Source organism: Paenibacillus sp. USDA918EY (assembly GCF_009870825.1).
Classification (GTDB): Bacteria; Bacillota; Bacilli; order Paenibacillales; family Paenibacillaceae; genus Paenibacillus_AQ; species Paenibacillus_AQ albilobatus.
The window spans coordinates 57,672-115,342 of record NZ_WTWY01000012.1 but is presented as its reverse complement, the minus strand read 5'-3'; the positions used below and the strand labels follow the sequence as shown (position 1 = coordinate 115,342).

Sequence of the window (57,671 nt, the reverse complement as noted above, 5' to 3'; positions counted from 1 at the left end):
TGCCGGCTGTCGTGATTTTCATTTTGTTTTTATGGGTGCCGATCGCCAAAGGCGCCTTGTACAGCTTTTTCGAGATCGACTTTGTGAAGGGGAACACCTTTGTCGGCTTGGACAACTATATCCGGGTGTTCCATGATCCCGACGTGTGGACGGCGGTCAAAAATACGCTGTATTACATGCTGCTGACGGTCATCATCGGCTTTTGGGTGCCGATCGTCGCTTCCATCGCCATTTCGGAACTGCGCAGATTCCAGGGGTTCGCCCGCATCGCCGCGTATTTGCCGTTTGTCGTCCCCGGCGTGGTGCTGTACGGCATGTGGAGATGGATGTACGATCCGGTCGGTCCGATCAACGGGCTTTTGAGCTCGTTTGGCGTCGATCCGGTGTCGTTCATTTCGGACAGCCGTTGGTCGATGATCGCGATCGTTTTGATGGAAACCTGGCAGCAGTTCGGTTCGGCGATGCTGATTTACCTGGCCGGCGTGCTCAGCATTCCGCGGGATTGGTACGAAGCGGCCGAGATCGACGGGGCCGGGGTGTGGAACCGCATCCGTTATATTACGCTTCCATCTTTGCGCAGCCTGATCATCCTGATGTTTATTTTGCAGGTCATCGGCACGTCGCAGGCTTACCAGTCGCAGCTCGCCCTGCTGGACGGCGGACCGAACAACGCGACCTTGACGTACGCGCTTCTGATCGTCAAATACGCCTTTACGCGGTTGGATTACGGCACGGCCACGGCGCTCGGCATGCTGATGTTCATCGTGCTCAGCTTTGTAGGACTGCTTCAATATAAGCTGAACAAGGAGGAGTATTAAAGATGAGCAAGCAGCAAGAACGCGGTATCCTGTCGGACTCCGATCTGAAAAAGCCATGGAACCGGGTCGTGTACGGCATCATGATTTTATGCATCCTCGTCATGATCGTCACCATGTTGTACCCGATTTTGATGACGATGTTTAACGGTCTGAAAACGAATCAGGAAGTCAACACGTTTCCGCCGCATTTTTTTCCGGAGACGTGGAACTGGAGCAACTTCAAAGAGGGCTGGGAATACATCGATCTGCCGATGTTCCTGAAGAACACGCTGCTGGTATTCGTCGGCAACCTGTTCATGACGATTTTCGTGCTTGGCCTCGCCTCCTTCAGCATTTCGCGTTTGAAGGTGCCGTATCACCGGGCGATTTACTTCTTTATTTTGATGACTTTGTTTATCCCGGCTTCGAGCTACATGATTCCGAACTTCGTCAACCTGAAAGACCTCGGGCTGCTCAACACCTTCTGGGCGTTCTGGCTTCCGGCGGGAGCGAGCGCGTATTACTTCCTGCTGATGAAAAACTTTTTCGACGGCATCCATCCGGAAATCTTCGAAGCGGCACGCATCGACGGAGCTTCCGAGATCAACAGCTACGTCCGCATCGCGGTGCCGCTATCGGTGCCGATTTTCGCGACGCTGGCCATCTTTATCTTTTCGAGCGCCTGGAACGACTGGTTCTGGCCATCCCTGGTTCTGCACAGCGAAGAGAAATACACCTTGGCGACAGCCATCTATAAATATGTCATCGGTGCACGCAGCATGGACAACAACATCAAATTCACGATTCTGTTCATGGTCATGGTGCCGCCGATCCTCGTCTTCCTGGTGTTCCAGCGTTTCATTATTCGGAGCGTCAGCCTTTCCGCGGTGAAAGGATAGTCGATTCATGGCAACATCGTAGGCTTACACACGAAGGGCATATGATTGCACATCGTTCCAAGGGATGATCTCTTTTATGATGAAAGAGCAAGAATAAATTTGAAACGAAAAGGGGAGTTTCCATGCGTAAGGTCTCAATGCTGCTGCTCAGCTTGATGCTGTCGGCGGCCATGCTCGCTGCCTGCAGCGGCAATAAAACGGCGGAGGAAAACAAAACCGGAACCGATTCCCAAGGCACAGGCGGAACGGGAAGCAAAACCGAGGAACCGGCCAAAACGGACGACATTTCGCAGAAAAAGATCACGATCAAAATCCATTATCCGCTGCCGGACCAAAAGGAAGCCAGAGCGCAGGAAGACGATAAGATCAAACGTTTTACGGAAAAATATCCGAACGTGACGATCGTCAAGGACGACTGGCAGTACAGCGTGAACGAAATCGGCATCAAAATGGCTTCGAACGAAGCGCCGACGTTCTATAACACCTTCGCGACGGAAGCCCAAATGCTCATCGAGCACGGTTGGGTTGCCGACATCAGCGAATTCTACAACAGCTGGGAATACAAGGACGAGATGAACCAGCTGCTGCAGAACCAGTTTATCGTCGACGGCAAAGTGTACGGCATTACGCAAAACGGTTACATCACGTCCACAGTAATCAACAAAGCGCTGTTGGATGCCAAGCAGGTTCCGCTGCCGGACATGGATTGGTCGTGGGATGACATGTACAACGTCGCCAAAGGCGCCGCGGATGTGAAAAAGGGCATATCCGGCATCGCCCCGATGGGCAAAGGAAACGAATCCGGCTGGAACTGGACGAACTTCCTGTTTGAAGCAGGCGGCGAAATCCAGAAAAACGAAGACGGAAAATATACGGCGACCTTCAACTCCGATGCCGGCGTCAAAGCGCTCGACTTCTACAAAAAGCTGAGATGGGAAGCGAACGCGATCCCTCAGGATTGGGCGCTCGGCTGGAGCGACGCGATTAATGCGTTCCAACAGGGACGGACGGCCATGGTCATCGCCGGCGCATCCGATATTATCGATTCCGCTTTGAACCAAGGCGGCCTGAAGCCGGAAAACGTGATCGCCTACCCGATGCCGGCAGCGGAAAAAGGCGGCAAACATATCGGTATTCTCGGCGGCAACTATTTGGTCATCAATCCGAACGCAACGAAAGAAGAGCAGGAAATGGCTTTCCGTTACATCACGTTCGATTACTTCACGGATAAAGGTTTGGAAGCTCTCGATGCCAACATTCAAGAGCGCAAGAGCAAAAACAAATACTACGTGCCTGCTCCGCTGAATTACTTCAGCGATAATTCCGAATACGCGAAAAAAATCAATGCCATCTATGATAAATACGACAATGTATACCGTTACGACGAAAAAATGCTGAGCCTGATCGACGGCAAGCCGGAAGCACAGTACGGAACGCAGGATTTTTACGGCGCCATGTCCAACGTTGTTCAGGAGTCCTTCTCGAAAAAAGGGACGGATTCCAAAACGCAGCTGGACGCAACGGCCAAACTGGTGCAAACGAAATTTTTTGACAAAATCAAAGCGCAATAATCGATAGGGTGAATGAAGAAAAGAGGTTCCACGGGTCGCGTTTGACCCGGCGGAACCTCTTTTGCTTAAAGAATATCAGGGGTTAAAACTGAATTGTCCATCGTCCGTCCGTTTGATCACCAGTTGTTTCCGGACACTTTGATCACCTTGAAATTCGGGCTTTTGTCTTCGCCGTAAATGGCTTTGATTCCGGGGGTGTTCACTTTAACATTGGTAAAGCTCGCTGAACCGATCACGGGTCCTTGCCCATCCTCAGCCTTGGCTACAAGCTTGATGCCGTAGCGGGTCGGATTATTGATATTGATGTTCTCTAGGCGAACATTCGTCATCGGAAGATTTTCAGGAGATTTGGATTGGAACATGAGCCCAAAGTACACCGGATTGTTGATATCGACGTTTTTCACCAGTATATTTTTGAAGCTGCGGTCACCGCCGAAAAACCAAATGGCTCCGAAGTTTTGATAATCGTTGATTTTATCGTCGGCTCCGACGCTGGTCCAGAAATCCCCGCCGGTGCGGTCTAACGTGACGCCGTCAATAACGGTGTCCTGATCGCCAAATCCTAACGTGTTATACCCGAAGCTTAAGCTGCTGATCGTTACGCCAGGGTAGGTCAATGTATCCGCACCGTACAAATTCTGGAACACGTTGCCTTGACCGCCATAGACGGCAAAAGCGGCTGCGCGTCTGACGTTGGTCGCGGTAAGGTTGGTGTATTTGTTGCCCACATTGTAGGATCCGCCCGCATCGATCGCGCTGAATAACGCAAACGAATCGTCGCCGGTTCCGCGGGCATAGTTGTTGTCGATCACGTTGTAGGACGAACCGTTGGTCATGTTGATCCCGTCCGCAAACATGTTCTTGATCCGGTTGTTTTTGAACGTATTATAGGAAGAGTTCACTCCCCAATAAAGGCAGACAAAGTGTTCGGCCCATACGTTATCGATGGTGACGTTGCGCATGCCGTTCCCGTCAATGAATTTTCCGGGGCCGTCCTGCCTGTAGACATAATTGCCCCAAGCGGATAGGTTCTTGATGGTCGAACCGTTGGCTTCCGATCCGATATTGAATCCGACATCGGTGTTCGTTTGGTTTTGGGGAGCCATCAGTTTTGTGTGCCATGGTCCGGCGCCGATAATTTCGGTAGCCCGGCCGTACAAATAGATTTTGGAGGGAATCGTCCATTCGCCGGCAGGGATAAAGATGCCTTTCTTCGTTGGATCCTGCCTGAACTCGGCCAGGGCTTGCTCGATCGACTTGGTGCCGGATACTTGCACGTATTTGTTTGGATCCGGGTTTGAAGCCGCCGGCGCGACATTTTCCGTTTCGATCATGTCCACATAAATCCAAGGAACGTCGCCCGCGTCTTTTTGGATTTTAATCTTGGTTCCTTTCGGATAAACTTGATCGAGCATTAACTGGGAATCCTCGTACAGCCAATAAGCTTTGGAACCTGAGTTGTCGTATCCCAGCCGTCCGAGAGTGGAAGGCGTGGCGTACACGTACGAGTACTTGGATGTGACGGTAAAGTTGCCTTTATCCACGCCGTCGACATAAACGCTGATCGTTCCGGTGGTGTTTTCCGCCACCGCGTTGCGAAGCACAAAGGCGTTGGCCGGCGAGGTAAGGGTAAACTCCACATATTCTCCGTTAGCATCGAGATAAACGGCCGATCGTCCGGAAGCTTCACCCGCAAAATCGCCCGGAGTGAAGTTGGGAGCCAATTTCGTCCCGTTCGTCTTGTTGGAGGAAGACTCGGCTTCAAGGATGGTGAAAGGCATGTTGGCGCCTCGGCCGGTGTGGTTGTCTCCCGAACCGAACCTGGTTACGGTGTTGCTTGGCGCGGAGGAATTGCCTGCGGCGTCTTTGGCGATGACGTAATAGGACACGGTTGCGTTCGAAGGCTGGTTGTCCGTAAACGTTAGCGTCGATCCATTTACGCTGCTGCGGAGCTGGCCGTTTGCATAAATATCGTATCCTGCGACGCCTGCATTATCGGTTGCCGCATTCCAGGTGAGCTTGATCGTATCCGGGGTCGGCTGCGTGAAGGCTAAATTGGTCGGGGCGGTAGGAGGTTCATGGTCTCCGTTGTCCTGCACGAACCGGATCCAATTGATATTAAAGTCATAGCCGCTGGCATAGATGCGAAGCGTTTGCGGCCCTGCGTTTAACGTCACGTATGCGGTGACGGTTTGCCAATTTTGCCATCCGCCGGTGTTTGGCACCTTCGTGGTGGCAAGCGTTGCCGGGCCGGATTGAAGCTGAAGTTCGCCGGTCGAGGCATTGCTGGCCACCCGGTACTCGACGGCGTACGTACCGGCGTCCTGCACGTTGACGTCGTAATCCAGCCAGTCGCCGACATGGATCCAACCTACGTTGAGGCCGCCGCCGGTATCCGTCGTCGGTTCGGTTTGGATGCCATTCATGGCGCTATAGTTTTCGGCCTCAATTTTGCCCGGGATTGCTACGGGTCCGGTTCCGCCGCCGGAAGTGCCGTAAATCTCGATTTCCGAAAACTGCGCGGCCGGCCAGCCCGTATTGGCGGTGACGTTGATCCGGACATAACGCGCGTTAACGGCGGGGAAGTCGATCGTGACCGTGTTCGAGGTATTCGGATCGAACGTGTAACCGGCGGCTCCTTTGATGGTTGAGAAATTGGTGCCGTCCATGCTTCCTTGAATGGACAGGGTTTGAGAGCGGCTTTCCCATCCGGGCGGTAGCTTCAGCACAGCCTGGTTGATCGCGGATTCTTTGCCGAGGTCGACTTGAATCCATTGCGGGAAGGCGTTGTTGATGCTTTCCCAATAGGTGCCCTGATTACCGTCCGTTACGTTGGACGCGACATAAACGTCGGCGTGGCCGGATGCCGTCGCAGGTTTGCCGGCTGCCAAATTTTGAACGGCGGCTGCCTGGACAGGTCCCGGGAATCCCGCCGAACTTAGGAACATGACCAATATCATGGTTAGGATGCAAACGGAGGCCAAGATTGGTTTTTTGCTTCTCACGTTTTTCATTCTCCCTTTTAGATACTGTTTTTTGACGTACGCTTCGTTCTTGTCATGCGAATTTGATGCGGCGTCCCTCTTAGACTGGATTCCTTTCTTTTTCAAATGTAAGCGCTAACCAAATATGAGAAACACCTCCTTAATTGTTATTGAATTTCATGTGTTGCATTTTGATCATAAGGCAAGTATTACGCCCGTATGAAGTCGCAATTCTATCGATATTGTGTGCAGTATTATGAAATGAACCCGAAGTCCTGGACAAAAAGCAGAAAACCGCCAAAAGCGGCGGTTTCCTGCTTTTTATGATGCATGAACTTGAATGGCATCCGTTATTCATAGCATCCTTCAGTGGATTTTCTTAATCGGCCGAATTGGTCCGCATCATGCCCGAACCACACTTGGGAATTCGTGCAGGCAGCCAGAGCCCGGATTTTCTCCACCGTGTTCCGGTAGCCGATTGTATCATAAATAATACCAGGAGGCTTAACTGGAGGACCGTAACTCTCCGCAGTATATATGGCATCGGAAGCGAGAATGATTCCGCCCGTTTCCGGCATTTCAATATGGAGGCCTAACATGCCCCAGGCATGGCCGCTTCCAAAATTCAATATTTTGACGCCATCCGCCAGATCCAAATGATCTTCGCCCGGTTTGACCGTTTTCCACTGCAGCCCGTTCTTGATCCATGCATCGATGTCTGCCCAAACATAGGCGCCTTCTTTTTCATGACGGGCGTAGGATTGCAGTGTTCCGTTAAATTCATCCTCATGGACGATGATGGTGGCGTTCGTGAACATTTCAAGGCATCCTGCATGGTCCAGATGCAAGTGGGAGGCAACGACGTATTTAATATCCTCCGGTCTTACATGCAGCTGTTCAAGCCGGTTATGCAGATAGCATTCTTCACTTGCCATCCATGGAGACAAAAGTTGAGTCGATTGGGCCCAGCGCCCTTGAGCGCCCATGGAATTCGGATTGCAGGCTGTATCGAACAATATTTTCCCTTCGGGATGATCGATCAATACGGTATAGATCGGAAATTCGACGAATTGTGCCGGGACGTTCGGATTGTTGATCGTTGCCGGGTTATGCATGGAGATGATGCTGTTTTTATCCATGCTCATGCGGCCGTTATCCAATACAAACAGCTTGGGACGTTTTTTAATGATATTCGACATGTTCAATACCTTCCCATTAAAGTATTCCAGTACACGATTGCCCCTTTAGGGCTCGCGTCTTCCCGCTTAAAGACGTCCGGATTCGCCGTTCGGCGGTGCCTTTGCCATGGCAGATCTTGCGCAAGCTGCTGCATTGCTGGTATAGACATACCATAATACAAAAATTAGAATGATATAAGTAGGCACTTTAGGGTGTCCTGGATACTTCGGGGTGTATAGGAGGGAAGCCATTGCCATCTTCATCGAAAACAAGAAAATCCGATATTTCGATATCCAATTGCGGTTATAGCAAAGTTCTGGACATCATCTCCAACAAGTGGACGGCGCTTGTGATTTATGCGATGGAAGACGGAGTGATCCGATATGGGGAAATGCTTCGGAGGGTCGATGGAATCTCCAAAAAAATGCTGACGCAGACGGTTCGCAAGCTGGAACGCGATGGATTGGTCGCGCGGAATATTATACCCACGGTGCCGCCTAGCGTCGAATATTCGCTAACCCCCTTAGGGGAAACGCTTCTTCAGCCGATGAAAGAGCTAAGGCAGTGGGGGAGGGGGCATTACCAGGAAGTTGAAGAGGCGAGGGCCAGCTATGACATGGCAAATGCCTCCGATTCCTGAAGGGCGGACAGCATGCATGAGATACATTATGGGGAATAGGTGAATGGATTACATATGAAAAATCGCGTCGTACAAATCGTGGCCGTCATCGTCATCGTGCTGCTCGGTCTTTTTGTCATGGATCGATCCGTAATACGCTTGTCCACGCTTATCGGCATATTATGGCCGCTGTCCATTATGGGCATCGGCTTCATCATTTTTATGGAGAATCGGTCGCCGCAAAGCACGTTGGCATGGTTTCTGATTTTGGCGTTTCTGCCGGCGATCGGGGTTTTGTTATACCTGATTTTTGGACGGAGCCGCTGGAGACGGAAAAAGCATCTTCAACGGGCGGAGGAACAAAGGAAGCTGTTCCGGGAAATTTTGGCGGGAAGGTGTTTGAATATGGCCCTTTCTTCCCTATTAAGCGAGAGATCGGACCGTTTAACGAAGGTGATCCAACGATTCGGCGGCGGTCCTGCGGCGACGGGTACCAAAACCAAGCTATTGACCAACGGCGACGAGACGTTTTCGGAAATTTTGCAAGCCATCGAACTTGCCAAGCATCATATCCATATTCAATATTATATTTATCGTCCGGACCAAATCGGGACGGCCGTCCGTGACGCGTTGATCAAAAAAGCGGAAGCCGGCGTTACGGTGCGTTTTCTTTTCGATGGGCTTGGAAGCCATTCGCTTCGGAAACGGTTTTTGCAGCCGATGAAAGACGCCGGCATCGAAGTCGCCGAGTTTGATCCCATTTTTTCGCCGTGGCTGCTTGAAACGGTCAATTACCGTAACCACCGCAAAATCGTCGTCGTCGATGGGGTGGTTGGTTTTACGGGCGGGTTAAACGTTGGGGACGAATATCTCGGCCGTTCCAAAAAATTTCCTGTATGGCGCGACAGCCACCTGAAAATCGAAGGAAAGGCGCTATACAAACTGCAGGCCGTTTTCCTCGAAGACTGGCTTTACGCGACAAGCGGCAATAACAATTATTCGTGGGATGCTTATATAAACAGATCCTATTTTCCGGATCAAGGAGCAGAAAAAGACGGTGCTGTTCAAATCGTAGCCAGCGGCCCCAGTTCGGAAGATACGAGCGTCCGCAACGCCTTATTGGCCATCATGATATCCGCGAAAAAATCCATTTGGGTCGCTACGCCATATTTCATACCGGATCAGGAAACGTTGACGCTGCTGCGGTTATCTGCGGCGGCCGGTTTCGATGTCCGCATTTTGTATCCGGGCAAAAGCGACAGCGTCATCAGCGACCAAGCGTCCCAATCCTATTTTACGCCGCTTCTCAGGGCAGGGGCTTCCATTTATCACTATAAAGACGGGTTTATGCACGCCAAAATTGTGCTTGTCGATGACGAAATCGCCGCGATCGGCACGGCTAACATGGATATCCGCAGCTTTGAGCTGAATTACGAACTTGCGGCGGTGCTTTACGAATCGGAATCGGTTTTGGACATCAAACGCGATTTTGAACGGGATTTTGACGATTCCATCCGAGTTACATGGGATTCATTCCGGAAACGAGGCATGCTCAAACGGGTCGTGGAATCCCTGATGCGGCTGATTTCCCCGCTGCTGTAAAAATGATACAGAAAAAGAATGAAGACGCTGGTCCCAAAAAAGGGGGGCCGGCGTTTTTTGAGTTGCTTTGGAAGGGACGATCAAACCAATATTTTTTCGTGTGAACAAAAATGAGGATCATGCCCGAGATTGCAAGCGTAAACGATATTCGTTGACAAGACTAGAAAATGTTGATATTGTTTCATGTGATAATGATAATCAATATCAATTAGGAGTGACCTACATATGAAAAAGTTATTTTTGCCATTTATGCTTATGCTGTGTGTGATCTTCATGGGCGCCTGCGGAAACGATTCGTCAAACAGCGAAACTTCGTCCGCAAATGCTAGTCCGGGTAAGGGCGAGCCGACGTCATCCGCATCCGAGCCTCCTTCCAAGAACGGTACCGTCACGTATCAATCCGAACTCGGTCCGATCGAAGTACCGGCTGAACCGCAGCGGATCATCGCCCTAACGAACGCGCCGAACGTGCTGTCCCTCGAAGGAACGCTCGTAGGCGTAGACGAGTGGACGTACAAGAACCCGCTTTTCGCCGAAAAGCTGAAAGGAGTAGAGGTGGTATCCGATAACAGTCTGGAGAGGATCGTCGAGTTAGATCCGGATCTGATTATTACAGACGCCACCAGCAAAAATATCGACAAGCTGAAGAAGATCGCGCCTACCGTCCCCTACACATGGGGGAAGAGGGATTATTTGGCGCAGCAGATCGAAATCGGGAAGCTGCTGAACAAGGAGCAGGAAGCGAAAGCTTGGGTGGACGACTTTTCGAAACGGGCGAAAGAAATCGGCGACGAAATCAAAAAGAAGATCGGCGAAAATGCGACGGTATCGGTTTTCGAAACCGATTCGAAAAATTTTTACGTATTCGGCAACGCCTGGGCACGGGGAACCGAGCTGCTGTATCAGGCGATGGGCATGAACATGCCGGAAAAGGTTCAAGCGGACGCCCTTGGACCCGGATATTACGCGCTCTCCCCGGAAGTCCTCCGCAGCTATGCCGGAGATTATATCGTTCTAAGCAGAAGCGCGACGCAAGACAACTCTTTCATGCAGACGGACACATGGAAAAACATCCCCGCGGTCAAAAACAATCATGTGATCGAGATTGACACGGAAGCCTCGTCTTACAGCGATCCGACAACACTCGAACACTTGCTTAAGATCTTTAAGGAAGGTTTCTTGAATCAATAAGCGCTGGACATGTTCAATTTCAAGCGTTATCAAACGGGTATTGGTGTCCCTGGAGAGGATGGTTCTCCGCCGCCGTAAAGAACATATGAAAAATGAAAAACGACGCTGCTTCCCAAAAGGGGGGGCGGCGTTATTTTATTGGTCCTCAATATTACTAATAGAGCCTGTTCAAAAACCCCATAAAAATCGAATAAAAAACAAAAATGCACCGAAGCCTAGAATGGTAAAATGGAAGTACCACTACAATGCGGAACTAATCGACTACATTGACCAGATCCCAAAAATCAAGCCCGGCGCACGGAATACGATCGGTGGCCTCGTTCCGTTAACGGGCAGATCAGTTTGTTTGCGAAATGCTTAATTTTTACATCTGCAACTTTTTAAACATAGCAATTTGAAAGAAACCATGGCTCATTTTTTATTCTAAACTGTATTGTGTATAAACCTACTAAAATGCTTGAATATTTAGGAGGAAAATTATGAATAACAAAATCCAAAAAATCACGCCAAACTTATGGTTCGATACACAAGCCGAACAGGCGGCAGAGTTCTATACTTCTATTTTTAAAAATTCGAAGATAGGAAGAATCACTCATCATGGCAAAAATAATCACGGGATACCCGAAGGAACCGTAATGACTGTGGAATTTCAACTGGACGGGCAAGAATTCGTAGCCTTAAATGGCGGTCCGTATTTCAAATTCACAGAGGCAATATCATTTATCGTGAACTGTGAAGATCAAGATGAATTGGACTATTTTTGGGAAAAACTCTCCGAGGGCGGAGATGAAAAGGCTCAAAACTGCGGTTGGCTAAAAGATAAGTTTGGCGTGTCGTGGCAAATTATTCCTTCCACTCTAACCGAGATGGTAAGCGACCCAGATCCCGAAAAATCAGAAAGAGTTATGAAAGCATTGCTCCAAACGAAGAGTAAAATTGACATAAAAACTTTGATGCAAGCGTATGAGGGATAAAGTGCACTTTGCCGTTACAGACTGGGGGAAGACCGGACCACAAGTCATTGATAACGGAAAACGGGAAATATGACCATTTTACTTTTTTGGATGAGGTGTCAAGCAGACTGTTTTCATAGGAACGAAGAAGATCAGCAGGGTTAGGCATAGGATGTGACATGCCATTAATCATTCGAGCCAATCTGCACGCAGACCTTAGAACGCATCGAACGATCCTTTGAAAGGGGGATTAGATGATAAAAACGATGCCCGCGTTTTTGCTGCTCTTATTTTTCTTGTCCGGCTGCATGACCCATAAGACGCTGGAAACGGATCAATTGAGCGATTTTAGAAAAAATATCCGTTCGGAGCATAAGGAAATTACGAATCTGAAATTCCAAATGGCGCCTACCCAAGTCGAATTCAACTATTATCTTGACCGCAAACCGGATGCCGAGCATGACAAAGAGATTTTCACGAAGACCAAAGAACTCGCTCTTTCGTCCGACTTTCAAAAGACCGTGATTGAAGAGCAGTACTTCAAACATTACTCCAAGGATGACCGAAAGTATCCCGATATTATCATTCGTTTCTTCGGCACGGACAAAGATATGATCGAATACGAGTATTTCGCCTCATATTATGGCCCCGGTTTTGAGGGGGAGAAAGATCGTCCGATCGACGATTACAAGACGTGGTACTTTAACGATTTCAAATCCAAAAGCGTACCGGTAGCGCCATGAAGAAACATAAGGCACGCCATCGGCTCCAATGGGGCCAAGGCGTGCTTTTTGTTGTTCACAAAAGAGAACTTAAAATTATGACTAAAAAAGGATAGAAGTATGACCGATAAGAAATATAGCAGGCAAATCGTTATATTTTAATAGTTAAATAGACCTATTATATTATCGTGTTTATGTAAGAGGTGGCCACCTCCCATTTACTATATATTCATTTGCTTAAAAGAGAAAATTTGATTTGGCTAGGTACTATTTGAAGGTGGAGGCGTGTTCATTCATGTTTAAAAAGCTAGGCTTAACGATTGCCAAACGCGGCATCGGCAGAAAAATGTTTTTAACCTTCATGGTGATGGTATTATTGCCGAGCCTGCTGATCGGAGGTTTTTCGTATTCGTCATCCAGGAGCTCGTTATCGTCGCAGTTGAAAGAGTCGGCCAAGACGCAAGTCGACAATCTGAATTTCTTGGTTGACCGCGTCGTGCAGCCCATCATGCGCGACACCGATATTCTTACTCGGTCGATCCGTCCCGATATGTATCAAGATTTGGTCTTCAACTCGGAATTCAACATTTCGTCGAAGCCGGAAATCCAAGCATTATTCAAGCAATTTAAATCCGTCCATACGGATGATACCGAGGTCATCGGTCTTGAAACCGCCGACGGCCAGTTCGTGATGGAACCGCAAAGCAAGCTGGCGAAAGATTTTGATGGCCGCAAACGCGAGTGGTACACCAAAGCGATGGAGAATAAAGGAAAAGTCGTTTTGTCTGCGCCCTACGTTTCCTTGGCTTCGCAAAATGTCGTCGTTTCGGTTTCCAAAACAACCGATGACGGCAAGGCGGTAATGTGTGTCAACCTTTCGCTTAACAAGTATTTAACCAGCGTCGCGAATGAAATGAAAATAGGAAAAGCCGGCTATACATACATCTTGGACGATCATAACAAAATTTTGACTCACCCCAGCATCAAGGCGGGAGAAGAATTAACGGGCGAAAATTTCAAGCAATTGTACGAACAAGCTAGCGGTACCATTGATACGCAAGTGGATGGCAAGGATGCAACGTTGTATTTTGAGACGAATCCATTGACCGGATGGAAAATTGTGGGCGTCCTCTATGACGCGGAATTGTCTGCCGTGACCCGCAGCAACGTAACGATTACTTTGGTGATGATCGCATTGACGATCTTTCTTGCATTGATTATTTCTTTGCGGATGCAAATCAGCGTTGCCGCTCCTCTGCAGCAAATCACATCGAAGCTGGGAAGCTTGGCTTCCGGGGATCTTACGGTTTCGCCGGTAAAGGTGAGTTCCAAGGATGAAGTCGGCGAAATATCGGCGGCTTATAATGAACTGCTGACGCGTCTGCGTTCTTTGGTGAACGAGATTTCTTCGAGTGTCGGCAGCCTTAATGAGGTAACCGGCGTTTTGGAAAATGCAACGGATGTCGTCAATGAGTCCTCCAATCAGATCGCCGAGTCCAGCCATCATGTTGCGCAATCGTCCAAAACCCAAAGAGACAGCGCTTCTGAAGTTTCCCGGGCATTGCAGGAAAGCGCGACAGGCATTTCTACCGTTGCGTCCAGCGCATCCGAAATCGGCGACATTTCCGACGTGACGTATAGAAAAGCGGAATCCGGCGTAGAAACCGTTTCGCGTACGGTCACGCAAATGGGAGGTATTTCGAACTCCCTTACGAATCTGACCGAAGTCATCGGAGCGCTAGTCGATCGTACGGCAAGCATCAATCAGTTAGTTACATCGATATCCGAAATTTCGACCCAGACATCCCTGCTTTCACTCAACGCCAATATAGAGGCCGCCCGTGCCGGCGAACATGGAAAGGGATTTGCGGTTGTGGCCAATGAGGTCAAGAAGTTGGCGGAGCAAACGCAAGAAGCGGCCAAGGAAATTTCCCTTGTCCTTTCCAATATTACAAACGACGTTGAAACATCGTCTCTTTCCGTTTCCAACGTACAATCGGAAGTGAATAGCGGCGTTTCCCTGATCCATGACGTTCAGCATTTGTTCACTGGCATCATGGAGGATATGTCCAAGTTAAACGATGAAATCCAGCAACTTAGCAGCGTATCCGAAGAATTGGCCGCAAGCTCGGAAGAAATCAGCGCGTCCGTGGACAATCTGGCGAATACTTCAAAGGTTTCGGCCGACGAAGCCAATTCGATGATGATGGCAACCGGCAACCAGAAGGATTCTTTAACCAAGTTGGTGGCTACCGTATCTTCGGTGTCGCAAACCGCAAATGCGCTACGATCCAATATCAAGCAATTTAATCTTGGTAGTAAGGACTAAATCCTTATCTATAAATTTCATCCCGGAGGTTATACAAAATGAAGAAAAAACGCATCATGATCACATCCACTTTGGTAGCGGCAGCTTTGTCTTTGTCCGCCTTGACCGCATTCGCGGCTCAGGACAATAGCGGCAATCAAACGCCACAAGCTCCCGTGGCGACAACGACTTACAAGGCGCAAGAGAACAAGAATACGCTTTTCCAGTATTCAACGATCAATGCCTTGATGAAAGGCCAATTTGACGGGGAAATGACCCTTGGCGAGCTCAACAAGCATGGGGATACCGGTCTCGGCACTTTCAACGGCGTGGATGGCGAACTTACGCAGCTTGACGGCAAATTCTATCGTTATACATATGAGGGCCGGATGGTAGAAGTAGACAAAAAAGAATTGACTCCTTTTGCGGTGACGACCAAATTCCAGGTCACAAAGACGGCCCGGATTAATCCCGTAAAAGACATGACGGCTCTCAATGAACAGCTGACGAAACTTATCGACCATAAAAATAATTTCTACGCCTTCAAAATTCATGGAACGTTCAAAACGTTGAAGACCCGCTCCGAGGAGAAGCAACATAAGCCGTATCCGACCCTGCCGGAAGTTCTGGCCAATCAATCCGTGTTCGAAACCGAAAATGTGACGGGAACGCTGATCGGCTTCTATACGCCAAACTATGCGGCCACTCTTAACGTTCCCGGTTTCCACTACCATGTGATCAGCGACGACAAAACGAAGGGCGGGCACGTGCTAAATATTTCTTTTGATGCAGCAACCGTTCAGATTGACGAAATCGCCAACCTGGAAGTCAATCTCCCGCAAACGCATGAGTTCCATGATGCTGACCTGACGACCGTCGATCCGGAAGATGTTCATAAAGTAGAAACGGATCAAAAATAATCTTTCCGTGAATAACCGATTCCGCGCCATCATAGGCGCATATTCTTCCAGCGCAGCATAGGCAAAAATCGTTTTTTGCCCGTTGCGCGCCGAATATACGAATCACGCATCTATCCTAGGATAGGTGCGTTTTTTGTAAAAGGAGAGTCACGACCAAACAATATGTTATCGATCAAGTATCTTATACATTATGTGGTAAAATTGTCGTAATCATGATCAAGGGGGAAAACAGATGAAGACGTTGCCGACGACTGCATTGGAAAGGCTCCTATTACGACCTTTTGACATGGATGACGCAAAAGAAGTTCAAAAATTGGCGGGCGATAAATATATTGCCGAAATGACTTTATATATCCCGCATCCATATGAAGATGGAGTGGCAGAGACGTGGATCAAAACGCATGCCGAGAATTTCAATGAAGAACGATCCCTGGAATTAGCCATTGTACATAAAGAAAAAAACGATTTAATCGGGGCAATATGCATCGCCATTCATAAGGAGTTTCGCCATGGGGAGCTAGCCTATTGGATTGGGAAAAAGTATAACAATAACGGATATTGCACCGAAGCGGCCAAAGGAATCGTAAGGTATGCATTTGAAGAAATGAAGTTAAACCGGGTGTTTGGCCGTCATCTGGGGAAAAATCCGGCATCGGGCAAGGTTATGCAAAAATTAGGCATGACTTATGAAGGAACGTTAAGGCAGCATGTCAGAAAATGGGGCGAATATGAAGACCTGGTGCATTATGGCCTTTTAAAGGATGAATATCTTTCGGGAAATTGCTGATGTCCTCGTAAAAAATATGATTCTTCCGGCCCCTGTTTTTTTCGTTCATCCGATCCCGTGTGCCCGGTCGGAAGCGTTCAGATCCAGGTTTTCGAATTGTGTGACGCTCATATAATGCTTTAGTACCCCAGAAAACACAACTGCGGCAAGTCGAGACGCGCCATTGATCCATGATATGATTTTTTAGGACCGATACGCGTTTGCATCAATCACAGACAGAAAGGACTGAAGCTTAATGATGCAAGAAAAATACGCAAACATGCTGAACATGACCGAGCTGGCGACGCCGGAAAAGATGTTATTTCCGTTCGACACGCTGCGCCGGCTGCGACACGAAACGCCCGTGCGATATGACAGCAACCGGAATTGCTGGGATGTTTTCCGTTACGAAGACGTGCAGCGCATATTGAAGGATTCGAAAACCTTTTCTTCCGAAAGGGGAGCAGGAGCCGGCAGCACGATTCTGTTTATGGATCCTCCAAAACACAAGCAAATGCGCGATCTGGTAAGCAGAGCGTTTACGCCAAAAGCGATCCAGGAGCTGACGCCTCGCATCCAGTCCATCGCCGAGCAATTGCTTGACGCGGTAACGGAAGATGCAATGGATATAACCAGCGATTTTGCGACGCCGCTTCCCGTCATCGTCATTGCGGAGCTGCTGGGTGCGCCGAAGGAAGATCGCGAGCAGTTCAAGCGCTGGTCCGATATTTTGGTGGAAAGCGCCGACGATTTGTCCGATGAGGCGTTCCGACGGATCACCGACAAGCGGATGAAAGCGATGGAAGAACTATACGGGTACTTCAGGAACATTATGGGGCAGCGGGCGGCAGAGCCGCAGGACGACTTGATCACTGCGCTGATGAACGCGGAGATTGAAGGGGAGAAGCTGACGGAAAAAGAAATCGTAAGCTTCTGCGTGTTGCTGCTGGCTGCCGGAAACGAGACGACGACCAATCTGATAACGAACGGCGTCCGCGTCCTGACCGAAATGCCGGAACTTCAGGAGCGGCTGTTTCAGTCGCCGGATCTTATTCCGGCTTTTATTGAAGAAGTGCTGCGCTATTATCCGCCTATCGTGGCGATCGGCCGGAAAGCGACGGATCAGGTTCAGATCGGCGATCAGACGATAGAAAAGGGCGCTCAGGTCATCTCCTGGGTGGGTGCGGCCAACCGCGATGAATCGAGGTTCGTTGAACCGGACGACTTTCGTCTGGACCGCAAGCCGAATCCCCATATGACCTTTGGGTTCGGCATTCATTTTTGCCTTGGAGCGCCGCTCGCCAGATTGGAGGGCAAGATTGCCTTCCAAGCGCTGCTCAACCGGTATCAAAATCTCGCCAGAGCATCAAGCGGAAGCATCCAGCCGATCCAGAGCTCGTTTGTATTCGGCGTTAAAAACTATCCAATCACCATGCATATCAGATAAGATGATGACATGCTCCCATTTGTTGTCCCAGAGAACTCTCCTCTAATAGAGCTCGCGGAAAACCGTGAAAAATATATCTTTTGACTGCTTCATTTATCCAAGCGGATTTTCCGAATGTTCATAAGATATATAGATTCTATTTTGAAAGGGGAATGGACAGAATGAGCGAAGTTGCAGGAGCATATGGTGGCGGAAACAAGGTTTTAACGATTTTGGTTCTCTTTATTCTGCTTGTTATTGTTGCCAAAACTTGGGGTTGCTAAAAAAGATCTAGATTTAAAGACCCTGCAGATGCGGGGTCTTTATGTTTCCGCCCCATAAAAGTATGCATTGAATCGGTAAAGGAGATGTACATATTTGAAAAATAGCTTGATCGAATACTGTTTAAATAAGAACGGTGCGTTTCTCGATTATCCGTTCGGCCCCGATCCAATGGTATTCAAAGTCGCAGGTAAAATGTTCGCGTTTATTTTTGAAAAAGACGAGAATGTTGTCTGCATCAATTTAAAATGCGACCCGGCCATTGCGGAAAACTTGAGAGAACAGCATGAGGCCGTCCGACCAGGTTACCACATGAACAAAGAACATTGGAATACGGTGATGATCGACGGTTCCTTGGAAGAGTCGGATGTCTTTGATATGATTGACCACTCTTATGATTTGGTCGTCAAAAAACTTCCAAAGCGGCTTCGTGAATCTATACCTCAATTAAACTAAGTGAACATAGGTTTTGCAGATAAAAAAGCAGGTTCCAGGGCGATTTCCAAAAACCTGCTTTACATGCTTTTGCCAACAGCTTGCGAAAATGTACATTTTGTTTATCGCTATTTTATTCTCTTGGAAAAGTCGGGATGTTCATTGCAGAGCTTTAAGCTGACTCGATATCGTTCCGAGATGAATGGCTTCGTGCATCAGCGCGAAGTTGAACAACTCGCCGGAGGTACCGAATTGAAACGGTCCCATGGCATACGGCGTTTTCAACTCTTCGTCAAGCATCGCAGGGGTCAGCTCGGATAGGCGGGAAAGCTGATCCGATAACATTTGCAGGAGTTCATCCTTAGATGGAGGGGCTATCGTCCAATCCGAAGGTTTGGTTCCGGAATTGAAAAGTTTCTCGTAATGCTCGGGAATGCCGGACAGGGAACCAAAGCTTAGCGTGGCGTATTTATCCATCCAATAGATGATATGACCGACATTCCAGCGGATCGTATTGTTGAAGCCTGCGGGCTGAATGTCGAATTTCTCCTCCGAAATTCCCTGAATCTGCCCGATGACCACTTGACGCAGAACTTTGCTTGTGTGAATAATCGATTGAGTCATAGCTAAAATCCTCCTCCATTTGCGTTGTATTCGTTTCGTTCTCACAACCAAAGTGTACCTCTTTCATTCCTAACGCAACAATCACGTAATTCCGATGAAATGGATCATTATGACTAATAACGAAGGAGTGCGGTTGAATGGAATTCAGGCAGCTTCAATATTTTACCGCCATTTGCAAGGAGATGCATTTTTCCAAGGCGGCCGAGTCCCTTTGTACCACCCAATCGAATCTCAGCCAGCAGATCAAGTTTTTGGAGAACGAGTTGGGGCTTCCTTTGTTCGACCGCATCGGCAAACGAATAGCATTAACCGAAGCGGGCAAGATCCTTTTGGAGCAGAGCCAGCTTATTTTTGAACGGATGGATTACATACAGAAGGCGATCTTGGATCTTAAAAAAATGGAAGGCGGCAAGCTGGATATCGGCATTCTTCCAGGCGACGGAGATTTGCTGTTTGACGCTTTGCTGCTCGATTTCCATCGGTCATATCCCAAACTCTCGATCACCGTTACGGAAACGACGGAGGTGTATAAAGAAGTTGTGGACGGAACGCGGGATCTTGGCGTTACGACCGTACCCGAAAATCCCGACGACCGTATCGAAATCGTCCCGCTTTTCCATGAGGAATTTGTTTTGGCCGTCCGGTCGGACCACCCCGTCGCAAAATCGAAGGCGATTCCGTTCGAGCATATCCAGCAATTGAAGATGGTGACGTTTGGACCCGAACACCAGATTACGAAATTAGTTCATTTTTATTCTCAGGAAAAAGGGATATCGATCGACAATCCGGTCGTGACCTCGACGTTATCGACGCTGCTGTTATTGGTCGAACAAGGGATTGGAGCGTGCATTTTGCCCCGAATGCTCTTGGATTACTTGAATCGCGAGAACCTTGCGGCGATCACCCTGCTGCATCCTACTCCAAGCCAAGATATCTGTATGCTGTACCGCAAGGATAAATACTTGGGGCAGGCAGCCAAAAAGTTCATGGAAACACTGCAATCATTCATTCAAAGCGTATCGGATCGCGACAGCCGGTCTTTAGGGTAACGTTTCGATTGAACGCCGAATTTCATGAATGAACCGTGTCTTGGAATGGCAACATAAGGAAGTGGTATGCACATCTCGATTCCAAAGGAGGATTTCTGTCATGGCTCACCAGAAAAGAAGGAAAGAAGCTGCCTGGAAGTCGCGAAAGCAAGAACAGCATCCCCATGGTAAAATCAAATCGCTCAAGGAATTGTCCAGCGAATAAGGTGAGGTATACTACATGAAGAAAAGGCTGTCGGCGATTTTCCGGCAGTCTTTTTTCTTGTCACCGTTATTCAGAAAAAAGGAACGGTAGGCTATAAGCAGCCTGAAGCAGTGAAAAGTCTGAAGGCTTGCGCCTCGACGAACTATATTCGGCCTAATGAAACCAATACTGTATTTATCAAAGGATGAATGAATGATGGAATGCATACTTTTCGTCGGAATCCAAGCATCCGGGAAATCCACATTTTATAAAGAGAATTTTTTTAAAACCCATGTAAGAATAAACCTGGATATGTTAAAAACGAGGCATCGCGAACACATTTTCGTCGAAGCATCGATCAAAGCCAAACAACCGTTTGTCATTGACAATACGAATCCAACCATCATCGACAGACAAAAATATATCGAAGTTGCAAAGAAAAATAATTTTAAGGTTATTGGTTACTGCTTCGTGCCGGATTATGAGTCATCGCTCGAAAGAAATAACGCAAGGCAAGGGAAGGAACGGATTGCTGAAATAGGGATCAAAAGCACGCTGAGGAAATTACAGACGCCTTCATATAGCGAAGGGTTTGATGAGCTGTATCTTGTGAGATCGCTTCATGGGAGATTTGAAATAGAAGAAGTATCCATGAAGTAGAAGAACTACCTAACATGTAAGCAAGGGAGGTGGGGCAGAGGCTGTTTGCCGAAACAATAGTCCCTGCCATCTTCCCGCAATCGAATATCCCCATGGTACCGGAAATACAAGTGACGCAAAGGCTGCATCGGGTTTGGCGCTATTTGTTAAAGGGGGAATCATCGTATCCCTCATTGTTATAATCCGTGTGCTGCATTTTACCCAAAATGTTCATACCTTCGATCGTACGCTTCGTATGTTCGTCCCCGATTTCGTACAGATAGGCATATACGTCGATCAGCTTATCGTTATATCCCTGGGGCGCCTCGTCATGATCGGCCGATTTAAAGGGAATGAACGCGCGCTTGAACGTATTTTCATCCTCCTGGTTCAAATCCTCCAGCTTATCCTTAAGCTTGGACATTTCTGCTTCGGTCATCATTACCTCGAATTCGGCAGAGTCGTGAGGCACGTCCTGAATCAAATGATGGCTGACGGAAATATAGTAACGTTTCTTCTCTGTATCCATAAGACGGATTCCTCCCTCGTTTATGGCATCCGTGCTTCCAGGCTTTTCTGTGCTCGGCGGACGCATCGGACAGGCATGAGTGCTTTTATTGATTTTTACACGGAGACGGCCGTTGTGAATCAAAAAATCAATCAACCGTCAAATGGTACCGCCTGCGAATCTTGTCTAAACCTTTAGTAGAAACCGACAAAAAAATTAAAAATATTACATCGTTTTTAATATTCACCCCATTTCCTCTATTTACCAGGAGATTGCGATATTGTATGATCAAGAAGCAAATAAAACTTGATCGGGATGCGCGATGTTCCGAGGATCATGCCGTTAGTCGCGCCGCATGGATCGAGCTTCGTTTTTTTGCCTGCCTATTCGAACGTTATCAACCACCCGCCCGGAATCTTGGAATTTGCCTGCCGAATTGCAATCGAAACTTATCAGATTTCAACGCCTTCGTCTTCGTATACCTTTTTTTGGAAAAACCGTTTGCCATTCATTTTATATTGAGCCCTATCGTAACCCGCTTTCTTTCGGATGCTTGGCTTTACTTTGGCGATTCAGCATCGCAGCTTTCATATACATCGAACCATATCCATTTTATTGAGAGGATGAATGAGATGAGTCAAGATCTCGAAATCGTAGGGGAGGCTCCAGGCAACAACATTCAAGCATTTATTGATTTGACGTTGTTGAATTGCAATTTGAAAGGCGTGTATCAGGTGTTCAAGAACGGGGAAACGGGGGAAAAGAAAACGAAGATTCTCGTGATGCCGACGGATCCTGAACCCCAAAGCATGACTTTGAAGGAACTGATCGCCGAGATTAATAACGTGATCCAATCCTTTGGCAAAGGCGAAAAAGTCACCGAAGAAAGCATGGAGGCAACGCTTGACTCCATGGGGCTTAAAAAAATTGAGGATATTCGCGTGCAGATCAGGCAGCTCTTTATTTACATTGATTCATCCAGCATTGAGGCGAATTCCAAGCCTTGCGAGTATGCGTTCAACTTTGTCATTTTAAATCCGGTCAATCCGGATGAGAGTTTGAAGCTCTTTAATATCAAATCCTTGGGACTTGCTGTCTATAACACGGATCGCAAAAAAATCATCGAGCGCATGCAGCTTGAAAACATTGACGAGCTCTTAGCTTGATCCAAGGAGACGTCGAACGATGAGAGCATACGATGCTGAATCCGCTAAAACGTTAACCGTCGTGTTCCGCAGCGAGTTTTACATCAAGGACGCTTTGTTTCAAATTTTTTTTCTGAAAGATAAAGATGGGATCACCGTTTCCGGCAAATGGATCAATCGGGATTTCGCTTTTGAAATGAACGATGTGGCCGCCCACTTTGATATTGAATTCCCGGATTGGTTTAATTTTGAATTGTTTATCGAGAAGGTTGGACTGAAGTACGTATCGTCTGAAGCTCTATTGAAATTCTGTGCCGACATACGCCATTTTGGGAAATTAACGCTGGACACCCGGGAAACTCCAAACAAACGGAAGCGGAGTTATGAATTGGCGCTGGATTTTGACCAAAAGCTGGAATTCTCAAGCCTGCCCGTCATCGGCCGATTTTGCGATCCCGGGGATGGATTTCACTTTAAAGGCATTGAATTGTGCTACATGCCGGAGGTTGAACTTCTATTGACCCTTTTTTCACAGCTGGTCATCAAACAGCATGCGGTAGAAGTCAATCCGAACTATATACAATCTTTAAAACCCAAACCCCAAAACAATCTCTCCAAACTTCCGGCTATCGCGGATTCTTCTGAACCGCCGAAAAATACCATCTATTGGCTGGACATCAATAAAGGTTTCGGCGTGTTGTATTTTTCCAAAATCGGATTCAGCTTAGTAGAGTCCAGGATTACGCTTTACTTGGATGCAAGCTTTACGATCGCGTTATTAAGAATGGATTTTTACGAGCTCTACGTCTCGACATCGTTGAAGAAACTGACCGATATCGGTTTTGGGTTAGGCGGCTTGATGGTCACGTTGGAGAAGCCGGGTTTCAGCCTGACGGGCGGATTATATAAATCCCAGGAAGAAGAGCTGCTTTACAACGGAATTTTAGGCTTGAAAATCAACCAGTACAGCTTTCAAGCTTTAGGTTCATACGGTGAGATGCCCGGCAGTGGGGAGAAGACGTTTTTTGCTTACTTGATGTTAGGTTGGCCGCTGGGCGGACCGCCTTACTTTTTCGTCAACGGCTTGGCGTTTGGATTTGGGGTGAATCGCTCCCTAAAATTGCCTGATCTAAACGGAGTGAGGACTTTCCCGCTTGTGGCTGCGGCCATGGGAGACGACGCGGGGCTTAAGCCCGATACGCCGCCTAAGCAGGCTTTGAGCGCATTAAGCAAGTCGATTGTTCCGGATTCCGGTCAATATTTTATATCCGCGGGCATTCGTTTTTTGACGTACGGCGTGCTGGAAAGTTTCGTTTTGCTCAATATTGAAATGGGGAACCGGCTTGTCATTTCCTTGCTCGGATTATCCAATGCATCCATCCCCCCTAAAGTGTCGGGCGTAAGTCCCATTGTGCGGGCTGAACTGGCCCTGAAAGCGGTTGTTGACACGAGCCAGGGAGAAGTCATGCTGATGGCCGCATTGACGGACCGTTCGTTTTTATTCGATCCTTCCTGTAAACTCACGGGCGGATTCGCAATCGGATTCTGGTTCAAGGGGACGTACAGCGGCGATTTCATAGTGACCCTGGGAGGGTGCCATCATCCGGCTTTTCGCAATATTCATTATCCATCCATCCCGCCTCTTGGCGTTACCTGGATTATCAATGACAACATTTCGATCAAAGGCGAATCCTATTTTGCTTTGACTCCGTCCTGTATGATGGCGGGAGCCAGTTTGAAGTTGTTGTTTGAATTAGGAGGACTCAAAGCGTGGTTTTTTGCGGCAGCGGATTTCATTTTGAAATGGAAACCGTTTTTTTATCAGGCAAGGGTTCAAATCAGCGTCGGCGTATCTTACCGGATCAGCATATTAGGCATCGGTAAAACGTTCAAGGTTGAAATCGGAGCAGGTTTGTCGCTTTGGGGACCTGAATTTTCCGGCAAAGTCAGAGTCAATTGGTATATCATCTCTTTCACGATCGGTTTTGGGGCAAACAGCCCGAATGAGCCGAAGCCCATTGAATGGGGCGAGTTCGCGGACAGCTTTATCCCCGGCGCATTTGAAGATCGTACCGCCAAGCATACGTTCAGGCTTTCCGCGGCAAAGGGCGAAGCAAGACTCAGCAGCGTAAGCGTTACCGATGGACTTTTGGCAAAATATCACGATGCCGCTGGCAGAGAAGCTTATGTGGTGAACGGATTCAGGGCCGGCTTTTTGATTGAACAGAAGATGCCCTGTACCGAACTCTTTTTTAACGGCCAAAAGCTTCTGCAAAATCAAGCAAAATTCGGCATCGTGCCTATGGGGTTAAGCGATGTACGGATGGAGCAGCATGTCACGATCAAAAGCTTGGATGATGAGCAGCCTTTATCCGGCCTTGATGTCGTTCCTGAACGGAAGAATGTTCCGTCTGCGCTTTGGGGGAATAACGGGTCGGATCCGAATGCGCCAATGATGAAAGATATGCCTATAGGGATGTCTGTTACCGCAAAAGATTCGTTTTCTCTCGTCCATATTCTTCCCGAGCACGGGGCTTATGAAGAGTCCGTTCTGAGTGCGAGAGAACCGATCACAAAAGAAGTCGTTTATCATCCACCTGTTTTTGAGCCGGCGAAAATTTATCCTACCGAACCTGAAAAAGTGCTAAAAGCAATACGGACCACAATAGGCAGCAACAAAAATCGGGATCAACTCCTGACCGAAACCGCTGCTGCATTCGGCACATGGGATCACACGAAAATGCGTACTCTGGCGGATGATCCGCGAGCCGTGCTTTTTGCCGTTCCTGTGCTTCGTACAACAGGCAGTGCAAGCTAAGCATTCACAGAGAGGAGAGGGATCATGGGAGAAGCCATCCGTTTTTCGCAAAGAAACGAGCCGCCTTTGAAAGTCGGAACCTACCGCATTGAGGTTGAATCCGTCTCCAATATCGGCTGCCAACTGGCCAGTCACATGATAGAGTTTACGGTTTCAACGGAAAGGTTCCGCCTGCCGCCGGATCAAATCTATTCGGTTTATCCTCCAAGAGAGGCGGTTGGCGATTATACGGAATGCCTGCCCCATATCGTCCTTAATCGAAGGACTTTGCCTTGGGAGAAAACGCTGCTGAAAAGTGATTCGAATATGCCCTGGCTGGCTTTGCTCGTGTTTGACGAGACGGAAGGCATTCAAATGATCGAGAGTACTTGCGAAGAAGCCCTTAAGCCCGTAACAGGAATATTTGTGCCTTCTCTTGTCCTTGAGGCCTATGAGAAACCTGAAGATCCATGTACCTATGTCCATATTCCTGTTGATTTATTGGCGGATGTTCTTCCTTATGCTGAAGCGTTATCGTTGTTGGCCCACGGGAAGGGAGTGAGTCTGGATCATAAAGTGACCGATGCTTCCGTCAAAGATGATTGGTTTGCGACCGTTGTAGCGAACAGGTTTTGCCTCGAGCCGGTAGACGATCGGCATGCGATCCGCCATACAGCCTGCTTGGTGTCTCTGGAAGGATATGAAGCTTGTCTTGGAGATGGGCATACCCGTCAAGAAACTCTAGCCCATTGCCATACGGCCAGAATGATCGTGCTCGCGAATTGGAGCTTTTCCATGGCAAAAGCCGCTTTTGATTTTGGCTCCGCAATGTCTTCGCTGAATGCCGGGATGATGTCGACCCCCTATCAGGGAAGCAACGAACAAATTCAGAAATTATGCCGCCTGGGATACTTTCCGATGAACCACCACGTGCGGGACGGCAGCCGGACCGTTTCATGGTACCAGTCGCCTTTGGTTCCTTATGAAGAAGCAAAAGGGGAGGCGCAATGCGCACGTTTTGCCGACCAGTTGCTCGAATATGACCCGGAAATTGGCATGATGGATATTCGCTATTCCAGCGCATGGCAGATCGGAAAGTCGATGGCGCTTGCGGATCAGTCCTTTGCGCAAAAGTTATATGCGTGGCGCCAAAGCAATGAAATGCTGGCCCGGACCTCGGTTTATCACGGACTCTTGGAAATGCATCTGGCATCACAACATGCGGAAGGAAGTATTGAAGATCGGCAGGACGATCATTCGATAGGACATCGTTTTGTACAAGCCGCCCGTAAGCACGATGAGACGAATCCTTCGAACAACGGAAAACATACCGTTTTACGGCAGCTGAATGAACGCTATACATCGCTATTAAGTGAGGTGAACGCCGATGCAGGCGAGGAATGATTGGGAAAACTCGTCCCAAGCGCTTCGGGGGCATGTTCGTCGCGTTTTTGGCAAGCTAGCCACACTCACCCATGATCAGCCGGTAAATCCGGACAATCACGAGGATGAACTGATGGCCTGGCTAAGCGAGTTGTGCTTATTGAGCAATGTGCCTTTTCATTATTTGATCCCTTCGGAAAGCATATTGCCACACGATTCAATCCGCTTGTTTTATGTCAATCCAAACTGGCTATGGGCGCTTGTGGACGGAGCTTGCAGCTTGGGGAGAAATGCATCCTTGGATTTATCCCATGACCAAGCGTTGATCGAAGCGGTGTTTACACAGATCGGTAAACGAATGAAGGCCGTTCGGCCCTTGCTGCAGAAGAAAGCCGTTGCAGCCGAGGACCTTCAGGAAGGTGTCCGGACGATCGGCGGGTTTATTCTTCGTTCGCCTTTGGTGCGCGGCTGGAGGGGGTTGGAGTTTCAAGCCAACTCATCCGAAGGGAAACCTTTGCGGGCACTGCGAATAGAGCTGTTATCCGATGAAGTGCTGATCGGCTTGTTTGACGGGGTTCCTTATACGCTGGAAATCGCACAGCCGCCGGAGGGATTCTATTTTGGGTTCAACCATATAAACGGCCGTTTTTTTAAGCGATTAAGAAGTTTTGAAACCGGAGCGCTGCTTGCTGATACGGATACGATCGAGGTTGCCGTTCAAAATGAAAAGCGGCGCACCATCGATGTATGCCAAACGGCAAAAAATATGGAAGTGTTCTTTAAAAAAGAGATCACTTCGGCTGAGTTTGCGCTTCAAATGATCAAAACTCCGTATATAGGCAAAGTGATCCGAACAGACGCAGATCAATAAATTTGAGCTTCACTTACGGAAAGGGGATCGTGAGCATGTATCACTTTTTACCGGATTATCATAACAAAGTCCTGAATCAAATTGATCCCGAGACAGGCGTGCTGGAACTTGATTTTGCCGATGAAGACCATTACCGCTTTTTTTTGAGCCAAGTAGGCGGCTTGGAAAATTTCAAACGGAAGCATCCTCATCTGGTGTCTACGCTTCATGAGCTTAGAACCACACCTCTATCCCGATCCGTGAAGGCGCAGAAGGATGGTTATCATGAGGGTCCGGAAGATAAAATGGCGATCGAAAACCTGATCTTTCGCGCGGATCAACCCCTTAAAGGGGATGCATCTTCAACCGCTTCCTCGGAAGGAAAAACGATGGCGGCCATTATGGCGGATTATGTGGAAAAGAAGAGCCATATCAGCGTCGTTTCTCAGCTCTATGACGTCACACATCAAATGCTGCTGCATACGACGGCGGATGAAGTGGTCGATTCTCATAAGTACAATGGCGTTATTCAAGCCGATTACCCTCATTATTTCGAAGACACCCCCCGTGAATTTATGATCCACAGCACGTTCTATTGTTCGAAAAACGCCGAAAACAATCTGGAGTCCGCCTCCTTGAAAGGATACGTGACAAAATCCGCAGGATTTGCGCTGCAAGGCAATAAGGACATTATTAAATCCCTTACTCTAAATGCCCCTGTCATTCAAGAATCCCATCGCAAAGACCCTTCACATACCGAAGTCAAAATATCCTATACACGCGAAGGGGCGATTCCGGACTACGATTATACCAATGACGATCAACCGTTTCTGGACGGAAACCGCGAAAAAATTTTGGTCCGGGTTCCTTTTTCCGTCACCGTGGAGGCTGCGGGCAAATGGTGGATCACCGGCTTTGACGAAAACTACGGCTACCGGATGTGGTTAAAAAATATGGTGAACGGCACGATCAACCATTATTGCAACTACGAGGACATCATTCAGCGTAAAGATGCATTCAATGATCAAAATCGCTGTACCAAGATGACCTTCATTTTCCCGGAATCATGGAATAACATTCTTGATTTCGAGGGTCTCGGTTACAAGCCTTATACGAACGTGGATCTTTATTCCGGCTTTGGCGTCGTGATGTCTTGCGCAGACTATGACGTTACTGTTGGCGTTTCCGTAAAAAGCGACGGCAAGGACTACGACAAACTCAACGTTCAATGCGCGAAAATCCTAATTCAATGGGGGTGCATCGCCAGGGATACGGAGATCATGATGCCAGACGGCACGCTTAGACGCGCGGATCAAATTCAAATCGGAGAATGGGTTCGAAATGCTGAAGGAGGCCTCGCACAAGTCAAGAAGGTGCTGACCGGTTACGAAGACAAACTCTATCAAATTTCCACTGACGAGCGCAGTGTGCGTATGACGCCCGATCATATCGTGTGCACGGAACAGGGTCTTCTGCCTGCGATTGATTTGCGGATAGGTATGCGGATCCGTACCGTATCCGGTTTGGAGCCGGTGACTCATATGGAGTGGGTGAGCTATAAGGATCAAGTGATTAATTTTGAATTTGAACAAGAAACGATTCTGATCGGCAACGGCTTGTTCATTGGCGATTCCATGCTTCAAAACCGCGTAAAGGAGCTGGTTGCATATGAAGCTTGATTTTCATTATTTCACGGTGAAAACCATCGCCTCCAGATTAGGATATCGCGAACAAGAAACCCAGTTGATCGCAACCGCCTGCCAATTTATCAATGACAATCATCAGAATGCGGTACAGTATTTAACGAAAGACAAAATCTCCGGGGGCATCATCAAGCGTGGTCTCTGTGAGTATGATCCTTCAAGTCAGATGTACATGATTCCCCTGCTTCTGACTGCCATTGAAAAAGATAAAATTTCGAACGAAATAACATCCCAAAAAAATCAGGAAGAGATTCTGATTCCTTTCTATTACTACTCCGATTTTGTGGTTGATGATGGAACAACGGACTATAACTATCGGGTTACTCCCATTCAAACGCTTCAAAGCAGCAATTCATTTAACCTGCTGTTTCAGCGCGCCAAAGACCGGTATCGTTCAAATTCGGACGATGAAGCGTTGGCGCCTGCCGCGATCCAGGCCTTGAGACGACTAGGGATATTGCTGCATATTGCCTCGGACAGCTTTGCTTATGTACCTTTCAACGGTTATAAGAGCGATGTAAACCTTTGGACCATCACGGAAGTGAAAGATACGAGAACATTTAAAAATATTACGGATCGATACGAGCCGCAAAAATATGCAGCCTACCCCAATGTGGGCAAATATAGAACGGGCGAGGTCAGCGACGATTACAACGTACAGTTTATTCTGACCGTAGATAAATCTCCGGTTAGCTACACTCGGATCAATAATGATTGCTTTGCCAAAGCAGCCAGAACGGTTTATGGCTTTTTGAGCCATTTTTGCGGAAAGGAGCCGTCGGAGCAGGATTGGAGAGATAATGTTTTGCCAACGCTCATCAAGGGCTGGAATACCGATGCTCATAGCTATGAAGAGTTGAAACAGCATTGGAGCAGCCTGACCGGCTTGAACTATGATTATGACGAAGATGCCGTACGGCAGTCTATCGTAGATTTTGATAAAAACCTGACTCCGGACCAGCAAGGTTACTTTGATTTTCTGTTAATGATTCAAGATGTCAGGGACGCCGTTATGGGGAAATTGGAGAAGGGGGACCAAATATTGAATGCGGAGGAGCGGAATACGGATGCTGTCACGTGCGAAGTTTCTGAACCTGATTTTTGCGGAGATCGCTATGAACTAACCATCACCGCTTCAATGCCAACCAAGCCGGCCTCGCTGGCAATGTTGGTCAGCATTTTTGATGCAGACACGCAGGAGCAGATCGCTTCCTTTCCTTACACCTACAAAAATATTAAAACCATCACGGAAAAGGTTCCGTTAAATATTCCTGAGCAAAATCAAAACTTGCTTGCCCAAATTGATTTTTCTTGGAGAGACGATAAAAGTTCAAAGAAAAAGCAATTTAAGAAAGAGTATTCGATCATTGGGAATGCGGCCATCGTTGTGAAGCAGGAACTTGTGCAACCGTGCAGTAAAACCGGAAGACCGGTCATCCAAATCGTAAACGGCTCGGAAAGCGATAGCGCCGACTATAATTACCCGTTAAACGCGATGTATATTTCGCAAGAGGGTAATGCCCGGCTTGATTTGTACGCTCCGATTGATCTGGAATGGAAGCTGGCGGATGGTTTCAACATGCTGGATTATGAAGATCTAAGGATCTCCATGACTCTCCCGTCCGGACAAACATTCAAATACTGCAACAACTCCAAATTCATCAGCCTGAAATTGGATCAGTCAACCGGGATTATTCATCTTAAAGCGATCGAGGAGTGGAAAAACAGGCTTTCTGTGAAAGAATTCAGCGCCAGCATCGCCAGGATGAAGCTCGGAATCAGCGTAACGCTGGAAGTCAGCTCCGAGAATGAAAGCGGCTACCGGAATATCGTGGTGGACACCGGGAATGACGATATTTTCATCGAGTATTTGTGGAACTTGTAAAGAGGTGGACGTTCATGAAGAAAACCGGACTTGACCCGAATATACTGTGCGTTCCGATACAAGTTCAAGCGATGATGGTTGGGAAAAGCCCCGTGCCCACGGTTTTTGCCAATATACCCGATGATTTTTCCCGAATCTTGATGAATCCATTGGGCGATCAGGTCCCTTCCGGCATCATGAGCGAAAAGACGCAGGAAAAGCCGGGCGTTCATCTGAGCTGGATTCTGCCCGAAGGATTGAGGCAAGGTTTCCAAAGAAGCGAGAACCAAGAGCCTGAATATCCGAGGGTGCCCAACCTGTGGATTGTTTCCCGCTTATGGTCGTCTGACGGTCAACCCGATGCTTTATTATGCCAGCATTGGATCGTGGAAAGCGATGCCCTGGAAAAAGCAAGCGGTCCTGAATACGGCAATGAAGGCAGCTTGACTTACCCGAAACTCGATGATCCCAAAAGACCCTATCGGATACTGGGTCGATCTTATCCCTATGAAACGATCCTTCCTGAACCCGATGAAAGATTGGACACGCTTAACGCTTTAGGCCCTGGAAATCCCGCTTTTTCCGCCATGTATCCGTATCATCGCAACGTATTTGGTTTTTACGATGATTTGACGGATCAAGATGGCAAACGTTTCGAAAACATATCCATCAGCTATGTGGTAAGAGGTTTTTACAGTGATGGGTTGCCTCTGGCGGAATCCGCGGATATTTGCCGGGACCGGTATGGCTGGGAACCGCCGGAGGGCCTGAAGTATCCCGCTTCCGTGGCATTGCATGGATTGGTAACCGACCTGGTTTGGATAAATGATCGGGAAGATTATAACGGTCCTGTCATTCGGAAGCTTCCGATGCCCAAACTGGCCGTAGGCAACACGTCAGCGGAAGCGGTCTCGGCTTTGCACGGCATGAGTGATGGTTCGAACGAGCATTTGATGCGTGTGCTATTGAATGATCAAAGCCACAAATTGCTGAACTTAAACGGGATTTATCAAGCAGACTATGCAGATCATGAAAGACGTTTTCAAATGGCTGCCGAACAGACTACGTACAAGCTGCAGAGCAAAATCAATGATAAAGAATACAAAGACCTGCCGGATTTGCCACCGGTCGATCAGATTCTTTTCCGTAATTTGCAGCAAGGGATCGGTGAGCTTTATAAGCGGCTGTTTGATGCGGATGCCAAGCGGTCGAGGATTTATGATCTGTGGTGTAAGTACATGATTAAGGCCCAAGTCACGGACCCCTTTGAAATCAAGGAAGCCAAGAAGTGGATGGAACGGTATCAGAAGGATATCGAAAAAGAAATCAAGGCATTGGAACTCGCAGAGATCGAAATTAAAGAGATTCGGGAACGTCTTAAGATCCTCGAACAACAATTAGCCGATTCCATTCAAGCGTTCTATGAAGTGCAGCAGACCGCAGGAAACCGATTTTATGAGCCGAATTCGCCTGTTCTGCTTCTGTCGGGGGCTAATCGGGGGGCGCTCTTCGATGCGAATCCGTCAAGGGATGAGAGGAATCTGTTAAAATGCAGACTCCTTCAAGAAACGGTGCAGGCATTGCAGTTTGATTTTACGTTGAGGGGCAGCTCCTATTCTGCAGTGATTCGTGCCAATCAACTTCTGCCTGAGGCGGAGGTGAAGGGAAGCTACCCGGAACTGCTTTTGGAGGCTTTGCTGTTTTGCATGAACAGTGCTGAACGGATCACGACATTGATCGGACAGCAATTAGGGCTTTTGCCTTTTTCACAGGAAGAACGGATTCAGCTGACAGATATTGTTCGTCAGACGCAGCGTGACATGGCGACAGGGCTGGTGGACAACGGAGAGGTGTTTCCGGACCGGCTGTTTTTAAATCTTTGGACATCGCCCTGGAATCCGATACTGCTTTGCTGGCGCGGCCTATATTATCCGGACAAAGAGCTGGTCGGCAGTCATCCGAAACTTAGCAACTGGACTTTTCGAGGGACGGATTATGTGTTTAACGGGCCCATGCCGGATACCAAAGATGCTGTCGTGATTGAGGGCAAAATTTTTTTAACGCCCCATATCGCGAAGCAGCTTCATGCGATGGCCATTAAACAGCTGGGAACGGAGCATGCCCAAACATTCGGGGCACTGGATCAAATGGATTACCTGTCGCAAGCGCTAGACGGTTTTAATGAAAGATTTTTGATGAGCCAACTGGCGCTGCGTTTTCCTGTCATGGTATTGCAGAAGGGAAGCGCCGATTTGGCGGAACAAGTCAGTGAGGCCTTGAGAGGATTTGCGACCGAAAAGCCGTTGTTTAACACGTTTTTTTCCCCATTAAGGGGAGGGTTCTTCAAATTTGACCAGCTTAGGCTGATTGACACCTTTGGACAATTTCAAAACATCGACTGCAATCAATATGCGATCGCTGAGGATTTGAGGAGGACGGACAAGCTGATCGGACAACAGGTCATGCTTCCTCCCCGGTTTATGCAGCCAACCCGGCTTGGATTCGACTGGATCCGGGCAAGAAGCGGGGAATTCTGTGATTTTAACCTTCCGGACTCGCCGATCTGCGGCTGGATGATTCCGAATCATGCGGATCAAAGCCTGTTGATCTATGACGAGGAGGGCGTGATGCTCGGAAGTTTGATTGCGACGGCGTTTGATGGGGACCGGGTTCAGTGGCGAAATGCGCCAGGCATGCCGTTTCCGGACAGGGGGCCGTTTTTTGATGTCGGGTCGCGTTCAGGGGAGCTTCCCGCTGCGATGAATGCCGACATGAAAGCTTTTTTAAGCGAGATTTTACGTCGCAGTCATGAACAGCAAGAGGACGTGCTCACGCCGTTTCTTCAGTTGGTCGACTCTGCGTTGTGGGATATTCACCAGCCTGAGACTGCGAGTGCAAGCGGGTTAAGCCTGTTTGCGGGAAAACCGCTCGTATTGGCCAAAGCAAATATAAAGCTGATCCAAGCCGGGCCGCCGGAAGCTTATAAATTGCTGGAAAGCAATAATAAAAAGCCTGTTCCAGTGCCGGATATATCCCTAAAGCATTTTGAGATGCCTATATGGATCGGAGAAACGCATCATACCGGGGACGGGGCCGTTGGATTTTTCATTCAAGACGGGCAATCCGGCTATAAGCAGTTCAACAGCGCTTTTGCCGATCCTGATCCGGCGTCCGATTATTTGAAACGGAACAATCGGACTTACGTGTCCGCAGATGATCAAGCGGCAGGAACAACCCTGTCTTTGATTTTGGACCCGCTTGCAAGTATACATCTCATCAGCGGCATGCTGCCTGTGTCGGAACAGCGTATTCCGATCGATCGGATCGAAAACGCTTTGGATCAGCTTTATTTGACTTTGTATGCGGGACCGCTGCTGGTGGGAGAAGAAAGCTATGTGATGCCGCTCACCAAGCTGCCTAATCGGGATTGGGAGTTTGTTACGCCCGGCGAGGCCGAAGAATGGATCGAAACCCAAAATCTAAAGCCATCGAGCGGAAATGCGTTTCTTGCCAAACCTCCAATTCGTGCGGTGGAAGGATGGCTGAAGTTAAAGGTGGGGGGAACAAATGGATCAGAAACTTCAAAATGAGCCGGAGCAGTTGAATAACTGCCGTTACTTGTTGGACGTTGACGACAATCATATTGCGGTGAACGATAATGCGATCCTGGATCGGGATAATCCCGTGAGAAGCGAGCTTACTTTTCAGCTCCTTAATCCGGATCGGGTTCATCAGATCGTATTTAACAACCCGCAAATGCTGACGGCAGAAACGATCCTGAAAAGGCTTCAAAACCGCGAGCCGGTGACCGATACGTCGTATATCCGTTTTTTCTTTCCTTATGGAACAGATGTAGGAGACTTCATTGATCCGGAACGAGGAAAGCTGATCACTTTCGAAACCGAATCCGGCGATTGGTCCGTTGCGGAAGGCGTTGTGGAGGATAGACATATCAGCTTTGTCATCAGCTGCTACAATCAAAAAATCATTCAAACGTTGTTCAGCGTATATTTCAAATGCCGCAACATTCAGTCCTATGCGCCGGTTGGATTGACGTATGCGTATGCGGAGATTAAAAATGTGGCGGGCATTGAGGACGTCATCAAAGTGTTTCCCATTCAGAAAAAGCCGGCCGTGCCTCAGATTCAACGTTTTATCAGCGATAAAACGACGTCAGGCGGGAGCGGAAAGCTGCGGTTGAACTGGCGGATCAGCGGGGCAAAAGAGGGACAGATGACGCCGGGAGAAATCGATATCTTTCGTTTGCCGGCTCCCGGAGTGGACGTTGCTGTGAATCGGAATATGGAATACCGTCTGTCCATCAAGGGGAACGCATTGGAGACGGATGCCTTTGTTAATTTGTACGTGCAGCCTCCGAACATCTTACAGCTGGATTATGACCCGGCAACAAGGCAAGCGATATGGCGAACACAGTATAGCGAGGCTCTGCGGCTGACCGTGGGCACGGCATTTTCATTCGTTAATGAGAGCGGTGCGATGGAAATACAGATGCCCGCTAAGCCCCAAATCGTTTTGCGAGCACAGGGGCTCCTGTATACGGAATTTGTAGCACTTAATTTGCTGGGACTCACTTTAGATAAGGCGCAATTCTTTAGAAGCCGCATTCGTGTCTATCCTCAATATATCCATAGCAAATGGATCTGGAAGACCAAGGACGCCAAGGAAGTGGAATTTCTGTTTACGGAAGACGGTTCTGTGTGGCATAAAGCTTCAACGGTCAGTTCGGGAGAGTTTGAATATGTATCCGAAAAGCCTCTGCTTGGAGCAAAACTGGTTTGCACCATAAGTGATGGAACCAGATATCCGGTGCTGCTGCTTGAGGGGGAGGTTGTATAATGGACCGCTTGATCCAAGCCAACGTCGTTGGGGAAAAACGGATTTTGCTTAGCGAACACAAACAAGGCAAGGATTTGTTGTTTCCCAACTCGCCGGATGTTGAAGTGGTAAACGTCAGTTGCGTAGAGACCGCTTCTTTTATCAATCATCTGCCGGAAGGGGCGCACATCCCTGATATTAAAACGGTGCAAGATCAAGTTTCGGTCATGTACGTTTATTTTCCCATCGGCAACGGAGAGGCATATCTGACAACGAAGGAATGGGCGGAAAAAATGATCTGTTACGCTCCCTATAACTGGGGGGTGGAACAGGCTTATGATCCAGATTACGGTGTTTATTTCAAGTTATATCCACTCGTTGAGTATGATCTGGCTCCAAGAGAAAAGTTCTATTTCAGCATCAGCAATCTGGTTTCTTTTGGAGAACTGGAAAAAATGGTTTACGTCGCTGTTTGTTTTGCCAACGTTTTGATGAGCGGCGGGGAAACATACTCATATCGGCCTACCGGGTTGGAGGAAGTTTTAAGAGGAACCGATTTTCTGGCCTATTTTAAGAAAAGATCCACTCTTAAAATTTTGAACTTTGATTGCAACCGATCCCGTGTGGCCGTTGGCGATACGGTAAGACTGGAGTGGGCTGTAGCCGGGGACGCCGTAAAATGCGTGCTTACGCCGGGTGATATTACGGTCGAAAGCGTGGGCAGCCTTGAGGTGGAGATTTTCAAGGATACCACGTTTCGATTGTATGCTTTGGGGGCGAATGAGCAAATTTCCCGAACCGCCATGGTTTATGTGGAACGCCCCGTCATAACCAAATTTACGTCCAATTGTCCGGATCAAAAAACGAAGTACGGTCAACCTGTGCTTCTTTCCTATGAAGTAAAAGATGGCTATGGCATTTACTTAAACCAGGGGATCGGGCGATTGTCGGGAAACTCCATATCCGTGGTGCCTACGAGTGCGACGACAGAGTACATTTTAACTTGTATGGGACCGGATAACCTTGTCCGGGAACGACTAACGATCACCGTTACCGATTTCATGGAAGTGGAGCAGGTGTTATATCACAGAACTCATCAGAAGGATGGAAGTTACATGTACTCTTTGAAATGGGATGTCGTGAACTGTATAACGATCCAGCTTACAACTTCGGATGGGCAGGTTCGAAGTTCAGGGCAGGCAAGCGGCAATATTCAATTTTCGGATTTATCGGAGACAGCGCTTACGGTTACTCTTCACTGTACAGGCACGTCAGGGCAGGTCGTTGACCGTGTTTTTTACACCAAAAGAATCAATAGATGGGAAATAGGCTCTTGATATCATGTGTAGCGAAACTTTGCGGACGTTTAAGTACTCCGCGGGTTTCGCTAATTTTTTTTATATCCAGGTGTCCAAGTGCACCGGTGGTCACGCCGGCAAACCCGCCGCAAACAACAGCTCTCTTATCTTCGGGAGAATATCGATCGGTTAATAAGTTTCCCGTTAGACTAAACGAGGTTCGCCTTACAAGGGGGGCGCCGGCATATCGAAACGGGGGAGTTGAGATACATCGTTCATTTTCAGTTCATAAAGCTATTGCATGATATACATTGTAATCAACAATATTCAAGGATCATAACTAAACCGTCCCGCCGAGTGGATCGCCGGCATCGACTTCACTTACGCCACCGCCGCGGCGGGCCGAGTCGCCGCCGAATTCGACGGGTGGGCGCCGGAACTCACCGCGCTGATCACCGACGGCGAAACCGCGCCGATCCCGCGCACGATTCATACGCTCCCGATCGGCCACCGATGGGACCGCGTGCCCGGGGTGACGCTCCTCGGTGATGCCGCTCACCTGATGCCGCCGGCCGGCGAGGGCGCAAACTTGGCGATGTTCGACGGCGCCGAGCTCGGGAAGGCGATCGCCGCACACCAAGGCGATATCGAAGCGGCGCTCACCGCCTACGAAGAGGCGTTGTTCCCGCGCAGCGAGTCGGCCGCCGCGGGTTCGCACATGATCCTAGGGCTCTGCCTCGATGATCCCGCACCGTTCGGATTCATCGATTTCCTCACCGGTGCCCTTGAGGAGGAGCACAACCGACCCACGCAGTCCTGATCCATATTGCCGGACCCGGCTTTTGAATAAGGACAGGTTCCTGTACAATCTGAAAAGTCTGATGAATCAGGCTTTTTTTATTTTTTCCGGGTGAGGCTTATACATCCCCTTTAGCCAGCTGCGATTGTAAACGAATATCGGCAACGCTATTTTTATGGGTTTAAGCAACAAAGCGGCGTTATATCAATGTCTTCAACGGCTTAATATCTGCAAAGCATAAATAAGGAGGGAAATGTGTAGCTACATGAATATGAAAGGGTTGTTCAATATAGCAAACCTTCCGTTTGCCTTAAAGGGAGGAAGACAGATTCCAATAAAAAAGAAAGGCAGAAGGATCCGCCTTTCTACAATTGCAAATTGATATGCGCAAATGAAGATTATTAAAAAAGGACAGACTTATCCCGTTTACTCTGTATACACAAACAGAGCCTTTGAACGTATTTAATTACTTGTTCAAAAAAGGGAATCGAAGTCTCATCGCGTGTGTCACTTTTTAATAATCCTCCTTCAAGATATTGAAAATACACTGCATATTCTAGGGTGTATTTCAGAATACGTCAACCGAAGGCCGAACGACAGAATGGATTGCGATACGTGTATCTTTTTCATATGGTGCTGGCCGTTTGGTCAGGCTGCTATTACTATAATCTTAGAATAACATTGCCGGATTTCGGACTTTTCCCCGGTATTATTATCCTTCGCTCCGGTTTTCCACGTTCAAGGATGCCGGTATGCTTAATGATGTAAGCACTTCCATTTCGAAAGGCAGCGGCGCAACAGGAATCGGTGTTCAGCCTGCAGATCGCCGTTCCTGCAGCGAATGGACTGGCGCAACCGGTTATTCCGCAAGCGGCAGGTGTAGAACCGCAGAGGTAGATGCGGATTGGCCGGGATCGAAAGAAGGATGGAGGAGGGACGATGGAAATCGTTACGGCGGGAATTCCCGTTAGAACGGAAAAGCCGCGAAGGCGGCTGCTAAGGACGATATGGAAATACAAATGGCTGTACGCCTTGCTGCTTCCTGCACTTGCCTGGGTCATTGTGTTCGATTACTTACCATTGTACGGCATCACCATCGCGTTCATGGACTACAACGTCATCCAAGGATTCGGGGCCAGTAAGTGGGTGGGTTTCGCCCATTTCCGGGAGCTGTTTGCATCGGAGATGTTCCTGAACGCTTTTCGCAACACACTGCTCATCAGCCTGTATAAGATGATTAGCGGATTTATCTGTCCCATTTTGTTAGCGCTGTCGCTCAACGAAATTCGGACCAAGTGGTTCAAGAAGACGCTGCAGACTGCCGTTTATCTGCCGCGTTTCGTGTCCTGGGTTGTCTACGGCGGCATCATTACGCTGTTGCTTTCGCCGGAGACCGGCGTAATTAACAAAATCGTCGAATGGTTTGGCGGCAAACCCGTATATCTGCTCGTCGAGCCTGCGTATTTTCGGATCATTCTCGTCGTCACCGATGCCATGAAAGAGATGGGCTGGGCAGCGATCATTTATTTGGCAGCCATCGCCGGGCTTAATCCCGAAGTGTACGAAGCCGCGGTCATGGATGGAGCGACGCGGTTCCGACGCATCATCCACATCACGCTCCCGGGCATATCCGGCACGATTATCGTCATCTTCATCCTAAGGGTCGGGTATCTGATGAGTGCCGGGTTGGACCAGGTGCTTAACCTGTACAACCCGATGGTGTTCGAAGTCGGCGACATTCTCGACACCTACATCTATCGGGTAGGCATCGAGCAGTTCAGCCTCAGTCTCGCGGCGGCGGCAGACGTCATCAAGGGAATCATCGGCTTCGTCATGGTGCTGATCGCCAATCAGATCGCGAAGCGGATCAATGATTCCGGCATTTTCTGACAAAGGAGAATCCGAATCGTGAAGCTTACACGAGGCGAATCCATTTTTATCGCTACCAACTATTTCGTTTTGTCGCTCATCACTCTCATCATCATGATTCCGTTCTGGTATGTATTATGCGTGTCCGTCACGCCCTACTCGATCTTCAGCGAAAAGAACGGTCTGGTGCTGTTTCCGACATCGCTCAGCTTCGATTATTTCGCCTACTTGCTCAAGAAGGGATCTCTCATCTACAACGCTTATGGGGTGACGATCCGCAATACAGCCGCCGGTGTTCTGTTTGCGCTTCTGCTCACGGCTGCGGCTGCTTACTCCCTGGCCGAGAAAAAGCTGCCCGGCCGGCGGATCATCATGCTGATCTTCGTGTTCACGATGTTGTTCAAGGGCGGATTAATTCCGACGTATATCACGATCAAAAATTTAGGACTGCTGAATACCGATTACGTGCTGATCCTGGTCATGGCCTTTAGTGCCTTTAATATGATCATTATGAAATCTTTCTTTGAAGGTATTCCAGACAGCCTGAAGGAATCCGCTGCAATCGACGGGGCATCCGAGATCAGGACGCTGCGTTCGATCGTTCTCCCGATGTCGATGCCGGTTATCGCCTCGATCGGCTTGCTCTACATGGTGACGTACTGGAACGATTTCTTCAATGCGCTTCTGTATGTTACGGACTGGCACAAAGCACCGGTGCAGCTCGTATTGCGCACGATCATCGCGAGTTCCAGCCTTCCGCCCGAATTGCTCGAAGCGGCAGGAAAAACGCCGCCGCCCACGATCGGGATCCAGATGGCGGCCATTGTGATCGTAGCGCTGCCGATGATGGTTTTGTATCCGTTCATTCAGAAGTATTTTGAACAGGGCATGCTGATCGGTTCAGTTAAAGGGTAACAATCCATTTTTGTAAGATTACAGGGGGTTGTCTGTATATGTCAAAGACAATTAAACACTGGGGTTACGGCGTACTCGCCGCTATGTTATTGGGAACGCTTACGCTGTCGGGATGCGGCAGCAAAAGCGAGGAAGGCGGGAGTGCTAGCCCTGAGCCGGGAAACCCGTCAGGAACGCCTGAAGCGACTGCGGATCATTCGCCTTACGAACTGAAGTGGCTGAAGGCACAGGATATTTCGCTGCCGTATGACCCGTCGAAGGACGCGGTGAAACAAGCGATCGAGGCCAAGCTGAACATTAAGATCGTCCCGGAAATGGTCGACGTTCAGCAATACAAAACAAAGCTGAATCTGAAGATGGCGAGCAGCGACATTCCGGACGTGACGAGGATCGATTTTGCCGATGATTTTCAGAAATACGCGCAGCAAGGCGCCTTCGTTGATCTGACCGACCTGATTAACGAAAAGGACACGCCGAACATCATGAAGGAAGTACCGCCGGATGTGTTCGAGCAGGCGAAGGTGAACGGCCGCATCTACGGGATTCCGTATCAGGGCGGGCCGGGGGCGGGGTACCGCTGGGACTTGGTCATGCGCAAGGACTATATGGAGCAGGCAGGCGCTTCCGTACCAAAGACGCTGGACGAATATTATAACCTGCTGAAAAAGGTCAAGGAGCAGCATCCGGAGGTCATTCCGCTCGGTGGATATACGTCCCAGATCGGACAGGTAAAATTCGCGAACAATTCCTTCGACAACGTATTCGGCGCGTTCGGCGTCACACCCGGTTTTTTCACGGAGAAGGATGGGAAATTCAGCAACTATGACATCGATCCCCGGATGAGGGACGCGCTGCTGTTTTTACAGAAGATGTACAAGGAAGGGCTTATTGACAAGGAGTTTTCGACGATAAAGGAAGAGCAGCTGCGGGCAAAAATTTTCAGCGGCAAGGTGTTCTCCTGGATGGGCTGGTGGTCGACGGCCAGCGATTACGATACGCAGATCGAGACCAATGAGCTGATCAAGAGCGGCAAACTGGCGAAGGACGGATCGCTCCCGAACCAGGCTGAGCAGCCCTTCAAATACTTAACTTTGACCGGGTCTCTTCTGGGGAAGGACGGCACGGCTGTTGCGCCTATGGGTGCACCGTTCTCGCAGATGAACGCCATTAGCGCAAAAACGAAGGATCCGAAGCGCGTACTATCGATCATTGAGGATTCGCTTTCCGAGGAGAACCAAATGTTGACCGTTTGGGGCATTGAAGGCGAGGACTATTCCCTCGTAGACGGGAAGCTTAAGACAAACACGACCCTTGTCGATCCGAAGACACAGCAGGACCCGAGCGGCAACTTCAGAGGCACGCAGAGCTATCTATTCGCTCCAGGACTGAAGGGCTGGCCGCATTACCTTGAATCGCTGCCGCTGCGGTTCTCTGAAGCGCTCGGCGTAGCGATCAACAATGAGCATCAAATCACCGACGCTTCCAATTACCTCGAATCGCCGACGAAAATCGCCAAGCTGACAGAGCTGGATACGATGCGTGATTCGGTATTCACTCAAATCATTATGGGCGCCGACATCAAGAAGTTCGACGAATTCGTGGAGAAGTGGAAGTCGCAAGGAGGCGATCAAATTCTAAGTGAACTGGAAGCTTCCTATCAGAAAAAAGCAGGCAAGTAAACCTCTGAACGTCGGTAACCTTCCTGGTGCATTCCGGCCATGCCGGAAGCATTGGGGAGGTGCTTTGCCGTTCGATGAGGGAACACGTTTCGGTTTCAGAGGAACGCTGCGTGGTCAAAGCCGCCAGCATCACGCCGACCATGCAGGAGATTTAGGCGGTAAGAGGGAAGAAGCTAAATAAAGAGTACGCCTCCACCCTTATTATACATTTTGATTCACTTGGAGGTATAAGGAAAGCAATTTGGCAAGGGAGGGCTTGGCGATGATAACCCATAAGCGTCACACCAGCTTGCTGGCTCGGATCAGTCTGCCGGTTTTTGCGCTGGTCGTGACGGTCATCGCTCTTTTCGCCGCTTCGGCAAGCTACATTCTTATCCGGGTACAAAATGATCATACGCGTCAGATGGCGGAACAATCGATGAAGTTCGTGCACCGCAATCTGGAATATCAGCTTGACACCATGAACAATATGGCTGCGTTTTTGCTGTCTAACCAATCGATCGAAAATTTGCTTGAGACGGAGCATTCAGCGCCGTACGAAGCGGTCAACGATTTCTTTACCCTGCAGACGAATCTGCAGAACCTGTCGCTTTTGTCGCTGCTGAATGATGATAATTCCGGCAGCATCGTTCAACAGACGTATGTCGTTGCCGTCGCGTTGGAGCCGGAGAGCGGCCTGTATTCCCTCGCGACCGACCACTTCGACCCGGTGACCGGCATTTTTAAATCGACGGACCTGAAGAACGAGAGCTGGTACCGTGCTCTGATCGGCGGCGGGCGCCGCAACGTCTGGTGGGGCCAGAAGACTGGACGCTCCGGGGCTGCGATGATCTATTCGGCGACGAAGAAAATAAGCACCAAGGACGGCCGCGTGATCGGAACCGTCTTGATCGGGGCGGATACCGGAAGCATCCGCAGCCTGTTCGAGAACGCCGCAATGACATCGGGCTTCCACCTTTTGGTGGACGAAGAAGACCGTGTCATTTTCAGCGAACGGTATGCATTTCTCCAACCGGCCGGGGAGCTTCCGTTCGTGCGGTCAGCCGCCTGCGACGGAAGTTCGGCCGACGCAAAAGTCGAAGGGACGCTGCATCGCGTCACGTGCGTAAAAATGGACAATGGCTGGAAGCTGCTGACCGCCGTTCCAAAGAGCCACTTCGGACGGTACACGTTTGCCATCTCGGCGATCGGCGCCTTGGCTGCCATCGCAGCCGTGCTGATCGCGGGACTGTGGCTGCGGCGCATCGTCATCCGGGTCACCGTTCCGATCACCCGGCTCGTTAACGCTGTTCAGCGTCCCGAAGTGCTTGCATTCCGTGAGCAGCTGCCCAAATTGAAGTCGGGCATCCACGAGGTCGAGACGCTGAACGAGAAATTCGCGTCCATGCTGGTTACGCTTCACGGCTTGATTGAGAAGAGCTTCGAGGAGGAGATTGAACGCCGCCAGCTGCAATTGGAGCTGCTGAATGCCCAGATCAACCCTCATTTTCTATACAATACGCTCGATCTGATCAATTGCCGTGCCATTTTGGCCGGTGACCGGGAGACGAGCTCGATTGTGCGCTCCTTGGCCAATGTGTTCCGATTCGGTTTGAACCGGGGCCGAACGTGGATCTCCCTGGACAATGAGCTCAAGCAAGTGGAAGCCTATTTGCATATCCAGCAAATGATGCACGACGATCTGCTCGCCGAGTTTCATATCGCTTCCGATCTGCAAGATATCGTCATTCCTCACTTTATTCTGCAGCCGCTTGCGGAAAATGCCATCGTTCACGGCTTTGCCGGGCGAACGGACCATTGCCGGATCGCGATTTCCGCACACGCGGATGGAAACAGGCTTATTCTCCGCGTTGAAGACAACGGAAAGGGCTGCAACGTAGAGGAACGCAACCGCGTGCTTCGGGAGCAGGAGGCGGGAGAACACAGCTTAACCTCGGTCCCGTCTGCCGAGAACGGTTACGGAACGCTGAACGTGCATCGGCGGATACAGCTGCACTGCGGGTCTGGATATGGGCTGCGCTACGTGCACGTGGTTGAAGGAACATGCGTTGAAGTTGTACTCCCGCTGCGTTCCCATGTTCAAAACGATCCTGAGGAGGAATCGCCCGATGTATAAACTGCTGATCGCCGAGGACGTCAAACTCGTCCGGGAGACGCTGTCGCGCTCCATCGATTGGGAGCGGCTCGGCATTGAACTCGTCGGAGCCGCCAGGAACGGAGAGGAAGCGCTCGAATGGCTGAAGCGCGATCCTCCGGACCTGCTGCTCACCGATATCGGCATGCCGAAGGGAAACGGCCTGGAGCTGATTGAGGCGTTCCGGGCCGGCAAGCCCGACATAAGGTGCATCATCCTGTCGGGGTTGAACGAATTCGAGTACGCGCGGCAGGCGATCAAGCTGCAGGTGCTGGAATACATTATGAAGCCGATCGATCCGGAGGAGATCGAGCAAGTATTCGCGAGAATCGTTGCGGAGCTGCACAAGGAGCGGGAGGAACAGCGTGGCGTCGAGCTCATGGAACAAAGGCTTCGGGATCGCCTGCCCAATTTGGCCCAGACGCTGCCGATGGTTGAGTGGTCCGGCAGCCTCAAGAAGAAGAAGCTCGTCGAACAAGCGGTCCGGACCATTCGTGAAAACTATTCGCGGAAGGATCTGTCGCTTTGGGACGTTGCAAGTGGGGTTGGCTTTAGCGAGAAGTATGTAAACGCGCTGGTCAAGGAAGTGACCGGCATGACGATCAACCATTGGATCGTCAAGCTGCGCATGGAAGAGGCGGCCCGGCTGCTGAAGGACCCCGCGAATCGGATTTACGAGATATGCGACCGGGTCGGATATGCGGATCAGGACCATTTTCGCGAAACGTTTAAGAAACAGTTCGGACTGACCCCTACAGACTACCGAAACAATTACTTATAAAGGAGCGATGAGGGAATGCAAATAAAGCAAACGGATCTGAAAGCTGCGGCGGACCGCGTCTATCGCTATCTGATGTTCAGCGGTCCGGAGAGCTGGGGCGGACACGAATGGGCCGAGTGGGCGATGGACCGGAACCGCTGGGATTGGAATCCGGGCGTCGGATTAATCGCCGCAGCAGACTACGGAGCCCTCTGCGGAGCGAGAGGGATGATACAGGCGGTGGAAGTCTGGACGGAGCGCAATCTTGGCGGCTCCGAGAAGATAAAGGTCATTAACTCACTCGCGCCTTACGCGATGTTCCCTTTGCTATACCGGCAGACCGGTAATCGCTTCTACAAGGACAAGGCAGAGGAGATGGCGTTTTGGCTAATCAAGGAGGCGCCGCGAACAAAGAATGGTGCGTTTGAGCATACCGTAACCGAGAGCGCCTCGTTTAGCGAGCAGGTATGGGCGGACACCGTCTTCATGGCTATCCTCTTTTTGGCCCGGACGGCTCGTTTAACAGGAAGCAAAGTGCTTGCGGAAGAAGCGATGAGCCAGACGCTGCTGCACCTTCGGATGCTGCAGGACGAGGAGACGGGGCTGCTCTTTCACGGTTGGAACGAGAAGACGGGCGATTGGATGTCGGCCGCAAGGTGGAACCGGGCCAACGCCTGGAACGCCGCTGGCGTGCCCATGATCGCAGAGGAGGCGGGCGAACTGTGCGATGACAAGAAGCTGATCGGCGAGCTCCGCGAGCGGTATTCGCGAATGGCCGAGGCGCTCGTCCGCTGTCAAAATGAGAGCGGCTTGTGGCCGACGGTCTTGGACCGCCCCCACTTTTATGAAGAGACGTCGGGTTCCGCCGGCATCGCCTGCGGATTGTACAAAGCGGCACGCGCCGGATGGATTCCTGCGGAATTGGCTTTGGCCAGCGCCGATCGCGCCGTCGCAGCCGTTCTCACGCAAGTTCGTGAGGATGGCGCTGTCCTTGGCGTCTCGGGAGGTACGCCAGTGCTGGCTAGCGTCGAGGCTTACGATCATGTCCCGACTTTTCCGACGCTTTACGGCCAGGGGCTCGTTTTGCTGCTGTTTTTGGAGAAGCTGCGGATGACCGGTAGATAAGAGACAGGTCCCTTTCACTTATATGTTAAAATATATATATGCGTCTTGAAATCGAAGGGCTACAGTTTGAACTAAGTCATCCCAGGCATGACGATGTCGCTTGATGGATACATTAATGACGCAAACGGAGACTGGTGTACTGAAAATCTGCTGTACCGAATGATCAACTTGATTCCACGGTTGAATTCGAGAGAGGTTAGGAAAAATCTTGCCTCCTGCTTAAAAGACGGGAATACATAAAGGAGTGTTGTAGATGGCACGGGTTCTATTTATTAATGCGGGATCAGAAGGGCATATCAATCCAACGATTGGTGTCGTGCAGGAGCTGATTTCGCGTGGAGAAGAGGTCGTTTACTTTTGTATCGAAGCATTTCGGGATCGTATAGAGAAGACGGGGGCTACGGTACGGACATTTGACGATCAAAAATTTATAAAAGCATTTATATCAGGTGGAAGACATTATTTGCTTGAACGAGTCAACGGTCTTTTGCATACTGCGGATATCGTCATACCCAGCGTTCTTGAACAGATTCAAGGGGAGCATTTTGACTATATCATTCATGATTCCATGTTTGGCTGCGGTAGTTTGCTGGCTGAAATTCTTAAGCTTCCTGCGATCAGCTCTTGCAGTACTTTTGCGCAGTCCAAACAAACTTTCGACCGCATGATAGAGCAATTTTTCAACGATGTCCCTGATGAAATAACTAAACCCATCAACGATAAATACCAAAGCGTGACGTCAATGATTCAGCAAAAATACGGTGCAGAGATCCATTCTCCTTATGAAGCGTTTTGTAATCCCGCTCCGCTTACGATCGTTTATACGACAAGGGAATTCCAACCTGATGGGGAAACATTCGACCAAACGTATTCTTTTGTAGGCCCATCCATCTCCTCGCGATCCATGCAAGAAGACTTCGACTTTGCGGCAATCCGGAACAAAAAACCGATCTATATTTCACTGGGTACCGTGCTTAACCAAGCCATGGATTTCTACAAGCTTTGTTTTGAGGCGTTCAGGAACACGGACCACACAATCGTCATGTCAGTCGGGAATAAAACCGCCATTTCCGATCTAGGGGAAATTCCTGCAAACTTCATCGTCAAAAATTATGTTCCGCAAACGGATGTACTCCAATACGCGAAACTGTTCATCACGCATGGTGGCATGAACAGCGCCCACGAAGGTCTCTATTTCGGTGTTCCGCTTATCGTCATCCCGCTCAGCGCGGATCAGCCGATCATTGCGGACCAAGTTGCCAAAATCGGAGCAGGCACTGTTTTGCAAATGCAAAGCTTGACGGCAAATCAGCTGCATGAAGCCGCAGATCATGTGTTAAGCTTACCTTCTTTCAAGGAAGCTGCTGGACATATAAGCGAGTCCTTTCGAAAATCAGGCGGATATCAGCAAGCAGTTGATGATATTTTCAAATTTAAAAGCCAACATCATAGTTTTTAAACGATATCTTGTCGGGTTTATTTGTGCTGTGCCTTATTCATTTTATTACGAATGAATGAGGTGTTTTTGTTATGGCGTACCCGTTCTTCTGGACTGTTTCATAAAAAAACAAGAGAAATCATGAGATTTTAAAAGAAAGCAGGAGATAAATTGAATGATTGATAGAAGAGGGAATGTTATGATCTCAAAAACAACTTGAAGAAAAAAAACACCTTTCCATAAAATACTATATTATCAGCACTCGATGAAATAGAGTGCTAACAACAAAAAGATGGGGAGGAGGGGAACATAAAACAGGAGCGTCAGTGTCTGAAGCTGGCGTAAGTTTTGTTTGTCGAACAATTTTTTGGGAACAGGAGGAGATTTCGAAATGAATGTACTGTTGCTTGCCGGTGGTTTGGGAACCCGACTTAGACCCATGACGGAGAACATGCCGAAGCCGATGGCGCCGATTCTGAATCGCCCATGGCTGGAACATCTCATTCTTCATCTGAAGGAACAAGGCGTTCACCGTTTCGTTATCGCTCTGAAACATCATCCCGAAAAAATTAAAAATCATTTCGGCGACGGCCGCCGGCTGGGTGTTTCGATCCAGTACGCGATGGAAGAAAAGCTGCTGGGAACGGCCGGGGCGATCAAAAACGCCGAGCCTTTGCTCGATGATCAATTTATTGCCATGAATGCGGATATCGTCCATGATATTGAACTGAAACCGCTGCTGGATTTCCATCGATCCCATGGAGGAAAGGTCACCATCGGCCTGACGGAGGTGGAAGATCCAAGCGCGTACGGGGTCGTCGAGCAGGACGATACGGGGCGCATCTTGCGTTTTGTGGAGAAGCCCCGCTTGGACGAAGCCCCTTCGAGACGGATCAACGCAGGCATCTACGTCATGGAAAAAAACGTGCTCGCAGTGATTCCGTCCGATCGGGAAGTCTCCATTGAACGTGAAACGTTCCCGCTGCTGATCCGCGAAAACATGGGCGTATTCGGCACGACCATCCAAGGGTATTGGGCCGATATGGGCACGAAAGAAAGATACCGCCAAGTTCACTGGGATCTCTTGAACGGTTCCGGGCGGATCCGCATACCCGGACAAGCCCAGGATCAAGGCATCTGGATCGGCAAAGGCTGCAAAATCGGAGCCGGCGTCCTCCTCGTTCCTCCGGTGTTAATCGGGGATCATGTAAAAATCGGTGCCCGTGCCGTCATCGGACCTCATGTGGTGCTCGGCGACAAGTGCTCGATCGGTCCGAACGTCCGTTTATCGGAAACGATCCTGTGGAACGGCTGCCGGGTAAACGAGGGAGCGTACTTAAACAACTGCATTTTCGGATACGGGCTGGAGCTCGGTCCAAGACATATTTTGCATGAAGCCGTGATGAACCGATTGGGAGTGATGCAAGCATGACCCGTGTAGCTTACGTCAGCACTTACGTTCCGAAAAAATGCGGCCTGGCCACATTTACCTATCATTTGCGGCAGGCGGTCCACGCAGCCAAAGAGTGGAAAGTGAAGGATCCCGTCATCGTGCTCCACGACGGGGAGACGGACGGATCAAGGGATCCGCTGCTGTGGCTGCTTCGGCGCGACAGCGAAAAAGATTATGAGAAAATGGCGCACAAAATCAACCACTCGGATATCGAGGTCGTTTCGCTGCAGCACGAGTTCGGAATTTTTGGCGGGGAAGCCGGCCGGCATATATTGCATTTCATCCGTGAGCTGAAAAAACCGCTGGTGACGACGTTTCACACCGTGTTTGAGCATCCCCGCGAACCTTATGCGAGCATCCAGCGGGAAATTGCCGAACGAAGCGCCCGCATCGGGGTCATGAACCGCAAAGCGATTTCGTATTTGCATCGTTCGTTTGGCATTCCGGAGGACAAAATCGTCTTCATTCCGCATGGGACGCCCGAACCGGACGCGGAGCGCCGCCTAACGTTCCGGGAGCAGCTCGGCTGGGCGGATCGGAAGGTGATGATGACGTTCGGCCTTTTGGGCCGCGGCAAAGGGATCGAACTGATCCTGAAGGTGTTGCCGGAAGTGGCGAAAAGGGTGCCTCACGTATTATATGCCATCGTCGGCCAAACCCACCCGGAGGTCAAAAAATGGGAAGGGGAGAAATACCGCGAAGAGCTGAAGGCGATGATCGAGGAAAACGGCATCGGGGAAAACGTCGTCATGATCGACCGCTACATGGAGGAAAACGATCTGGTGCGCCATATCACCGCCTGCGACGTTTACGTGACGCCGTATCCGGGGCTGGAGCAGATTACCAGCGGTACGCTGGCCTATGCGGTCGGCTTGGGGCGTCCGGTGTTGTCGACCCCGTACTGTTATGCGCAAGATTTGCTCGCCGATGAACCGGGTCTGCTGATCCCGGCGGAAGACGAGACATTATGGCGGGAACGGATCGTGTCGCTGCTGACCAACGAGGTGATGCTGCAGGATGTCGTCCGGAAAATGAAGCGGCTGGGCCAAACGATGCATTGGCCGAACGTCGGACATGAATATCTCCGTTTGTTGACCGAGGTGGGGAGAAATGGAAAGGCCATCCGTTCGGTTTGACCATCTTGAAAAAATGACGGACGACACGGGGATCCTTGAGCATGGATTAGGTTCGATTCCCCGGCGCAACGAAGGGTACAGCACGGACGACCAAGCCCGGGCGCTATGGGTTTGCCTGGAATGGTCCGGCAGCTGCGGCAAGGAAGACCAAAAAAGGCTCGAGCGGTTAGCCGAAACCTACATCGCTTTTTTGCTGTGGGCGCAAAAGGAAGACGGGCATTTTCACAACAATTTTGCCTACGACCGCAGCAAGGAGCCGGAAACGCCTTCCGACGATTGCCTTGGACGCTGCCTATGGGCCTGTGCCCGGGCGATGGCCGCAAAGCCTGCGCCGTCCTTCGCTTTTGCGGCCGAATCGATTTTCCGCAAAGCGCTGGGGCAGGCCCACCACATGCGTTACCCGCGCGGATGGGCCTACGCTCTGGCGGCGTTCGGCTTGCTGCAGCGTTCCGGTTACGATGTCGATTTGACCAACCGGATCAGGGAAACCGCAGAGCGCCTTGCCGGCCTTTATCACCGGCATTCCGCTCCGGATTGGTCGTGGTACGAACCGGAAATCACTTACAGCAACGCCCTGCTGCCTTGGGGGATGTTGTGGGCCCACGAAATATTAAAACGGACGGATTTGCTTGATATCGCTTTAAGATCCCTCGATTTCCTGATCGGTTTGTCGCAAAACGACGCGGGGCAAATCCGGCCGATCGGAAGCAAAGGCTGGTGCCGTCCGGGTGACCGGGCCTTGTGGGATCAGCAGCCGATCGATGTCATGAAGTTGGCTTTAGCCGCAGCAAAAGCCTATGAGCTGACGAAAACGCCAAAATACGAATCGATCGTGACGAAATGCCGCGATTGGTTTTACGGCGGCAACGATCTCGGAGCACCAATGGTTCGCGAGAAGGACGGCAGCTGCTGCGACGGTTTGAATGCGGACGGCCCCAATGTGAACTGCGGGGCGGAAGCCGTCGTCTCCTACTTGCTGACCGAGGCCATATACAAAAAAACGATTAACCAACAAGCGTAGCTTACCATCATCCAATAAACGACAACCAAAAAGAGGTGGAAACGATGCCTTTAACCCAAGATCTGCAGGAGCACGGGATGCCGACCCGGGAAGCGGGTACCTCCATCCCCTCCCATGTATTTCGTGAATACGATATTCGCGGCAAAGCGTATGAAGACATTGATCTCCCTTTTTGTTATTGGCTGGGGAGAGCTTTTGGAGAAACCTTAAAGACGGCCGGCCGGAACACGGCCATCGTCGGCCATGACAACCGCAAATCATCCCCGGAGTTCCAGCGGGCGCTGATCGCCGGCTTGCAGCAATCCGGATGCATAGCGGTCGATATCGGCGAAGTGACGACGCCTATGTTCTACTTTGCGATGCATCACGATCACGAACCAAGCGGGATCATGATTACGGCAAGCCATAACCCCGGCGACGAAAACGGATTTAAAATCGCCATGGACTATACGACGATCTACGGCGAAGAAATCCAGAAGCTGCGCAGCCGCATGCTTCGCTTGGCGGCCGAAGGCAAGCTGCCTTCCGGCTTCGATTATGCGGAAGAAGGCCTGCGCCGCGAAAGCGTGGAAGAGCCATATCTGGACATGCTGGCAGACAAAATCCGTCTAAACGGCCGGAAGCTTAAGGTCGTTGTCGATTGCGGCAACGGCACGCCGTCGCCGTTTGCCCCCAAGGCGCTTCGCCGATGGGGCTGCGAAGTGATTGAGCTGTACTGCAAGTCGGATCCGGATTTCCCGAATCATCATCCCGACCCGGTAGAGCCGAAAAATTTGCGGGATCTGATCGACGCCGTGAAGAAGGAAAAGGCCGACATCGGCATCGCCTTCGATGGGGACGGAGACCGCCTTGGCGTAGTGGACGAACGGGGCGGCATTTTATGGGGCGATCAGTTGATGATCCAGTTCTGGCGCGAAATTTTGCCGAAATACCCGGGCTGCAAGGCGCTGGTGGAAGTCAAATGCTCGAAAGCGCTGGTCGAGGAAATCGAGAAGCTGGGCGGCGAGCCGATTTTCCATCGCACCGGGCATTCCCACATTAAAGCGAGCATGCGCAAATGGGATGTTCCGTTTACTGGAGAAATGTCGGGGCATTTATTTTTCCGCGACGAGTATTATGGTTTTGACGACGCGTTATACGCTGCCGGCCGCTTGCTCCGCATGCTGAGTCGGGACCGGCGTACGCTGTCCGAATTATTTGCCGACGTGCCGAAATACTGCGCCACGCCGGAGACGAGAGTTCCGTGCGATGACGTGGCAAAGCAACGAATCACTGAAAATGTTAAAAATTACTTTCAAGGGAAACATGAACTGATCGACGTTGACGGCGTACGCGTGTTATTCCCGATCGGCTGGGGGCTGGTACGTAGCTCGAATACCCAACCGATTCTGGTGCTCCGAGCAGAAGCAGACACCGAGGAGGGCTTGAACACAATCAAATCCCGGATGGAACAAGCGCTTCATGCTACTGCGCCGGAACTGCAAATTCAATGGTAACACAATGAAAGCTCCTGCGGCGCAAGCCGGTCAGGAGCTTTTCATCGTACACCAAGCATGGGCGTCATCTCCAGCTGCCTGTACATAACGAAAAATCCCAAGCCGTCCCACCAAGCGAGGCTTGCGTTAGGTCTGCTATGCGGGACGACTTCAATATCTTTCGTCGCAAGCAAACGGGAAGGTGACCGTGTCATGATATCGATGACCCGCTACGTCTAGTTCCGATGATTTTAATGCTTTAATATCATATTTGGTAAGTGTTCATGATGAGTGGATGTATACTGCCCGAATGAGAGACAAAGTTGTTGACACGACACTAAGCAGTTCCCTATAATCAAGTCGGCACAAAATGGTGCCCGATTAAAGAATTAGTTATTTGAAGAGTTTAAAACATAAATAAGAGCTTGCTTGATCCGAATCAACATAAACCGGCTGCAGGTATAGGTTTTGCAGCCGGTTTATGTCTAGTTCGGACCATTTGTACGGTATGAACGTGTATCGAAAATAAACACGAACGGAAGGATGATAGCCATGAGCGAATCGAATCAGGAGTATATCGTTATTTCGGCCGCCAGAGAAAACAATCTCAAGAACGTATCCTTGCGCATTCCCAAACGGAAGATCACGATATTTACCGGGGTATCCGGATCCGGCAAGTCTTCGATCGTCTTCGATACGATCGCCGCGGAATCCACGCGATTGCTGAATGAGAACTTCAGCATGTTCGTGCGCACGTTCCTGCCGAAATATCCGCAGCCTGATGCGGACGCGATCGAGAATTTGAGTATGGCTGTGATCGTGGATCAGAAACGGTTGGGCGGCGGTTCCCATTCCACGATGGGCACCATTACCGATATTTCCCCCATTCTCCGTCTCCTCTTTTCACGAGCAGGTCAGCCCTATGTCGGGGGAGCGAACATGTTCTCGTTTAACGATCCGCAAGGCATGTGTCCCGAATGCAACGGGATCGGCCGCAGCCTTACCGTCGACATGAGCAAAGCGGTGGACATGACCAAGTCCCTCAATGAAGGGGCTATTATGCTGCCGGGCTATACGGTGGGCGGATGGGAATGGAATATGCTTGTACAGTCAGGTTCCTTTGACCTTGATAAAAAACTCAGCGACTATTCGGCTGAAGACCTGGAGCAGCTGCTGTACGGCAAGGCAAGGAAGGTGAAGGTGGATTTCGCCGGAAAAGCCACCAATATTACCGTGGAAGGCGTCATCGAAAAGTTTACGAACAAATACATCAAACAGGACTTGAAAACCAAGTCGGAACGCACGCAGCAAACCGTCGCTCCGTTCATCTCCGAGGGTCCCTGCTCCAGCTGTGGCGGCGCGAGGCTTAGTCAAGCCGCGCTGGGCTGCAAGATCAATGGGCATAACATTGCGGAGCTGTCCTCCATGGAGGTCGGACAACTTATCCGCGTCATTCGGGAGATTGACGACGCTGCCGCCGCACCGATGGTCAAGTCGCTGACGGAACGGCTGCAGCATCTGGTGGATATCGGACTTGATTACCTGACGCTGGACCGCGAGACGGATACATTGTCCGGCGGGGAGTCGCAGCGCGTGAAGATGGTAAAGCACCTGAGCGGGAGCCTGGTCGATGTTACCTACATTTTCGATGAACCCAGCGTTGGCCTGCATCCCCGCGATGTACACCGCTTAAATGAACTGCTTCAGAAGCTGCGCGACAAGGGGAATACCGTGCTTGTCGTCGAGCATGATCCCGACGTTATCAAAGTGGCGGATCATATCGTCGACGTCGGTCCTTACGCCGGCAGCCGCGGTGGTACCATCGTTTATGAAGGAAGCTATCAAGGCTTGCTTGAGGCCGATACATTGACAGGTACCCATATGAAGCGGCCGCTTCAGCTGAAGCAAGATTGCAGGCAGCCGTCCGGCAAACTGTCCATCAAGGATGCCGCTTTGCACAACCTTCGGAACGTCAGCGTCGATATTCCGACCGGAGTGCTGACCGTCGTTACGGGTGTGGCGGGATCGGGCAAAAGTACGTTGATTAACGAAGTATTCCTCAGCCAGCATCCGGATGCGGTCGTCATCGACCAATCGGCGGTAGGTGTATCGACGCGTTCGAATTCCGCGACCTATACGGGCATCCTGGATGATGTACGGAAGGCGTTTGCTTCCGCGAACAAGGTGAGCCCAAGCTTGTTCAGCTTCAACTCCAAGGGGGCTTGCGAACACTGTCAAGGGCTGGGCGTCGTGTACATGGACCTTTCATTCTTTGAAAGCGTGGAGATGCCATGCGAAGCATGCGGAGGGAAACGGTTTAAGGAAGAGGTGCTCGCCTACAAGCTGAACGGCAAGTCCATCGCCGAAGTGCTGGAGATGACGGTGGAGCAGGCTTTGGAATTTTTCCAGCTAAAAGAGGTTGTACGCAAGCTGCAGGCGATGAGCGATGTCGGTTTGAACTATATTACGCTCGGCCAGCCGCTCAGCACGCTTTCGGGCGGAGAATGCCAACGCATCAAGCTGGCAAGCGAGCTGCATAAGAAAGGCAGCATTTATGTCATGGACGAGCCGACGACCGGACTGCATATGTCCGATATCGGTCATCTGCTGGAGATCATGAACCGCCTCGTGGAGGCCGGCAATACGGTGATCGTCATCGAGCACAACCTCGAAGTCATCAGCCAAGCGGATTGGATCATCGATATGGGACCGGACGGAGGCAGCAAGGGCGGCCAGGTGGTGTTCGAGGGCACGCCGGCGCAGATCGTGCATGCTGAGCAGTCGATCACGGGAAAATACTTGATGCAATCGTCAAATCCAAAATAGACATGTAAGGTATTCGTATGTTTGGCATGGCAAGGAAAATAAATGAAAGATGAAACGCACGTGTCTCAATCAGGGCTGCCGGCAGAATCGGCAGTCTTTTTCTTGTCCGCTAAAACCTGAATGCCTTCGTTTGTTAGACGACAAAAATGATTACATCGAAGCTGCGTATATCGCGGCTTATTAACTTTTAAACTACAAATAATGAATGGTGCGCGGAAGCCTTAGGATGCGGGGAGAATGAGCTCCTCCTAAAGTACCATCGTCATCTGTTATAATGGGTCGTAAGATGTACCGAGGAGGCCGATTATGGCAAATTCAATTTTTGAGCTGCTTGAAATCGATGACGGCTTGCCGTTTGACGTTTCCTTGCACAGCGTGAACTACGTTCCCAGCCACTGGCATAACAGCGTGGAGATCATTTTTGTGCTGCGGGGAACGTTGGAGGTTGCGATCGATAGCGTCAATCATACGCTCAAAGAAGGCGACGTTCTACTGATCAATCAGCATCATGTTCATGAAGTCATCGGTTTGGATATGAACATCATTGCCACATATCAAATACCAGCCGCGTATTTAAAAGAACATATGAAAAGCGCAGAAGAGTTCTCCTTCAACTTTCAAGCGAGTAAAGCGGGGACCGAATCGAAGGATGCCGTCTACCGGTTACGGCGTCTGCTGGCCGAAATGGTGCAGCTGAAATACAAACGGACGGAGACGTACGAATTGGATATGCAGTCCGCCATGCTCGGGGTTCTTTCCATTCTTGTCAAACGGTTCAAAGCCCCGCCGGCGGACGGGGCCGTTAACGAGCGCCACATGGACCGGATGCTGCGGATCATTTCGTACATCGACGACCACTACCGCGAGCCGATTACCCTTCAGTCCATCGCGGAGCGGGAGTTTTTGTCGGTCCCGTATCTGTCCAAATTTTTCAGCGAAAACATCGGGCTGAACTTCCAGGCGTATTTGACCAGCATTCGCTTGAAAAATGCCGTCGAGGACCTGCTTCGCCAAGAGGACGCTTCGATTTCGGAGCTTGCGATGCTGCACGGCTTTCCGAATGCCAAATCTTTTTACGCCGCCTTCAAGAACAGGTATCATATGACCCCGAACGAATATCGGAAGCAGTATCGGCCGGAACTGAACGAAAAGAAGGATCGCCCAACAACCAATTATTTGGAATTCAACCAGTCCAGCGCGCTTGGAATCATTCACCAGTATCTGGAACGGGGACAAGCCCGGTTCGAACAGGAAGTGCATAAGCTGGAGATTATATCGAGGAAGGTAGACGCTGCCATTGACGGCACGCCGATTCGTCATACATGGCGACGTTTGATCACCATCGGAAAAGCGAAGGAAGGTTTGCATGCCGATGTGCAGCAGCAGCTCCGGTACGTGCAGAATGGTTGTCCATTCGGTTATTTGCGGTTTCACGGCATTTTTGACGATGGGATGATGGTTTACCATGAAGGGGAAAACGGACAGGCTGCTTTTAATTTTCGGCTGA

Annotated in this window: 47 protein-coding genes (2 of these 47 cut by a window edge); 40 read left to right on the top strand and 7 right to left on the bottom strand. The window is 49.8% G+C overall.

What is annotated here, in order from left to right:
• From GQY55_RS21600 to GQY55_RS21590, 3 genes are all read left to right on the top strand, one after another.
• Positions 1–818 carry the 3' portion of a carbohydrate ABC transporter permease gene (locus GQY55_RS21600; protein ID WP_160043985.1) on the top strand. 100 nt of this gene lie to the left of the window's left edge, so only the last 818 of its 918 coding nucleotides appear in the window; the start codon falls outside the window, past its left edge; its stop codon occupies positions 816–818.
• Positions 819–820: 2 nt separating this feature from the next.
• On the top strand, positions 821–1,696 hold the full coding sequence (locus GQY55_RS21595) for a carbohydrate ABC transporter permease (RefSeq protein WP_160043984.1): 876 nt from the start codon (positions 821–823) through the stop codon (positions 1,694–1,696).
• 122 nt (positions 1,697–1,818) lie between these two features.
• Complete coding sequence (locus GQY55_RS21590; RefSeq protein WP_160043983.1) at positions 1,819–3,267, top strand: ABC transporter substrate-binding protein; 1,449 nt, start codon at positions 1,819–1,821, stop codon at positions 3,265–3,267.
• Between the two features lie 116 nt (positions 3,268–3,383).
• Here GQY55_RS21590 and GQY55_RS21585 read toward each other — a convergent pair whose 3' ends face one another.
• From GQY55_RS21585 to GQY55_RS31560, 3 genes are all read right to left on the bottom strand, one after another.
• Positions 3,384–6,281 (bottom strand): carbohydrate-binding protein, encoded by a 2,898-nt coding sequence (locus GQY55_RS21585; protein ID WP_160043982.1) that lies wholly within the window; start codon positions 6,279–6,281, stop codon positions 3,384–3,386.
• A 320-nt stretch (positions 6,282–6,601) separates the two neighbouring features.
• Positions 6,602–7,450 (bottom strand): AhlS family quorum-quenching N-acyl homoserine lactonase, encoded by an 849-nt coding sequence (ahlS, locus tag GQY55_RS21580; RefSeq protein WP_160043981.1) that lies wholly within the window; start codon positions 7,448–7,450, stop codon positions 6,602–6,604.
• Between the two features lie 2 nt (positions 7,451–7,452).
• On the bottom strand, positions 7,453–7,599 hold the full coding sequence (locus GQY55_RS31560) for a hypothetical protein (RefSeq protein ID WP_236575778.1): 147 nt from the start codon (positions 7,597–7,599) through the stop codon (positions 7,453–7,455).
• Between the two features lie 81 nt (positions 7,600–7,680).
• Between GQY55_RS31560 and GQY55_RS21575 the strand changes: the two genes are divergently transcribed.
• The 11 genes from GQY55_RS21575 to GQY55_RS21525 all read left to right on the top strand — a co-directional run bounded on the left by GQY55_RS21575 (position 7,681) and on the right by GQY55_RS21525 (position 18,675).
• On the top strand, positions 7,681–8,070 hold the full coding sequence (locus tag GQY55_RS21575) for a winged helix-turn-helix transcriptional regulator (protein WP_236575777.1): 390 nt from the start codon (positions 7,681–7,683) through the stop codon (positions 8,068–8,070).
• Between the two features lie 54 nt (positions 8,071–8,124).
• Complete coding sequence (locus GQY55_RS21570) at positions 8,125–9,651, top strand: cardiolipin synthase (protein ID WP_160043980.1); 1,527 nt, start codon at positions 8,125–8,127, stop codon at positions 9,649–9,651.
• Between the two features lie 225 nt (positions 9,652–9,876).
• Positions 9,877–10,842, top strand: a complete 966-nt coding sequence (locus GQY55_RS21565; protein ID WP_160043979.1) for an iron-hydroxamate ABC transporter substrate-binding protein — start codon at positions 9,877–9,879, stop codon at positions 10,840–10,842.
• Between the two features lie 479 nt (positions 10,843–11,321).
• Positions 11,322–11,816 (top strand): VOC family protein, encoded by a 495-nt coding sequence (locus GQY55_RS21560; protein WP_160043978.1) that lies wholly within the window; start codon positions 11,322–11,324, stop codon positions 11,814–11,816.
• Between the two features lie 233 nt (positions 11,817–12,049).
• On the top strand, positions 12,050–12,538 hold the full coding sequence (locus GQY55_RS21555) for a hypothetical protein (protein WP_160043977.1): 489 nt from the start codon (positions 12,050–12,052) through the stop codon (positions 12,536–12,538).
• Between the two features lie 274 nt (positions 12,539–12,812).
• Positions 12,813–14,846: a methyl-accepting chemotaxis protein gene (locus tag GQY55_RS21550; RefSeq protein WP_160043976.1), complete on the top strand. Its 2,034-nt coding sequence runs from the start codon at positions 12,813–12,815 to the stop codon at positions 14,844–14,846.
• A 38-nt stretch (positions 14,847–14,884) separates the two neighbouring features.
• Positions 14,885–15,745 carry an acetolactate decarboxylase gene (budA, locus tag GQY55_RS21545; RefSeq protein WP_160043975.1) on the top strand — a complete coding sequence of 287 codons (861 nt, stop codon included), beginning with the start codon at positions 14,885–14,887 and terminating at the stop codon, positions 15,743–15,745.
• A gap of 232 nt (positions 15,746–15,977) precedes the next feature.
• Complete coding sequence (locus GQY55_RS21540) at positions 15,978–16,532, top strand: GNAT family N-acetyltransferase (RefSeq protein WP_160043974.1); 555 nt, start codon at positions 15,978–15,980, stop codon at positions 16,530–16,532.
• Between the two features lie 235 nt (positions 16,533–16,767).
• Positions 16,768–17,958, top strand: a complete 1,191-nt coding sequence (locus tag GQY55_RS21535) for a cytochrome P450 (RefSeq protein ID WP_160043973.1) — start codon at positions 16,768–16,770, stop codon at positions 17,956–17,958.
• Positions 17,959–18,119: 161 nt separating this feature from the next.
• Positions 18,120–18,221, top strand: coding sequence for a sporulation protein YjcZ (locus GQY55_RS21530; protein ID WP_160043972.1), 102 nt, complete (start codon positions 18,120–18,122; stop codon positions 18,219–18,221).
• Between the two features lie 94 nt (positions 18,222–18,315).
• Positions 18,316–18,675 carry an MmcQ/YjbR family DNA-binding protein gene (locus GQY55_RS21525; RefSeq protein WP_160043971.1) on the top strand — a complete coding sequence of 120 codons (360 nt, stop codon included), beginning with the start codon at positions 18,316–18,318 and terminating at the stop codon, positions 18,673–18,675.
• Positions 18,676–18,813: 138 nt separating this feature from the next.
• On the opposite strand, the gene GQY55_RS21520 is transcribed toward GQY55_RS21525, so the two are convergent.
• The gene (locus GQY55_RS21520; RefSeq protein ID WP_160043970.1) at positions 18,814–19,278 is read right to left on the bottom strand and encodes a DinB family protein; all 465 of its coding nucleotides are present in this window, start codon (positions 19,276–19,278) and stop codon (positions 18,814–18,816) included.
• 137 nt (positions 19,279–19,415) lie between these two features.
• On the opposite strand from GQY55_RS21520, the gene GQY55_RS21515 reads away from it, so the two are divergent.
• The 3 genes from GQY55_RS21515 to GQY55_RS21510 all read left to right on the top strand — a co-directional run bounded on the left by GQY55_RS21515 (position 19,416) and on the right by GQY55_RS21510 (position 21,171).
• Entirely contained in the window at positions 19,416–20,327 is a 912-nt protein-coding gene (locus GQY55_RS21515; RefSeq protein ID WP_160043969.1) for a LysR family transcriptional regulator, read from the top strand.
• Between the two features lie 100 nt (positions 20,328–20,427).
• Positions 20,428–20,532: a DUF6254 family protein gene (locus tag GQY55_RS31555; RefSeq protein WP_015735743.1), complete on the top strand. Its 105-nt coding sequence runs from the start codon at positions 20,428–20,430 to the stop codon at positions 20,530–20,532.
• Positions 20,533–20,727: 195 nt separating this feature from the next.
• Positions 20,728–21,171, top strand: coding sequence for an AAA family ATPase (locus GQY55_RS21510; protein WP_160044042.1), 444 nt, complete (start codon positions 20,728–20,730; stop codon positions 21,169–21,171).
• 139 nt (positions 21,172–21,310) lie between these two features.
• Here the strand turns inward: GQY55_RS21510 and GQY55_RS21505 are convergent, their stop codons facing one another.
• On the bottom strand, positions 21,311–21,679 hold the full coding sequence (locus tag GQY55_RS21505; protein ID WP_160043968.1) for a hypothetical protein: 369 nt from the start codon (positions 21,677–21,679) through the stop codon (positions 21,311–21,313).
• Positions 21,680–21,840: 161 nt separating this feature from the next.
• Between GQY55_RS21505 and GQY55_RS21500 the strand changes: the two genes are divergently transcribed.
• The 10 genes from GQY55_RS21500 (at position 21,841) to GQY55_RS31550 (ending at position 38,354) form a co-directional block, all read left to right on the top strand.
• Complete coding sequence (locus tag GQY55_RS21500) at positions 21,841–22,824, top strand: hypothetical protein (protein WP_160043967.1); 984 nt, start codon at positions 21,841–21,843, stop codon at positions 22,822–22,824.
• A gap of 19 nt (positions 22,825–22,843) precedes the next feature.
• Positions 22,844–25,621, top strand: coding sequence for a DUF6603 domain-containing protein (locus GQY55_RS21495; protein WP_160043966.1), 2,778 nt, complete (start codon positions 22,844–22,846; stop codon positions 25,619–25,621).
• A 267-nt stretch (positions 25,622–25,888) separates the two neighbouring features.
• A complete protein-coding gene (locus GQY55_RS21490; protein ID WP_236575776.1) occupies positions 25,889–27,004 on the top strand; it encodes a hypothetical protein in 1,116 nt (371 codons plus the stop codon).
• 277 nt (positions 27,005–27,281) lie between these two features.
• Complete coding sequence (locus GQY55_RS21485; RefSeq protein ID WP_212958868.1) at positions 27,282–27,854, top strand: hypothetical protein; 573 nt, start codon at positions 27,282–27,284, stop codon at positions 27,852–27,854.
• Between the two features lie 35 nt (positions 27,855–27,889).
• Positions 27,890–29,512, top strand: a complete 1,623-nt coding sequence (locus GQY55_RS21480) for a Hint domain-containing protein (protein WP_160043963.1) — start codon at positions 27,890–27,892, stop codon at positions 29,510–29,512.
• Positions 29,502–31,421, top strand: coding sequence for a DUF6765 family protein (locus GQY55_RS21475; protein WP_160043962.1), 1,920 nt, complete (start codon positions 29,502–29,504; stop codon positions 31,419–31,421). The genes GQY55_RS21480 and GQY55_RS21475 overlap by 11 nt, the downstream gene beginning before the upstream one ends.
• A 140-nt stretch (positions 31,422–31,561) precedes the next feature.
• Positions 31,562–34,990 carry a hypothetical protein gene (locus GQY55_RS21470; RefSeq protein WP_236575775.1) on the top strand — a complete coding sequence of 1,143 codons (3,429 nt, stop codon included), beginning with the start codon at positions 31,562–31,564 and terminating at the stop codon, positions 34,988–34,990.
• Positions 34,968–36,257, top strand: a complete 1,290-nt coding sequence (locus GQY55_RS21465; protein ID WP_160043960.1) for a hypothetical protein — start codon at positions 34,968–34,970, stop codon at positions 36,255–36,257. The genes GQY55_RS21470 and GQY55_RS21465 overlap by 23 nt, the downstream gene beginning before the upstream one ends.
• Positions 36,257–37,573, top strand: coding sequence for a hypothetical protein (locus GQY55_RS21460; protein WP_160043959.1), 1,317 nt, complete (start codon positions 36,257–36,259; stop codon positions 37,571–37,573). Before GQY55_RS21465 ends, GQY55_RS21460 begins: the two co-directional genes overlap by 1 nt.
• A 484-nt stretch (positions 37,574–38,057) precedes the next feature.
• Complete coding sequence (locus tag GQY55_RS31550) at positions 38,058–38,354, top strand: FAD-dependent oxidoreductase (RefSeq protein ID WP_306434079.1); 297 nt, start codon at positions 38,058–38,060, stop codon at positions 38,352–38,354.
• 445 nt (positions 38,355–38,799) lie between these two features.
• On the opposite strand, the gene GQY55_RS32140 is transcribed toward GQY55_RS31550, so the two are convergent.
• On the bottom strand, positions 38,800–38,844 hold the full coding sequence (locus GQY55_RS32140) for an erythromycin resistance leader peptide (protein ID WP_373309293.1): 45 nt from the start codon (positions 38,842–38,844) through the stop codon (positions 38,800–38,802).
• A gap of 428 nt (positions 38,845–39,272) precedes the next feature.
• Here GQY55_RS32140 and GQY55_RS21445 point away from each other — a divergent pair, with 428 nt between their 5' ends.
• The 11 genes from GQY55_RS21445 to GQY55_RS21395 all read left to right on the top strand — a co-directional run bounded on the left by GQY55_RS21445 (position 39,273) and on the right by GQY55_RS21395 (position 53,359).
• Positions 39,273–40,223 carry an ABC transporter permease gene (locus GQY55_RS21445; protein ID WP_160043958.1) on the top strand — a complete coding sequence of 317 codons (951 nt, stop codon included), beginning with the start codon at positions 39,273–39,275 and terminating at the stop codon, positions 40,221–40,223.
• An 18-nt stretch (positions 40,224–40,241) separates the two neighbouring features.
• Positions 40,242–41,117, top strand: coding sequence for a carbohydrate ABC transporter permease (locus tag GQY55_RS21440; protein ID WP_160043957.1), 876 nt, complete (start codon positions 40,242–40,244; stop codon positions 41,115–41,117).
• Positions 41,118–41,155: 38 nt separating this feature from the next.
• Positions 41,156–42,796 (top strand): extracellular solute-binding protein, encoded by a 1,641-nt coding sequence (locus GQY55_RS21435; RefSeq protein ID WP_160043956.1) that lies wholly within the window; start codon positions 41,156–41,158, stop codon positions 42,794–42,796.
• A gap of 262 nt (positions 42,797–43,058) precedes the next feature.
• Positions 43,059–44,912 (top strand): cache domain-containing sensor histidine kinase, encoded by a 1,854-nt coding sequence (locus GQY55_RS21430; RefSeq protein ID WP_160043955.1) that lies wholly within the window; start codon positions 43,059–43,061, stop codon positions 44,910–44,912.
• Entirely contained in the window at positions 44,905–45,711 is an 807-nt protein-coding gene (locus GQY55_RS21425; protein WP_160043954.1) for a response regulator transcription factor, read from the top strand. The genes GQY55_RS21430 and GQY55_RS21425 overlap by 8 nt, the downstream gene beginning before the upstream one ends.
• A gap of 15 nt (positions 45,712–45,726) precedes the next feature.
• Positions 45,727–46,815, top strand: coding sequence for a glycoside hydrolase family 88 protein (locus tag GQY55_RS21420; RefSeq protein ID WP_160043953.1), 1,089 nt, complete (start codon positions 45,727–45,729; stop codon positions 46,813–46,815).
• 253 nt (positions 46,816–47,068) lie between these two features.
• On the top strand, positions 47,069–48,274 hold the full coding sequence (locus tag GQY55_RS21415; RefSeq protein ID WP_160043952.1) for a macrolide family glycosyltransferase: 1,206 nt from the start codon (positions 47,069–47,071) through the stop codon (positions 48,272–48,274).
• 370 nt (positions 48,275–48,644) lie between these two features.
• Entirely contained in the window at positions 48,645–49,685 is a 1,041-nt protein-coding gene (locus tag GQY55_RS21410; RefSeq protein ID WP_160043951.1) for a nucleotidyltransferase family protein, read from the top strand.
• Positions 49,682–50,842 carry a glycosyltransferase family 4 protein gene (locus GQY55_RS21405; RefSeq protein ID WP_160043950.1) on the top strand — a complete coding sequence of 387 codons (1,161 nt, stop codon included), beginning with the start codon at positions 49,682–49,684 and terminating at the stop codon, positions 50,840–50,842. The genes GQY55_RS21410 and GQY55_RS21405 overlap by 4 nt, the downstream gene beginning before the upstream one ends.
• On the top strand, positions 50,817–51,863 hold the full coding sequence (locus tag GQY55_RS21400) for a glycosyl transferase (protein ID WP_160043949.1): 1,047 nt from the start codon (positions 50,817–50,819) through the stop codon (positions 51,861–51,863). Before GQY55_RS21405 ends, GQY55_RS21400 begins: the two co-directional genes overlap by 26 nt.
• Before the next feature lie 77 nt (positions 51,864–51,940).
• Positions 51,941–53,359, top strand: a complete 1,419-nt coding sequence (locus GQY55_RS21395; RefSeq protein WP_236575785.1) for a phosphomannomutase/phosphoglucomutase — start codon at positions 51,941–51,943, stop codon at positions 53,357–53,359.
• 41 nt (positions 53,360–53,400) lie between these two features.
• Here the strand turns inward: GQY55_RS21395 and GQY55_RS21390 are convergent, their stop codons facing one another.
• On the bottom strand, positions 53,401–53,553 hold the full coding sequence (locus GQY55_RS21390; RefSeq protein ID WP_160043947.1) for a hypothetical protein: 153 nt from the start codon (positions 53,551–53,553) through the stop codon (positions 53,401–53,403).
• Positions 53,554–53,890: 337 nt separating this feature from the next.
• On the opposite strand from GQY55_RS21390, the gene GQY55_RS21385 reads away from it, so the two are divergent.
• Both GQY55_RS21385 and GQY55_RS21380 read left to right on the top strand, forming a co-directional pair.
• The gene (locus tag GQY55_RS21385; protein ID WP_160043946.1) at positions 53,891–56,164 is read left to right on the top strand and encodes an ATP-binding cassette domain-containing protein; all 2,274 of its coding nucleotides are present in this window, start codon (positions 53,891–53,893) and stop codon (positions 56,162–56,164) included.
• Positions 56,165–56,470: 306 nt separating this feature from the next.
• Positions 56,471–57,671, top strand: partial view of a GH39 family glycosyl hydrolase gene (locus GQY55_RS21380; RefSeq protein WP_160043945.1) — the 5' portion only. 1,331 nt of this gene lie beyond the right edge of the window; the window shows 1,201 of its 2,532 coding nt (coding positions 1–1,201); the start codon lies at positions 56,471–56,473; its stop codon lies off the right edge, out of view.

Excerpts from the sequence above, each read along its gene's own strand:
- GQY55_RS31560 (WP_236575778.1), bottom strand. The coding sequence starts at position 7,599 with ATGTCTATACCAGCAATGCAGCAGCTTGCGCAAGATCTGCCATGGCAA.
- GQY55_RS21480 (WP_160043963.1), top strand. The coding sequence starts at position 27,890 with ATGTATCACTTTTTACCGGATTATCATAACAAAGTCCTGAATCAAATT.
- GQY55_RS21430 (WP_160043955.1), top strand. The coding sequence starts at position 43,059 with ATGATAACCCATAAGCGTCACACCAGCTTGCTGGCTCGGATCAGTCTG.
- GQY55_RS21415 (WP_160043952.1), top strand. The coding sequence starts at position 47,069 with ATGGCACGGGTTCTATTTATTAATGCGGGATCAGAAGGGCATATCAAT.
- GQY55_RS21590 (WP_160043983.1), top strand. The coding sequence starts at position 1,819 with ATGCGTAAGGTCTCAATGCTGCTGCTCAGCTTGATGCTGTCGGCGGCC.
- GQY55_RS21395 (WP_236575785.1), top strand. The coding sequence starts at position 51,941 with ATGCCGACCCGGGAAGCGGGTACCTCCATCCCCTCCCATGTATTTCGT.
- GQY55_RS21400 (WP_160043949.1), top strand. The coding sequence starts at position 50,817 with ATGGAAAGGCCATCCGTTCGGTTTGACCATCTTGAAAAAATGACGGAC.
- GQY55_RS21390 (WP_160043947.1), bottom strand. The coding sequence starts at position 53,553 with ATGACACGGTCACCTTCCCGTTTGCTTGCGACGAAAGATATTGAAGTC.
- GQY55_RS21510 (WP_160044042.1), top strand. The coding sequence starts at position 20,728 with ATGGAATGCATACTTTTCGTCGGAATCCAAGCATCCGGGAAATCCACA.
- GQY55_RS21520 (WP_160043970.1), bottom strand. The coding sequence starts at position 19,278 with ATGACTCAATCGATTATTCACACAAGCAAAGTTCTGCGTCAAGTGGTC.
- GQY55_RS21445 (WP_160043958.1), top strand. The coding sequence starts at position 39,273 with ATGGAAATCGTTACGGCGGGAATTCCCGTTAGAACGGAAAAGCCGCGA.
- GQY55_RS21410 (WP_160043951.1), top strand. The coding sequence starts at position 48,645 with ATGAATGTACTGTTGCTTGCCGGTGGTTTGGGAACCCGACTTAGACCC.
- GQY55_RS21495 (WP_160043966.1), top strand. The coding sequence starts at position 22,844 with ATGAGAGCATACGATGCTGAATCCGCTAAAACGTTAACCGTCGTGTTC.
- GQY55_RS21515 (WP_160043969.1), top strand. The coding sequence starts at position 19,416 with ATGGAATTCAGGCAGCTTCAATATTTTACCGCCATTTGCAAGGAGATG.
- GQY55_RS21585 (WP_160043982.1), bottom strand. The coding sequence starts at position 6,281 with ATGAAAAACGTGAGAAGCAAAAAACCAATCTTGGCCTCCGTTTGCATC.
- GQY55_RS31555 (WP_015735743.1), top strand. The coding sequence starts at position 20,428 with ATGGCTCACCAGAAAAGAAGGAAAGAAGCTGCCTGGAAGTCGCGAAAG.
- GQY55_RS21420 (WP_160043953.1), top strand. The coding sequence starts at position 45,727 with ATGCAAATAAAGCAAACGGATCTGAAAGCTGCGGCGGACCGCGTCTAT.
- GQY55_RS21425 (WP_160043954.1), top strand. The coding sequence starts at position 44,905 with ATGTATAAACTGCTGATCGCCGAGGACGTCAAACTCGTCCGGGAGACG.
- GQY55_RS21595 (WP_160043984.1), top strand. The coding sequence starts at position 821 with ATGAGCAAGCAGCAAGAACGCGGTATCCTGTCGGACTCCGATCTGAAA.
- GQY55_RS21535 (WP_160043973.1), top strand. The coding sequence starts at position 16,768 with ATGATGCAAGAAAAATACGCAAACATGCTGAACATGACCGAGCTGGCG.
- GQY55_RS21550 (WP_160043976.1), top strand. The coding sequence starts at position 12,813 with ATGTTTAAAAAGCTAGGCTTAACGATTGCCAAACGCGGCATCGGCAGA.
- GQY55_RS21565 (WP_160043979.1), top strand. The coding sequence starts at position 9,877 with ATGAAAAAGTTATTTTTGCCATTTATGCTTATGCTGTGTGTGATCTTC.
- GQY55_RS21405 (WP_160043950.1), top strand. The coding sequence starts at position 49,682 with ATGACCCGTGTAGCTTACGTCAGCACTTACGTTCCGAAAAAATGCGGC.
- GQY55_RS21570 (WP_160043980.1), top strand. The coding sequence starts at position 8,125 with ATGAAAAATCGCGTCGTACAAATCGTGGCCGTCATCGTCATCGTGCTG.
- GQY55_RS21460 (WP_160043959.1), top strand. The coding sequence starts at position 36,257 with ATGGACCGCTTGATCCAAGCCAACGTCGTTGGGGAAAAACGGATTTTG.
- GQY55_RS21555 (WP_160043977.1), top strand. The coding sequence starts at position 12,050 with ATGATAAAAACGATGCCCGCGTTTTTGCTGCTCTTATTTTTCTTGTCC.
- GQY55_RS21560 (WP_160043978.1), top strand. The coding sequence starts at position 11,322 with ATGAATAACAAAATCCAAAAAATCACGCCAAACTTATGGTTCGATACA.
- GQY55_RS21465 (WP_160043960.1), top strand. The coding sequence starts at position 34,968 with ATGGATCAGAAACTTCAAAATGAGCCGGAGCAGTTGAATAACTGCCGT.
- GQY55_RS21505 (WP_160043968.1), bottom strand. The coding sequence starts at position 21,679 with ATGGATACAGAGAAGAAACGTTACTATATTTCCGTCAGCCATCATTTG.
- GQY55_RS21540 (WP_160043974.1), top strand. The coding sequence starts at position 15,978 with ATGAAGACGTTGCCGACGACTGCATTGGAAAGGCTCCTATTACGACCT.
- budA (WP_160043975.1), top strand. The coding sequence starts at position 14,885 with ATGAAGAAAAAACGCATCATGATCACATCCACTTTGGTAGCGGCAGCT.
- GQY55_RS21385 (WP_160043946.1), top strand. The coding sequence starts at position 53,891 with ATGAGCGAATCGAATCAGGAGTATATCGTTATTTCGGCCGCCAGAGAA.
- GQY55_RS21470 (WP_236575775.1), top strand. The coding sequence starts at position 31,562 with ATGAATCCATTGGGCGATCAGGTCCCTTCCGGCATCATGAGCGAAAAG.
- GQY55_RS21530 (WP_160043972.1), top strand. The coding sequence starts at position 18,120 with ATGAGCGAAGTTGCAGGAGCATATGGTGGCGGAAACAAGGTTTTAACG.
- GQY55_RS21435 (WP_160043956.1), top strand. The coding sequence starts at position 41,156 with ATGTCAAAGACAATTAAACACTGGGGTTACGGCGTACTCGCCGCTATG.
- GQY55_RS21475 (WP_160043962.1), top strand. The coding sequence starts at position 29,502 with ATGAAGCTTGATTTTCATTATTTCACGGTGAAAACCATCGCCTCCAGA.
- ahlS (WP_160043981.1), bottom strand. The coding sequence starts at position 7,450 with ATGTCGAATATCATTAAAAAACGTCCCAAGCTGTTTGTATTGGATAAC.